The 57,671-nt window shown below is 55.4% G+C and carries 40 protein-coding genes (1 of these 40 cut by a window edge); 18 read left to right on the forward strand and 22 right to left on the reverse strand.

Features of this window, described 5'->3' with window-relative positions; all coding sequences use genetic code 11:
* Both KIS77_20860 and KIS77_20865 read right to left on the reverse strand, forming a co-directional pair.
* A protein-coding gene (locus KIS77_20860; protein ID MCW5924782.1) for a hypothetical protein crosses the window boundary here: on the reverse strand, nt 1–325 show its beginning. The gene continues 569 nt to the left of window position 1, outside the view; only the first 325 of its 894 coding nucleotides appear in the window; it begins with the start codon at nt 323–325; the stop codon falls past the left edge of the window.
* A gap of 104 nt (nt 326–429) precedes the next feature.
* Nucleotides 430–1,047 (reverse strand): polysaccharide deacetylase family protein, encoded by a 618-nt coding sequence (locus KIS77_20865; protein MCW5924783.1) that lies wholly within the window; start codon nt 1,045–1,047, stop codon nt 430–432.
* Nucleotides 1,048–1,322: 275 nt separating this feature from the next.
* On the opposite strand from KIS77_20865, the gene KIS77_20870 reads away from it, so the two are divergent.
* The 7 genes from KIS77_20870 to KIS77_20900 all read left to right on the forward strand — a co-directional run bounded on the left by KIS77_20870 (nt 1,323) and on the right by KIS77_20900 (nt 22,850).
* Complete coding sequence (locus tag KIS77_20870) at nt 1,323–2,852, forward strand: glutamate--tRNA ligase (GenBank protein MCW5924784.1); 1,530 nt, start codon at nt 1,323–1,325, stop codon at nt 2,850–2,852.
* A gap of 133 nt (nt 2,853–2,985) precedes the next feature.
* Nucleotides 2,986–3,162, forward strand: coding sequence for a hypothetical protein (locus KIS77_20875; protein MCW5924785.1), 177 nt, complete (start codon nt 2,986–2,988; stop codon nt 3,160–3,162).
* Between the two features lie 177 nt (nt 3,163–3,339).
* Complete coding sequence (locus KIS77_20880; GenBank protein ID MCW5924786.1) at nt 3,340–11,238, forward strand: gliding motility-associated C-terminal domain-containing protein; 7,899 nt, start codon at nt 3,340–3,342, stop codon at nt 11,236–11,238.
* 233 nt (nt 11,239–11,471) lie between these two features.
* Complete coding sequence (locus tag KIS77_20885) at nt 11,472–12,425, forward strand: type IX secretion system membrane protein PorP/SprF (GenBank protein ID MCW5924787.1); 954 nt, start codon at nt 11,472–11,474, stop codon at nt 12,423–12,425.
* Nucleotides 12,426–12,575: 150 nt separating this feature from the next.
* Complete coding sequence (locus KIS77_20890) at nt 12,576–14,630, forward strand: OmpA family protein (protein ID MCW5924788.1); 2,055 nt, start codon at nt 12,576–12,578, stop codon at nt 14,628–14,630.
* A 161-nt stretch (nt 14,631–14,791) separates the two neighbouring features.
* The gene (locus KIS77_20895; protein MCW5924789.1) at nt 14,792–20,899 is read left to right on the forward strand and encodes a gliding motility-associated C-terminal domain-containing protein; all 6,108 of its coding nucleotides are present in this window, start codon (nt 14,792–14,794) and stop codon (nt 20,897–20,899) included.
* Nucleotides 20,900–20,954: 55 nt separating this feature from the next.
* On the forward strand, nt 20,955–22,850 hold the full coding sequence (locus KIS77_20900; GenBank protein ID MCW5924790.1) for a tetratricopeptide repeat protein: 1,896 nt from the start codon (nt 20,955–20,957) through the stop codon (nt 22,848–22,850).
* Between the two features lie 36 nt (nt 22,851–22,886).
* On the opposite strand, the gene KIS77_20905 is transcribed toward KIS77_20900, so the two are convergent.
* From KIS77_20905 to KIS77_20920, 4 genes are all read right to left on the reverse strand, one after another.
* Nucleotides 22,887–24,434, reverse strand: a complete 1,548-nt coding sequence (locus KIS77_20905; protein ID MCW5924791.1) for an alkaline phosphatase D family protein — start codon at nt 24,432–24,434, stop codon at nt 22,887–22,889.
* 598 nt (nt 24,435–25,032) lie between these two features.
* Nucleotides 25,033–26,661 (reverse strand): PDZ domain-containing protein, encoded by a 1,629-nt coding sequence (locus KIS77_20910; GenBank protein ID MCW5924792.1) that lies wholly within the window; start codon nt 26,659–26,661, stop codon nt 25,033–25,035.
* Between the two features lie 57 nt (nt 26,662–26,718).
* A complete protein-coding gene (locus KIS77_20915; protein MCW5924793.1) occupies nt 26,719–27,483 on the reverse strand; it encodes an alpha/beta fold hydrolase in 765 nt (254 codons plus the stop codon).
* 150 nt (nt 27,484–27,633) lie between these two features.
* Nucleotides 27,634–27,966: a hypothetical protein gene (locus KIS77_20920; GenBank protein MCW5924794.1), complete on the reverse strand. Its 333-nt coding sequence runs from the start codon at nt 27,964–27,966 to the stop codon at nt 27,634–27,636.
* A 142-nt stretch (nt 27,967–28,108) separates the two neighbouring features.
* Here KIS77_20920 and KIS77_20925 point away from each other — a divergent pair, with 142 nt between their 5' ends.
* The 3 genes from KIS77_20925 to KIS77_20935 all read left to right on the forward strand — a co-directional run bounded on the left by KIS77_20925 (nt 28,109) and on the right by KIS77_20935 (nt 31,413).
* Nucleotides 28,109–28,507 (forward strand): hypothetical protein, encoded by a 399-nt coding sequence (locus KIS77_20925; protein MCW5924795.1) that lies wholly within the window; start codon nt 28,109–28,111, stop codon nt 28,505–28,507.
* Between the two features lie 241 nt (nt 28,508–28,748).
* Nucleotides 28,749–29,945 (forward strand): type IX secretion system outer membrane channel protein PorV, encoded by a 1,197-nt coding sequence (gene porV, locus KIS77_20930; protein MCW5924796.1) that lies wholly within the window; start codon nt 28,749–28,751, stop codon nt 29,943–29,945.
* A 250-nt stretch (nt 29,946–30,195) separates the two neighbouring features.
* Nucleotides 30,196–31,413, forward strand: coding sequence for an ATPase (locus KIS77_20935; protein MCW5924797.1), 1,218 nt, complete (start codon nt 30,196–30,198; stop codon nt 31,411–31,413).
* 50 nt (nt 31,414–31,463) lie between these two features.
* Here the strand turns inward: KIS77_20935 and KIS77_20940 are convergent, their stop codons facing one another.
* On the reverse strand, nt 31,464–32,126 hold the full coding sequence (locus tag KIS77_20940) for a hypothetical protein (GenBank protein MCW5924798.1): 663 nt from the start codon (nt 32,124–32,126) through the stop codon (nt 31,464–31,466).
* Nucleotides 32,123–32,599, reverse strand: a complete 477-nt coding sequence (gene smpB / locus KIS77_20945) for an SsrA-binding protein SmpB (GenBank protein MCW5924799.1) — start codon at nt 32,597–32,599, stop codon at nt 32,123–32,125. The genes KIS77_20940 and smpB overlap by 4 nt, the downstream gene beginning before the upstream one ends.
* A 374-nt stretch (nt 32,600–32,973) precedes the next feature.
* On the opposite strand from smpB, the gene KIS77_20950 reads away from it, so the two are divergent.
* Together KIS77_20950 and KIS77_20955 are read left to right on the forward strand one after the other, a co-directional pair.
* Nucleotides 32,974–36,006 carry a zinc-dependent metalloprotease gene (locus tag KIS77_20950; GenBank protein ID MCW5924800.1) on the forward strand — a complete coding sequence of 1,011 codons (3,033 nt, stop codon included), beginning with the start codon at nt 32,974–32,976 and terminating at the stop codon, nt 36,004–36,006.
* Between the two features lie 200 nt (nt 36,007–36,206).
* Entirely contained in the window at nt 36,207–37,607 is a 1,401-nt protein-coding gene (locus KIS77_20955) for a T9SS type A sorting domain-containing protein (protein ID MCW5924801.1), read from the forward strand.
* Nucleotides 37,608–37,617: 10 nt separating this feature from the next.
* Here the strand turns inward: KIS77_20955 and KIS77_20960 are convergent, their stop codons facing one another.
* On the reverse strand, nt 37,618–38,295 hold the full coding sequence (locus KIS77_20960) for a DUF4918 family protein (protein ID MCW5924802.1): 678 nt from the start codon (nt 38,293–38,295) through the stop codon (nt 37,618–37,620).
* Between the two features lie 81 nt (nt 38,296–38,376).
* Here KIS77_20960 and KIS77_20965 point away from each other — a divergent pair, with 81 nt between their 5' ends.
* Both KIS77_20965 and KIS77_20970 read left to right on the forward strand, forming a co-directional pair.
* Nucleotides 38,377–39,615: a 3-phosphoshikimate 1-carboxyvinyltransferase gene (locus KIS77_20965; GenBank protein MCW5924803.1), complete on the forward strand. Its 1,239-nt coding sequence runs from the start codon at nt 38,377–38,379 to the stop codon at nt 39,613–39,615.
* 25 nt (nt 39,616–39,640) lie between these two features.
* On the forward strand, nt 39,641–40,489 hold the full coding sequence (locus tag KIS77_20970) for a hypothetical protein (GenBank protein MCW5924804.1): 849 nt from the start codon (nt 39,641–39,643) through the stop codon (nt 40,487–40,489).
* On the opposite strand, the gene KIS77_20975 is transcribed toward KIS77_20970, so the two are convergent.
* A complete protein-coding gene (locus tag KIS77_20975) occupies nt 40,471–42,075 on the reverse strand; it encodes a sodium/solute symporter (protein MCW5924805.1) in 1,605 nt (534 codons plus the stop codon). The two genes, KIS77_20970 and KIS77_20975, sit on opposite strands and share 19 nt — an antisense overlap.
* 97 nt (nt 42,076–42,172) lie before the next feature.
* On the opposite strand from KIS77_20975, the gene KIS77_20980 reads away from it, so the two are divergent.
* On the forward strand, nt 42,173–42,973 hold the full coding sequence (locus KIS77_20980) for an ABC transporter ATP-binding protein (GenBank protein MCW5924806.1): 801 nt from the start codon (nt 42,173–42,175) through the stop codon (nt 42,971–42,973).
* Nucleotides 42,974–43,027: 54 nt separating this feature from the next.
* Here KIS77_20980 and KIS77_20985 read toward each other — a convergent pair whose 3' ends face one another.
* From KIS77_20985 to KIS77_21000, 4 genes are all read right to left on the reverse strand, one after another.
* Entirely contained in the window at nt 43,028–43,537 is a 510-nt protein-coding gene (locus KIS77_20985; protein ID MCW5924807.1) for an OmpH family outer membrane protein, read from the reverse strand.
* 94 nt (nt 43,538–43,631) lie between these two features.
* Nucleotides 43,632–44,144 carry an OmpH family outer membrane protein gene (locus KIS77_20990; protein MCW5924808.1) on the reverse strand — a complete coding sequence of 171 codons (513 nt, stop codon included), beginning with the start codon at nt 44,142–44,144 and terminating at the stop codon, nt 43,632–43,634.
* A gap of 260 nt (nt 44,145–44,404) precedes the next feature.
* Nucleotides 44,405–45,655: a 3-deoxy-D-manno-octulosonic acid transferase gene (locus tag KIS77_20995; protein ID MCW5924809.1), complete on the reverse strand. Its 1,251-nt coding sequence runs from the start codon at nt 45,653–45,655 to the stop codon at nt 44,405–44,407.
* 150 nt (nt 45,656–45,805) lie between these two features.
* Nucleotides 45,806–46,564, reverse strand: coding sequence for a hypothetical protein (locus KIS77_21000; GenBank protein MCW5924810.1), 759 nt, complete (start codon nt 46,562–46,564; stop codon nt 45,806–45,808).
* Nucleotides 46,565–46,587: 23 nt separating this feature from the next.
* Between KIS77_21000 and KIS77_21005 the strand changes: the two genes are divergently transcribed.
* Nucleotides 46,588–48,069 (forward strand): FAD-binding protein, encoded by a 1,482-nt coding sequence (locus KIS77_21005; protein ID MCW5924811.1) that lies wholly within the window; start codon nt 46,588–46,590, stop codon nt 48,067–48,069.
* A gap of 11 nt (nt 48,070–48,080) precedes the next feature.
* Here the strand turns inward: KIS77_21005 and KIS77_21010 are convergent, their stop codons facing one another.
* The 7 genes from KIS77_21010 to KIS77_21040 form a co-directional block, all read right to left on the reverse strand.
* Nucleotides 48,081–48,227 (reverse strand): hypothetical protein, encoded by a 147-nt coding sequence (locus tag KIS77_21010; protein MCW5924812.1) that lies wholly within the window; start codon nt 48,225–48,227, stop codon nt 48,081–48,083.
* A 182-nt stretch (nt 48,228–48,409) separates the two neighbouring features.
* Entirely contained in the window at nt 48,410–49,069 is a 660-nt protein-coding gene (gene mnmD, locus KIS77_21015; protein ID MCW5924813.1) for a tRNA (5-methylaminomethyl-2-thiouridine)(34)-methyltransferase MnmD, read from the reverse strand.
* Between the two features lie 294 nt (nt 49,070–49,363).
* On the reverse strand, nt 49,364–49,936 hold the full coding sequence (locus tag KIS77_21020) for a DUF3575 domain-containing protein (GenBank protein MCW5924814.1): 573 nt from the start codon (nt 49,934–49,936) through the stop codon (nt 49,364–49,366).
* A 244-nt stretch (nt 49,937–50,180) separates the two neighbouring features.
* Entirely contained in the window at nt 50,181–50,663 is a 483-nt protein-coding gene (purE, locus tag KIS77_21025) for a 5-(carboxyamino)imidazole ribonucleotide mutase (protein ID MCW5924815.1), read from the reverse strand.
* 233 nt (nt 50,664–50,896) lie between these two features.
* Complete coding sequence (locus tag KIS77_21030) at nt 50,897–52,060, reverse strand: 5-(carboxyamino)imidazole ribonucleotide synthase (protein MCW5924816.1); 1,164 nt, start codon at nt 52,058–52,060, stop codon at nt 50,897–50,899.
* Nucleotides 52,061–52,139: 79 nt separating this feature from the next.
* Nucleotides 52,140–53,366 carry a GNAT family N-acetyltransferase gene (locus KIS77_21035; protein MCW5924817.1) on the reverse strand — a complete coding sequence of 409 codons (1,227 nt, stop codon included), beginning with the start codon at nt 53,364–53,366 and terminating at the stop codon, nt 52,140–52,142.
* A 67-nt stretch (nt 53,367–53,433) separates the two neighbouring features.
* A complete protein-coding gene (locus tag KIS77_21040) occupies nt 53,434–53,970 on the reverse strand; it encodes an inorganic diphosphatase (GenBank protein ID MCW5924818.1) in 537 nt (178 codons plus the stop codon).
* A gap of 185 nt (nt 53,971–54,155) precedes the next feature.
* On the opposite strand from KIS77_21040, the gene KIS77_21045 reads away from it, so the two are divergent.
* Both KIS77_21045 and arsS read left to right on the forward strand, forming a co-directional pair.
* On the forward strand, nt 54,156–54,494 hold the full coding sequence (locus KIS77_21045) for an arsenosugar biosynthesis-associated peroxidase-like protein (protein ID MCW5924819.1): 339 nt from the start codon (nt 54,156–54,158) through the stop codon (nt 54,492–54,494).
* Nucleotides 54,495–54,545: 51 nt separating this feature from the next.
* Nucleotides 54,546–55,616, forward strand: coding sequence for an arsenosugar biosynthesis radical SAM protein ArsS (gene arsS, locus KIS77_21050; GenBank protein MCW5924820.1), 1,071 nt, complete (start codon nt 54,546–54,548; stop codon nt 55,614–55,616).
* Between the two features lie 401 nt (nt 55,617–56,017).
* On the opposite strand, the gene KIS77_21055 is transcribed toward arsS, so the two are convergent.
* Complete coding sequence (locus KIS77_21055; protein MCW5924821.1) at nt 56,018–57,439, reverse strand: T9SS type A sorting domain-containing protein; 1,422 nt, start codon at nt 57,437–57,439, stop codon at nt 56,018–56,020.
* Between the last annotated feature and the right edge of the window lie 232 nt (nt 57,440–57,671).

Consider the following 57,671-nt stretch of genomic DNA (forward strand, 5'->3'; position numbering starts at 1 on the left):
CGGGGGAATACTCGGAGGTGGCGCGTGTGGCCGTGACGCGGGTGATGGTGCGCACGAGCAGGTCGAGGGCGTAGATGTCGGTCTGGGTCGAGTCGTCGGGCGTTTGCGCGGTGAGGTATAGTTCGTTGTTGGAAAAGAAGTTGGGCTGGTTGTTGTAGCCTGTTGGGTTGAACGCCGTGCAAAAGCGGGGTGTGTGGATTTCCCAATGGCCGTCGGTTTTTTTATTCAAGGAAAACAACAGGATGTCGTGGTGGTCGAGGCGTTGGGCGGAGAGCGTCAGCGCGGTAGCGAAGGCTGCGAGGAAGGGTGGGAGGTAGCGGCGCATAGTTGTTTTTGAAGCAAATCTATGCCAAATCCCGAAAATCGTGTGCGCAGCCTGGTTGGCTCGCCGCTTGAGTGGCCAAACATCAAGAGCAAAGGAGCCTTGCGTCACACCATCGCAATCTTTTCAAACCGATACCCCTTCCCCGCAAAATGCTCCAATACTGCTGGCAGCGCGAAACGCACATTGTGTTCGGCTTTCAGGCTGTCGTGCATCAGCACGATGGAGCCGGGCTGGGCATGGTCGAGCACGTTTTGGAGGCATTGTTGAGGCGATATGTGCACGTCGTAGTCGCCACTAAGCACGTCCCACATGATGATTCGAAAGTGCCGCACCAAGGACATTCGCTGGCGCGGTGTCAGCCGCCCGTAAGGTGGGCGGAAGAGCCGACTTTTTACCACGCGGGCGCATCGGCGCACGTTGTTGAGATACGGGACGGCATCGGTGTGCCAGCCGTTCAGGTGGTGGTAGGTGTGATTGCCGACGGCGTGCCCCTCTTCGAGTATTTGTTGGAAGATGGCGGGGTGTTTCACCACGTTGTCGCCCACGCAGAAAAAAGTTGCTTTGGCTTGGTAAGGCCGCAGCGTGTCGAGTACCCAAGGGGTCACCTCGGGAATCGGCCCATCGTCGAAAGTCAGGTACAACACCCGTTCTTGCGTGTCGAGCCGCCAAGTGTAGGCAGGCATGAATGCCTGAAGAAGTTTGGGCGTTTTGGCGATGAACATAGTGGAGATTTCTGATTTGAAGTCCGCCTGGCCGAGCGGGGCGTACGGAGTTTCTGTACGATTTTGAGATTTTAGGTCGGAAGGCGGGGCAAAAATGATAAGATTTTACCGTTTGTGGTCAAAAGGGGATGGGGGGCGGATTACTTTTGGAGAAAACTGCTACTTTTGCTGCCACAAGGTCGGAAGGGTCATTAAGGTCATTGGCAGTCATGGTGCGCTTTCTCGCAATGACTGCCAATGACCTTAATGACCTTAATAACCCTCTGACGACTTCGATGCTCAAACCTCGCGTTCGTTTTGCTCCCTCACCTACTGGCGCGCTGCATATCGGCGGCGTGCGTACGGCGCTTTACAATTACCTTTTTGCCAAGCAACATGGCGGCACATTTATCCTCCGCATCGAGGACACCGACCAAAATCGTTTTGTGCCGGGCGCTGAGGCTTACATCATAGAGACCCTCAAGTGGGTAGGGTTGCTACCCGACGAGGGCGTGGGCTTCGGCGGCGATGCTGGCCCCTATCGGCAAAGCGACCGCAAGGACATCTATCAGCGGTATGCCCGTGAGTTGGTGGAGCGCGGCCATGCCTATTACGCTTTCGACACGCCCGAAGCTTTGGATGCCCGCCGCCAATCGGAAGAAAACTTTACCTACAACTACCTGACCCGCAGCAGCCTGACCAACGGTCTGACGCTTTCGCCATCTGAAACGCAAGCACGCATCGCGGCAGGCGAGCCTTGCGTTGTGCGCCTACTGGTGGAGCCGGGGCAAGTCATCCACGTCCGCGACCTTGTGCGCGGCGACGTGGTTTTTCAAAGCAATGAACTGGACGACAAGGTGCTGCTCAAGGCCGACGGGATGCCGACGTATCACCTCGCCAACATCGTGGACGACCGCCTGATGCGCATCACACATGTCATTCGGGGCGAGGAGTGGCTTCCGAGCACTGCTCATCACGTCCTGCTCTATCGGGGTTTTGGCTGGGAAGACACCATGCCGCAATTCGCCCACCTGCCACTTATCCTGAAACCTTTTGGCAATGGCAAATTGAGCAAGCGCGATGGTGCCAAATTTGGCATCCCGGTCTTCCCGCTCGAATGGAACGGTGCTACGCCGGACGAGCATTTCAGCGGTTTCCGCGACACTGGTTTTTTGCCGGAAGCCGTCATCAATTTTCTTGCATTGCTGGGCTGGCACCCGGGTGGCGAGCAAGAGATTTTTTCTCTTTCGGAATTGATAGAGGCGTTCTCCATAGAACACATCAGCAAGGGCGGGGCGCGTTTCGATTACGAGAAGGCCAAGTGGTTCAACCAAAAATACATACAGGCGGCGGACAACGCCGCGCTGGCCACGCACATTCGCCCGCTCGCCGTGGCGAAAGGTTATGCAGCGAGCGACGATTTTCTGGCAAAAGTGGCCGCCCTGATGAAGGAACGGGTGACATTTTTGCCCGATTTTGTGGAGGAAGGCTACTACCTTTTTGAGCCAGTGCGCCACTACGACAACGAGACCCTGCAAAAAAAATGGAATGCGGGTTTAACGCCTGTTTTTGAGGAACTGACGGCGAGGCTGGCTACATTTGAGCCTTTTGAAAGCAGGGATTTGGAAGGAGCGGTCAAAAATTTTATTTCAGAAAAAGGGCTAAAACCCGGCGATGTGCTGCCGTTGTTGCGTTTGGCATTTGCTGGCACCATGAAAGGCCCGGCGGTGTTCGACATGGCGACGGCTTTGGGGCGGGCAGAGACCGTGGAGCGTCTGCGACGGTTTTTGGCACACGCGGCATCATTTCATGCCGTCAGTGTTTAGCAGGTTCGACGCGGCGATTGTACTTCGCGCCGCCAAGTTTGGGGCGGGGCTAAAAGGCAGTCTGCTCAAAATCTTGGCCATCTGACAAATCCTATCGAATCAAGGTGTAACTTTTTACTCAAAAAAATAAAACATGGCCAAGCGGAACAAGCCCAAAGCACCCCAAAAGCCGGAAAAAAAGCCCGACAAACTGAGTGGCATCAACATTCAGGTGAACGAATGGGGGCAAATCGTGCGCGATGTCGAGGTTGACGACATCAATGATTTCCTGAACAAAAATGTGCCTGACAAGAAATTTTCCGAAGAATAATACATCCGCTCCGCCTTGCAGATGAACCGATTCTAATCTTCATTTTAATCCCGTTTAATCCGCAACAAATTCGAACATTTCTCTTGACACCCCCGGCGCGGCCTCCTTCGGTCGTCCGTGATGAAACAAGTCCGTATGACAAACCGGTTACGCAGACGACTACCGGCAATGCCAATAATGCTTGGTCTTTGCCTTTTTGTATGCGATTTCAATGGATTGCAGGCCCAGCAAGGCTTTTTCAACTTCACGCCGCCTAGCCCGTCCGTCTATCCCGTGCTGCCCTATCCCGATTGCGCGCAGACGCTGGCAGGCGCTGGCGTGATGCCGACGGTCTCCTCAAACATAGGTGCCGTGATTACGGCATCCGTGTTCGATTCGGTGGCCTCCGGCTTTTCGCCCAACGACCTCTGGACGGCTCCCACGCTCAATCTCATCGTGGTGTGGTATGTGGCCGACAATCAGGGGCATACGGCCAACTTCACGTTTTCCATTTCGTTTGTGGACAACTCGCCGCCCGTGCTGAACAACACGCCGCCACCCGCCGAGTCGTACGCTTCCATCGTGCAGGTGCCGCCGCCGCCCAACGTGACCGCCAACGACTGCACGCCCGTGATGCTTACTTTCGTCCAATCCACGCCGCCCGACACCTGTCTGGCAGGCTCATTCACCCGCACTTGGACAGCAAAAGATACTTTCAACAACGTCACCACATTCACCCAAACCATCACCATCGCGGCTGACGTGCTCCCGCCCGTCATCTCTTTTTTTCCTCAAAATGGCTCCGCGCCTTGCGAGCAATTGGCTACTGCCTATCCTGCTTGGCTGGCGCAACAGATGTCTCTTTTCCAAGCAGCAGATGCGTCGGGCATCAAGTCGTACACTAACAACGCGCCACCAAACTTCCCACCCGGCTGCACCGTGCCGCTTACGGTGGTTTTTCGCGCCACCGACAATTGCAACCTGTTCTCCACCGCGACGGCTGTCTTTTCCACTTCTGACAATAAACCGCCAACGGTGCTCGCTCCCGCGAAAGACACGGTGGCTTATTGCAGCCCGTCGAACAATCACCTTACTCGACTGGGGGCTTGGATTCAACAGCGCGGATATAGCAACGTGATAGATTCTTGCAGCGGCCCCGTCACCTATATCATGCGCATAGGGGGCATGAACAAAGACTCGGCGGGAGTGGTGGCGGAGTTTTTGGCTTCGTTTGCCAATGGTTGCGGCACTCAACAAATCGGCAGCCAGACTTATAACAAAGTGCGCGGAAAAATATCGGTTGACTTTTTCGCCACAGACGCTTGCGGCAATTCGGCGTTCGTCAACCAAGCCACTTTTGGCGCGATAGACACCCTGCCTCCCGTCATCACCGGTTCCAACACGACCGAACAATGCGGCGGCGGCAACGACAACGCCAATTTGCAGGCATGGATAAACGCGCATGGCAACGCGGTAGTGACCGACGACTGTTCTGGCTTCACTTGGACGAATTTTTCCTACGCGACTTCCGATGGACAAAACGGAAACGGCGTGTTCAACGCTGGACCTTACCCACAGGTGCAGGCGCACAATTGCGCTTGGTGGGCAGATGTGACCTTCCGGGCGACCGACGATTGCGGCAACTCCGCAGCCATCACCTTGCGCTTTCAAATTGTGGACACCCAAGCCCCCGTCATAGCGGGGCATCCCGACACCGTGACGCTTTCGTGTGCCAACCCGGTGCCGACGCTTTCGCCCGCTTTTGTGACAGACAACTGCGACACGAGTATGACACTCGCCTACGCTTTCACTGTCTCGGACTCGCTCTGCCCCGGCTCATACACGATGAACGTGACTTGGTCGGCCACCGATGACTGTGGCAACACGGGCACGGCGACGCAAAAGGTGCTGGTGCGCGACACGAATGGCCCAGTGTTCACCCTCGTGCCGCCCAACGTCACGTTCCGATGCGATACATTTGTCTTGCCCCCATTCCCAACGGCGGGGGTGGATATCACGGCAACCGACCAATGCAGCGGGGTGACGAGCATCGTGGCGCAAGATGTTTCGCAGCAAAACCCCAACCCGGCTACCTGCGGCCATTACACCTACAACATCATTCGAACCTTCACGGCGACGGATGCTTGCGGCAACACCTCGACCGCCTCGCAGCTCATCTCAGTGATTGACAACCTCGGCCCGGCACCGGGTGGGTTGCTGGACACGACCATGACCTGCGACGCGCAACCTTTCCCCACGCCGCCACCGGCCCCCGTGGATGCTTGCTCCGGCCCGACCGCACTGCCTGTTTTTGTCAATGATGTCATCTCAAATGGCCCTTGCGACGATGCCTACATCATCATCCGAAATTGGCAGGCAGAGGACGTGTGCGGCAACACAAGCATCATTCCGCAAAATATCCATGTGGTGGACACGGTAGCACCCACACTGAGCAACATCCCGCCCGACGTGACGGTGGAGTGCAATGCCATCCCCGTGCCGCCGGATGCCAGCACATTCAACGCGACGGACAATTGCGACGAAACAGTGCTCGTGACGATGAACGACACGGAGATTCGCAACCCCAACACTGCCGATTGCAACCACTGGACGAACTATCTCATCCGCCGCGAATGGACGGCGACCGATAATTGTGGCAATGCCCGCACCTACACCCAAAATATCAGCGTGCAGGACAATACTGGCCCTGTCATTCAGACGGTGCCTTCCGTGACGCTGCCTGCCGCACCCGGTCTTTGCAGCGCCATGGTGGGCATTCCCGCACCTATTTCGTTCTATGATGTGTGCACATCCCAGAAGAGTGCGGTGATGCTGAAAGACACCTCCTTGCTCGTGAACACTTCTGGCGGGCCAAACAACACGACCCCAGTGGATACGGTGGTTTTCCAGTGGTCGTCGCCCAATTTTCCGCCCGATATGCCAGCTCTCGACCCCGTGACGCTCAAAATTTTCTTGGACATCGCCGACGCGGAAGGGCCGACGGAGTTTTTCAGGGTGTACGGCGAAAATGGCTTTTTGATTGGCCAGACCAATCCCAACAGCCCCCCGGTGCAGTGTGGCAACAGCATCACGACTTTTACAATCCCAGTGGCGCAATTCAACGACTGGCTCACGGATGGCGAGCTGACCCTCACACTTGCGCCCAACGGCACGGGAAGCGATGCCATCAACGCGCTGGCGACTTGCGCGGGTGGGCGTGCGCGAGCCGAGCTCACTTACCAATTTGCCAACCCACAGCTGCCCGTCACATTGCAATTCAGCCTCGATGGCAACGCGCCCATGCCTTACCCCCCATCGGGCCCCTTCACGCTCGACGCGGGCACACACACCGTTACTTATACCGCGATTGATTGTGCTGGCAACAGCTCGACGGCGACCACTGTCATCGAGGTGATAGACGTGGAGCCACCCACCGTAATACCGCCCGCGCCTTCCACCTTTTATGTTGGGCAAAATAACTGCGCCGCCATTGTGACGCTGCCATTCCCAACCATCAGCGACAACTGCGACGTGTCTGGAAAAATCGTGCAGTCATCCGCGAGTCTGCCTGTTATTTTTGAAAATGACCCCAACGCGGGCCTTATTCCCAAAGATATTTTTCTGACGATTACAGGGCTTGTGCCCAATGCGATTTCAAATGGAACGCTCACCATTCGGCACAGGGGCGACAACGACAATGCGCCGGGAGGGGAGTTTTTCCGTGTGTTTGACGAAGGCAACAACTTTTTGTCCATCACCTCTTCGGGCACTGCGGTGGGTCAATGCTCGCTTTTCCACGAAACAGTCATCAATGTCACGGCCAATCAAATCAATGCTTGGGCGGCAGGCAACGGCACGACTTCCATCAAACTGGAAGCCAACGACGATGCGGGGAATTTTACCGACTTTATTGACCCTTGCGACGCGCTGTTGCCCGACATGACCGATGGCATCAGCCGGGTGCAGGCCGTGTTGGAGTATAGTTTTGCCGTGGTCGCTTACGAAATCCGCAACAGCAACGACGAGCTGGTGCGCTTCGGCACACTCATCGGCAACCAAACAACCGACACCTTGCCACCCGGAACCTACACAGTGAAGTATCGGACAAACGATGCCAGCGGCCTCGAAGGGATGGCCAGCTTTAGCATTATGGTGCTTGACACGGTGCGGCCAGTCGCGGTGTGCCAGTCGCTCACGATTCAGGTGAATCCCTCTGGTTTGCCCAACGACACTTACATCCTGCAACCCTCGGAAGTGGACAATGGCAGTTGGGACAACTGCTCTGGCACCGCGCTGAGTTTTCAGCTTTCCCAGACGGATTTTGTATGCAGTCAAGCAGGCAACAACTTCAACGTGACGATGACGGTGACCGATGCGGCGGGCAATTCCTCCTCTTGTTCTGCGCTTGTGAGCGTGATAACCACCATTTTACAGCCAACCTACGACCCAGTGTGCGAAGGGGGCACGTTGCGCCTGTATGCCAATCCGCCCACCACCGCTTCCACTTATTCGTGGAGTGGCCCCAATGGGTTTTCCTCCAACCTCCAAAACCCCACATTGCCCGCGCTGATACAAAGTCAAGGAACTTATTGTGTCACCGTGACGGGGTTGACCGGCTGCACCGCCACGGGTTGCGTCACCGTCATGCTGGTGACCTTGCCCGACCAACCCATCATATCGGCCAACAAGGTTTCTTTCTGTGCGGGGGAAAACATCGTGCTAGCCACCCCGACTTATGCGGGGCAAAACGTGAGTTATCAGTGGTTTTTGGATACCCTGCCCGGTGGCCCCGTCTTGCTCGGCACCACCATGCAACCCATTTTCACCATCTCACAGCCAGCGGTGGGTGCTTATCGCTATTTCGTCCGAGTGTCGGCAGACAACTGCGTGTCGGTCAATTCCAACCTGCTCACCGCTACCGTATATCCCATTCCGCCCGCAGCCGTCAATCCGAACGCCATCAACCTTTGCCAGTGCGAGCCGCTCACGCTGAACTCCACGACACCACCTCAGCCCGGGCTGACTTACGCTTGGACCGGTCCCAGCGGATACAACAGCAACGCGCAAAGCCCGCTAGTGACCAACTGTGCCAACCCAAGCATTCACACGGGGATTTATACCTTGATAACCCAACAGAACAATTGTTTCTCCGCGCCCGTCACGGTGAGCGTGAACGTAGGTGAAAAACCCGCCACGCCCCAACTCACAGGCGCCACCAAAGTGTGCGTGGGTGCCACCGTCACGCTGATTTGCACCGAAATACAAAATGTGAACTACTACGAGTGGCAATCGCCCAGCTTTGTCACTGTCACCACCCAAATCAACTCCCTCGTCCTCAACGACGTGATGGTGGCGGATTCGGGTGTCTGGCGCGTGCGGGTGTTCAAGCAAGGTTGCTTCTCCGACTGGTCGGCGCCCATACTCGTGGAAGTGGAGGAATACCCAACAGTGGTGGCCAGCGCCAACACACCGCTTTGTCAGGGCGGTCCGCTGCAATTGTCCGCCAGTTCGAATATCCCATTGCCTTCGGACAACTGGGCGTGGTACGGGCCGGGCGGCTGGACGTTTTTCGGGCAGCCCAACGCGACCCGCAACCCTGCTGTGGCAGGCACCTACATGGTAATCGGGCGCACCAAATTTGGATGCCCCGACACATCGTTCGTGAATGTGACGGTGATAGACCCACCCGTGATTACTTCTGTCACGCACACGGCCCCGGTCTGCGCGGATGGTTCGAGCGCAGTGCTGCAAGCAGTGACTTTTTCGGACAACCCGCCGCTCACATACAGCTGGACAGGGCCAGGCGGATTCATGAGCAGTGCCCCCATGCCAGTGATACCCGGCATCACAGCAGCGCAAAACGGCACCTACAATCTGGTGGTGATGGATGCTTTTGGCTGCGTGTCAGCCATGAAATCCACGACGGTCAGCATTCAAGACCCACCTATCACGCCCATTTTGGCCGTGACCCCGCCAGTAGTATGCGCGGGTGCGGACGTGACCATTTCCATCACGAACGCCAATCAATACCCGCCCACCACTACCATCTACACTTGGTTCAAACCCAATGGCGATACGTCCACCACACAGCCGTTTATCATCATACCCAGCGTGCAAACGCCCGCCAATGGCAACTACTTCAACTTGGTGACGGTGACAGGCTGCATTTCGGACACCTCCGCCCCCGTCAATCTGGTCGTGAACCCCATTCCGAACTCGCCCGTCGTCACGGCCAACACACCCCTTTGCGAGGGCGACACGCTGAAACTAAGCACCCCGCTCGTGTTCAACGCCACCTACTCATGGTCGGGGCCAGCAGGCACGGTGTTCATACCGAGCGCCAATGTGCGCAACCCCATCATCCCAAACATCAACGCCAACCACGCGGGCAACTATGCCGTGACCATCACCGTCAATGGCTGCTCCGCAAGCGGAGAGGGGGTCAACGTGCAAGTCATCCCACGCCCCAAACAGCCGATTATCAAAACGCCCATTCAGGATGTCTGCCTCGACCAAGCAGGTGCCATCTTGACCATACAAGTCACGGACTCCTCGCAAGTGCCGGGCGCGCAATACACTTGGTACTATGCCCCCACGCAGACCGTATTGAGCGGCCCCGGGTTCCCCATCGCCTACCAAACCACCGATTTTGGCAATTTCAATCACGGGCTTAACGGCTTTTATGTGATAGCCAGCAAAGACGGTTGCAGCTCGCTGCCTTCGGCTACCGTGCAGGTCAGGTTCGACACCATTCCCAACATCAACCCCTTGGCGGGTCAGGACATGGATGCCTGCGCCTCGGCACCCATTCAACTGAACGCCTCGAACCCCACACCTGCCACAGGCTTCTGGACCCAGCTGACCACCTTCCCCGGCATATTCGACAACGCGAGCAGCCCCACTGCCAAATTGACTGGGGTGATTCCGGGTGTCATCTATCAACTGCAATGGACACTTTCCAATGGTGGCTGTAAAAATTACGCGAACGACACCGTTTTCATAAAAACGTTTGCGCCGGAAACGGCCACAGTAATAGACAGCTTGATTCAGGTGTGCTACGCCACCACCGTGCAATTGAACGCCGTGCAAGGGATAAATGTGGATGGCTACTGGACGCAGCCGCCCGGTCAAGAGATGCTCACGGGATTCCACATCGTGGACCCGCTCGACCCCAAAACGGAAGTGGATAGCCTTGCCGACGGCAACACCAACATCCTTTATTTCTGGAATCTCGACAATGGCGCCTGCGGCATCTCGACCGCCACCGTGACCATTCGCAACTTCGGCTCAAGAGCCGACGGGGGCGCCGACCAAGTGCTGTGCAGGAATGACTCTTGCACCACGCTCATCGCTCAACAGCCCCCCACGGGCGAATCGGGGCTTTGGTATAGCAACGACCCAACCTTGGTCTTTTCCAACCCGACCAGCCACATCACCTCCGTCTGCAACCTAAAACGCGGGGCCAACACGGTCATCTGGATGACCAACAATGGCTTCTGCGGCCCACAATCGTACGACACCGTGCAGATTGTGTATGACTTGCAGCCCACAGCAGTGCCCGACGAATATAGCATTGGCTTCGGAACCGTTTTCAACTTCAACGTCTTGCTGAACGACATTTTGCCCCAGCAATACAGCGTCACGGTGGAACAGCCCCCATCGGGTGGCCAATTGACCGAACTGGCACCGGGCCTTTTCACCTATCGCCCCAATGTGAACTTCGCAGGGGAAGACTTGATGATTTACAAGGTGTGCAACCTGGTGTGCCCCACCGCGACGTGCAGCACGGCCATCGTCAGGCTCAATGTGGGCACCATTGACGAGTGCCCCATCTTCAACGTCATCACCCCCAATGACGACAGCGTGAACGACTTCCTCTTCATCCCTTGCATTGACACAGGAGAGACCGCCGACAACGAGGTCACGATATTCAACCAATGGGGCGACGTGGTGTATCACGCACAACCTTATGACAACAACAACCCGTGGAGAGGCCAATACAAAGGCCAAGACCTCCCGGTCGGCACCTATTTCTACGTCATCAAATTCAACGGGCAAGTAAAACCCAAAGCAGGCTTTTTGCAACTGCAACGATGAACGGAGTGCGGGAACATACCCATATTTTGCCACAAAGCCCCAAAGGTTTCAAAATCAACCTCTTGTAACCTTTGAGACTTTGTGGCAACATTGATAAACTTGGTCAGTGGCGTATTAACCCAAACAATAATCAGTGGCCAAAAAGACTTCGATGCGTCAATAGGCACCTCAAAGCCCCAATCGAACCAATCGGCTCAATCGAACCAATCGAACAACCCTACCTTCGTCCAGTCATGAAAAAGTATTGCCTACTATGGGTGTTGTCATTTGCCTGCCTAACTGTGGAAGCTCAACAAGAGCCACAGCTGACGCAATTCATGTTCAATAAAATGGCTTACAATCCCGCCTATGCAGGCACGTTTGAATCGCCCACGCTGGCAGCTATTTACCGCAAACAATGGATAGGGCTGGATGGCGCGCCAGAGACACAAGTGCTGTCGTACACGCAGCGGGCGCTCAACAATCGCATCGGGCTAGGCGGCACCCTGACACGCCACGTCGTTGGCATCAGCCGCAACATCACGTTGGATGTCCCCTATGCCTACCACATACCCGTCAAACGCGGCACCATCAGCGCGGCGGTTCAGTTCAACGTGCGGCATCTCTATCAAAACTGGGCCGACGAGCGCCTGCGCCCCTCGCAAATGCTCGACAACGCCATTCCAACCGAAGCGCAGAGCAAATACTTGGTCAATTTTGGCACCGGAATTTTTTACTCCGGCACCCACTGGTTCGCAGGGCTGGCCGCTCCCCGATTGCTGAACAACAACATTGACTTTCTCGACTTCGACGAGGAAATGAGCCGCGAGGTGCAGCACATCTACGGTATGCTCGGCACCAGTTTTTACATCAACAAAGACTTGGAGCTCACGCCGCAGGCATTGCTGAAATACGCCATCGGGGCACCTTTCGACATGGATGTGAACACGAGCATCATGTGGAAGAGAAAATTCTATGGAGGGTTGGGGTATCGGCTCGGCGGCGATACCAACGGAGTGGGAGAGAGCGTTGATGTGATGTTCGGGCTTCAAGCCACCGAAAACCTGTTCTTCTGTTTCTCCTACGACATTGGCCTGACCCGGCTGCGACGCTACAACAGCGGCTCTATCGAGGCCACCGTTCGTTGGTGGTTCAACCCACCCGCACAGGTAGAGGGCGGTCAAATCGAGACAGGTCGCCCGTGGTAAGAACTGTCCCGCACCCCGCGCCGCCTCGTTTTCAACACTGTCGAAGGCGCATCCGTTCAAAATCAGAGACATCAATCATGAACATCTGACAAGTGTCTTGGTGAATCAAGGTATATGTTTCAATTTTTTTTTCACAAACCAATGTTTGATATGCTTCGCAAAATAATCCTTTTAGTCCCCCTTCTCATATTTGCATCCGTGGTGGTGGTGTCGGCGCAACAGTCGTCGAAAAGCAAATCGAAAGACCGCTTTCGCGAAAAAGACGACCGCCGATATCCGGTGCGGGTGCAAAATGCCAACGAAATCAATCAGGAAGGCTCCGACTTTGCCCCCACCTATTTCAAGCAGGGCATCGTGTTCGTGTCGAGCCGTGGCAAAACCGGCCCGCGCGACCCCAAAACAGGGGAAACCTACGCAGAGCTGTACTACGCTTTTTTCAACTACAACGGAGAGCCTAGCTTTCCGCAGCGGGTGAATTTCACCACCGAAAAAAGGTCTAATTTCCATGATGGCCCGGTCTGTTTCACCCGCGACAACAAGACGGCCTACATGACCATGAACAACAACAAGGACGGGGTCATCAAAGCCAGCAAAAGCGGCAAGGTCAATCTCAAAATATACGAGTCGCACTATGGCCGCCCCGATTGGAGCAAGGCAGTGGAATTGCCCTTCAACGGCGATGAATACAACTGCATGCACCCCAGCATCACCTCCGATGGCACCAAAATGTTCTTCGCGTCGGATATGCCCGGCGGTTATGGGGGCTTCGATATTTATGTGGTGGAGCGCACGGGTAGCGGCTGGGGCACTCCGGTCAATCTTGGCCCAAGCATCAACACGGAGAAAAACGAGATTTTCCCCTTCATCAGCCAGTCAGGCGCGTTGTTTTTCAGCTCCAATGGCCGCGCCAACTCGCTGGGCGGATTCGACAACTACTACGTCAACAATCCCTTGGACAACCCGGAAGAAGTCATCAACCTCGGCGACGAGTTCAACTCCTCCGCCGACGATCTGTCGTTCATCATTGACGACGAGGGCAAAAGCGGTTTTTTTACCAGCAATCGCGCACGCGGCGCAGGCAAAGACGATATCTACCGATTCGAATCGCCCAAAGGCTTGGAGGGCGTCGGCAAGCCAGAGGTCAACCTGACCCAGTTCGTCGTGACAGATGCCAAGACGGGCCTGCCCCTCCAAAAGGCCGAAATCCGCATCCTGCAACCCTCCGAAGACGGATTCATTAGTGGCAACAAAGATTTTTACACGGTTGACTTCTTGCCCGTGCAAGACCAACCCAACGCGCTCAGCCTGCAACTCGTGCGCAAAGGCGCCGAAAATCTTGGCAGCGCCGACCTATACAGCAACGCGGAAGGCAAGGCGCAAACAGAGCTGACACGCTACCACAACTATCTTGTGCTGGTGAGCCTACCCGGTTACAGCCTGAAAGAGAAACTTTTCACGGTGGACGCGGACAAACCGCTCACCCTCAATTTTGCGCTCAACGAGGAGCCGGTCTGCCTGCGAGCAGGAGGCTTGGTCACCATCGCGGGCATGGGCACCCGTGTGGCAAACGCCACCATCAAATTCGTGCACCGCGAGACAGGCCGCACGGAGATGGTGCGCACCAATTGGAGCGGCGAATATGCCGCGTGTCTGCTCATGGAAGGCGACTATGTGGTGTATTTGGAGCGTCCCGGCTTCAAGACGGAGAACTACCGCATCCAAAACCTGAAAAAAGGATTGAACCCATTCCAAGAGACCCGGCTGGAGCCGCTCACGCCTGATGCCACGCTCGAGGCTTCCATGCCGTTGGCTACGGGCATTCAGGAAGGCTCGGTCATCGTGCTCGACCGGATTTTCTACGAATACAACAAAAGCACGCTCAACACAAGCGCCGTGCGCTACTTGGATGCGTTGATTGACTTGCTGAAACGCTACCCGGAAATGGAGATTGACCTCGTATCTCATACCGACACGCGCGGCGACGCAAGGCTCAACCAAGAACTCACCGATGCCCGCGCCGAAAACGCCAAAACGTATCTTGTTTACAAAGGCATCGGCTCTAATCGAATCAAGGCTTACGGCAAAGGGGAGACAGAACCGCGCAACCGCTGCACCGACGGAGTGGAGTGTTCCGACGAGGAGCACCAGCAAAACAACCGTTTGGAAGTCAAAATTCGCAAAGTGGGCAAGCTTCCAAAACCCTGATGGCAAGGCAAAAAGAACGCGAGGCCGCTGTGTTGTTTAGCAATGCAGCGGCCTCGTCTTTTCAGAGGGCTTAAATAATAAATGGCTTTCCCCCCTTCATGCAGTATTTTTGCCGTTGAAAGGAATGATTCGCGCAATCCCGCCCAACACAGTTACTGCTCATGAAAAGTTGCTACCTCGTTTCAATCATCTTTTGCCTAACCCTGCTCGCCACGCTCGCCCTCCGCGCCCAATGCCCCATAACGGTCTATGCAGGCGAAGATGTCTATCTCTGTGCGCCACCCACGCCCACTCAACTCAGCGGCAGCATCAGCGGCGATTACCTCAACTTTTTTTGGTCGCCCACTGCTGGCATGAACGGTGCCAATACTTTGACGCCAACCGTCAACGTGAGCACCACCACCAACTATGTGCTGACTGGCCGGGCTGCCGACATGAGCAACAACCTAATTCTAAACGGTGATTTTGAATCAGGAAACACCGGCTTCGATAGCGACTACCTCTATAGCCCGGGCAACCTATGGTCAGAAGGCACCTACGATGTGATCCCAAACCCGCAGGCTTCGCACTCCAATTTCGCGCCCTGCCAAGACCACACTTCTGGCGGGGGCAATATGCTGGTGGTGAATGGCGCAGGCGTTGCCAATCAGAACGTGTGGTGCCAAACCGTGGCAGTGAACCCCAACACGCAATACGTCTTTTCGGCTTGGCTCACATCGGTCATCGCGGCCTCGCCCGCCATGCTCCAATTCTCAATCAATGGCGCGCCACTCGGCGGCATTTTTTCCCCACCGGGCGGCACTTGCAATTGGGGCAATTTCTTCCAGACTTGGAACAGCGGCGCGAATGGCATTGCCACGATCTGCATTGTCAACATGAACACGGCACTCAGCGGCAACGATTTTGCCCTTGACGATATCGTGTTCGCACCCGTATGCTTGGAGACCGATACCGTCACGGTGCACGTCGTCAACATCACCGCCGTCGCTGCTCCCACCCTCCTCTTCATACCCTGCGAAGGAGCAAATGTCACGCTCAGCGGGGCAGGTTCCAGCAGCGGACCTGACATTACTTATTCATGGAGCACCCCCAATGGCAATATCGTTTCTGGCGAAAACACCCTCAACCCCGTCGTCAACGCTGCCGGAACCTACACGCTATCTGTCATTTACAACAACGGCTTTGTCACCTGCACCAAAACCGCCACCGTCAATGTCGCCCCAAGCGCCAATCAACTATCCGCATGGATAACCCCCCCCGCGCCCATCGGCTGTGGTTCCAACAACGTGACACTTATCGGCAACACAAATCAACCCGCATTTGCCACTTATCAATGGACAACTTTCAACGGCAACATTGTCAGCGGGGAAAACAGCAAAAATGCCGTCGTCAACCAACCCGGCACCTACACCCTGCTCGTTACCAACACCAGCAATGGTTGCACCGCCACCGCTGAAGTCACCGTCACCACCGCCACCAACCCACCCATCGCCAATGCCAACGCCGTCGGCACCATTACCTGTCTGGTAAACACGGCCAACCTTTCCGGCGCGGGTTCATCCTCGGGCAACAACATCACCTACGCTTGGACGACCCCTGATGGCATCATCCTATCGGGTCAAAACAGCCTCAACGCAGTAGCCGGGGCAGGTGGCACCTACATTCTGGCCGTCACCAACACCTCCAATAACTGCACCTCCTACGACACCGTCACCGTCGCCGACGATGTGGTGCCGCCCAATCTCAACATACAGCCTCCCGGCCTGCTCAATTGCGTCACACCTTCCATAACCCTCTCAGCCACCGTTTTGCCCACCGGAGCAGCCATTAGCTGGGCTACTTCCAATGGCGGCAACATCATAAGCGGCCAAAACACCCTCAACCCCGTCGTGAATGCCGCTGGCACCTATACCCTTACGGCCACCAACCCAGCCAACGGCTGTTCGGCCGGCACATCCGTCACCGTCGGGGCTGATTTGACCCTGCCGCTCGCAGCCGTGCTGCCTGCCGACACGCTCACCTGCCAGCAACCAAGCCTTGTGCTTTCCGGCAGCGGCTCCAGCGTAGGGCCGAACTTTTCCTACAACTGGACAGCGACCAACGGCGGCAACCTCGTCAGCGGTCAAAACACACTCTCGCCGCTCATCAATGCTGCCGGCACATACACCCTGCTCGTCACCAACAATGTCAATGGCTGCACAGCTCAGGCATCCCTGTCTGTCGAGGCCGATACCAATATCGTGGTGGCTATCGCCAACGCTCCCGACACCCTTACCTGCGTGGTAAACAATGTGACGCTCAATGCCAATGGCTCCACAGACGGAGCCTCCATCACCTACCAATGGACAACGACGGACGGCAACATCACAGGCGGTGCCAACACACCCAACCCGACGGCCAATGCCCCCGGCACCTACCAATTGCTGCTGACCAACACCGCCAACGGCTGCTCAGCCACCGATGTCGCCATCGTGGCGCAAAACGTGACCACCACCCAATTGCAAATAGCGACACCCGGCTTGCTCACCTGTGCCAGCCCCACCCTCGTGCTGCAAGGGCAGGTAGTCAATCCCCCCGGCAATTACACATTCCAATGGACAGCAGCCGGCGGCGGCAACGTCGTGTCGGGTGGCACCACCCTCAACCCCACCATCAATGCCCCCGGCGAATACACGCTCACCAGCACCAACACCGCCAACGGCTGCACCGCGTCAACCACCGCTCAGGTGGCCATAGAGGCCGGCACCCCGGTAGCCATAGCAGCCTCGCCCGGCCCGCTTACATGCGCCCTGCCAACTCAGACCTTGACCTCAAATGGCTCTTCGCAAGGCGCGAATTTTACCTATCAATGGACTACTCAAAACGGCAACATCACAAACGGAGCCAACACCCCCAGCCCCACCGTGAACCAAATAGGCGACTATGTGCTCCTCATCACCAATACCGCCAATGGCTGCACCGCCACTGACACGGTAGCCGTCTTGGAAAACAAAACACCTCCTCCCGCCGAGGCGGGACAGGATGGCACATTGACTTGCTACGCCCCCATTTATATGCTGACGGCCAATGGCGGGCAACCCAATCCCGACCTACATTTTTCTTGGTCAACAATTGATGGGAACATTATCGGAAACCAAGACACCCTCTTGGCCGAGTGCGACAAGGCTGGCAGTTATGTGCTGCAAGTGACCGACCTGCTCACGGGCTGCATCGCCTTCGACACCGTGAAAGTGGCGGCAGAACAACAACAGCCGTCCCTGAGCATCCCCCAGCCCAGTATGCTCAACTGCTTGCAAACGAGTGTTGTCATTCAGGCAAGCGCGACGGGCTTCGTGTTGATTTTTGATTGGCAAACCCTCGACGGGCAGTTCGTAGGAGGGCAAAGCAGCGCCACGCCAGCGGTGAACGCCCCCGGAACATACACCCTCGTCGTCGTGGACAGTGTCAACGGTTGTTCCAACACCGCCAGCATCGTCGTCGCTCAGGACATTGCCGCGCCCGACATTCAAGTGGGGCAACCCGGCTCCATCACTTGCGCTACGCCCAGCCAGACCGTTCAAGCTCAAAACCTTTCCCTGCCGGGAAATTTTGACTATGCGTGGACGACCTCTTCGAGCGGGAATATCGTTTCGGGAAACAACACCCTAAACCCTCTCGTCAACGCAGGCGGTGATTACACCCTGCTAACCACCAACCTTGACAACGGCTGCACCAGCGTGGTCAGTCTAAGCATCGCGCAAGATACCCTCGCACCCACTGCCGACGCGGGCGCGAATGACACGCTGAGCTGCAGCGTCAGCAATTTGTCGCTCGACGGCACTGCTACCGGCACCGGACTGCTTGCCTTGCTTTGGACAGCCTCCAATGGTGGCAATATCCTTTCTGGCTCCACTACCCTCCAGCCACTCGTCAACGCCGCAGGCACTTACACCCTGCTCGTCACCAACACCGTCAATGGCTGCACCGCCACCGACGCGGTGCAGGTATTCAATGATTTGAACGCGCCCCAAGCCGATGCCGGGCCTTCCCCGACCCTCACTTGTGCCATTCAGCAGACGACACTGAATGCGACCGCCAGCACAGGTACTGACTTCACCTACCAATGGGTGGCGACAGGAGGGGGCAACATCGTCGGAGGGGCCAACACACTTGCCCCGACGGTGAACGCGCCCGGCACCTACCTGCTCACCGTGACGAATCTCGCCAATGGCTGCACCACCACCTCGCAAGTCAAGGTGAATGAGAATGTGACCCCTCCCCCCGTAGGCATCGCCCCTCCCGGCATCCTGACCTGCGCCATCACGAGCCTGAACCTCAACGGAATGCCCGCCACAGGCAACTACGCTTGGCTTTGGACGACGGGCAATGGCAACATCGTGGCGGGGGCCAACACCGCCAGCCCTACCATCAACCAGTCGGGAGCCTACACCCTCTTCGTCACTGATTTGGCAAATGGCTGTTCCGCCACTTCTGTCACCATCGTTGGGCAGGATTTTGCCCTCCCGGTTATTTCCGCCGCAACGCCCGACACGCTGACCTGCGCCGTGGTGAGCGTTGCCCTTTCAGGGAACGTGGCGCAGCCCACCAGCGGATTCAGCGTCGAATGGACGAGTTTGGGGGGGCATCCCGTCTTTGCCCCAAACACTTTGAACCCCATGGTGAACACGCCGGGGGAATATCTTTTCAGTGTTAAAAACAATCAAAACGGGTGTGAGACATCTATGCTGCTTACGGTCGTTCAAGACACCGCGCACCCAGTAGCCCAAGCCACAGCGTCGAATGAAATCACTTGCGCCAATCCTGCGGTCAGCCTGAATGGGGGAGGGTCGTCAGTCGGCCCCCATTTCACTTATCTGTGGTCGGGCGGGCAAATTGTGAGCGGCCACAACACCCTGTCGCCCATTGTTGCGGCAGCCGGGCCTTATGTGCTGACGGTGACCGACGAGTCGAACGGGTGCATTTCCGTTGCAGTGACCGTGGTGGCATCCAATACCGCCGCACCCAATGTCGCCATATTGCCACCCGGTCTTTTGACTTGCGTGACGAGCGAGACAACTTTGAGCGCCAACCTAACAGGCGCATTGCCCGCTTTTTCCGCCCAATGGGCCACCGACAACGGTCATTTGGTTTCAGGCCAAGCAACGCTTTCCCCTCTCGTGAACCAGCCCGGCACTTATTTGCTTACGGTGACGAATTTGGAAAACGGCTGCGCCACCACCACGCAGACTGTTGTTTCACAGGATATTGCGCCGCCGGGGGCCAATGCCGGCCCTGAATCGGTGTTGCATTGCCAGCAACCAACAGTCGCTTTGCAGGGCAGTAGCCCAAGTGCGGGCAATATGATGTTTGCATGGACGACCAACAATGGCAACATCACCGCTGGCGCGGCGACCGCCAATCCGCTCGTGAACGCGCCGGGCCTATACTCGCTGCTCGTGACAAACCCATCGAATGGCTGCACGTCGGCGGATGAAGTCGCCGTCGTGGAGGTGCCGCTTCCCTCGTTTGCGCCAGAACTCTTGCAACCCGATTGCCACAACACAAAGGGCGCTGTGGATTTTGGCTCCGTCGCGGGCGGAAAGGCGCCGTTCTCGTACTCCAACGACGGTGGCCAAACTTTTTCCGCCTACTCCTATCTCGCCAACCTGTCGCCGGGTCTCTACGACCTCGTGGTGCGCGATGCTTACGGCTGCACTGCCGAGTCGAGCGTCCAGATTGATTTGCCTTTCGAGCCGACGGTGGCGCTGACCCCACACATTCAAATCGAGTTGGGCGAGGTCGTTCAGTTGGAACCCGTGCTCAATCAATCGGTTTCCGATATCGTTTCGTGGGAATGGTCGCCTGCCGAGGGGCTTTCGTGTGCCGACTGCCCTTTCCCGATGGCCAAACCCCTGCGCACCATCGTTTACACGCTCAAAATCGTTGACCAGAACGGTTGCGATGCCGCAGCCAAGGTGATGCTTCGGGTGGACAGGCGCCGGTTTGTTTACGCGCCCAATATCTTCTCGCCCAATGGCGATGGAGAGAATGAGACGTTCACGATTTACGGAAAGAACGTGAAGGAAATTCGCAGTCTTCAAATTTACGACCGATGGGGCGCCGAGATATTTCAGGTGAAAAACCTGCAAGCCAACGACGAGGCACGCGGCTGGGACGGCACTTTCAGGGGAAAAGAACTGAACCCGGCGGTGTTTGTGTGGCAGGCGGTCATCGAGTTTGAAGATGGCGAGGTAGAGGTGTACGCCGGGGATGTGACGTTGTTGCGATGAACCTCCCTTGTGCTATTTCTCGTGTTGGCCTATCAAAAAATGAAGCGAGCTACGCATGAAAATACCCTTCGCGGCAGCGATATGTTGCTTTTTGGTGCCAATGGCCGTGTCGGCCCAATCCAACACTGACAGCCTTTGGCGTGTGTGGAACGATGGGGGACAGCATGATACTGCGCGCTTGAGTGCAATTCAACGGTTGGCCTTCGACTACATCAATCACCACCCAGACTCGGCTCGGCTGTTGGCCGAACAGCAGCTGGCCTTAGCGCGTGCAAAGGGGATAGCGCGCTGGGAAGCAAGGGCGCTAAATACCATTGGGCTTTCGTGGCGCTTTCAAAGCGATTATGGGAAGGCATTGCAGCATTTTGAGCAATCGTTGGCTTTGCTCGAAAGGGCTGGCGACCGCAGCTACATGGCGGTGGTGTATGGCAATATGGGCGGCTTGTACCGGGAGCAAAGCAATTTTCCCAAGGCCATCGAGTGTATCAACAAATCTCTCCAGCTGGCGGAAGAAACCAATGACTTCAAAAAAGTAGCCGATGCTTATGTCGGCATCGCCACCATTTACTACAACGACCCCAACGGCAATGACAAAGCGCAAGAATACCTGCTCAAGGCGTTAGAGATTTATGAAAAATTGGGCAACGAGGAGGGCGTGGCGTTGGTGTACGGCAACCTATCGGCACTATTCCTTGAAAAAGAGGACTACGACAACGCCCTGTCCTTCAACGACAAATCTTTGAAGACGCAGCAGAAAAGAGGCGACCGATACGGTGCCGCCACCTCGCTGCACAACCGGGCCGCCATACTCGCCAGTTTGGGGCGTTACCAAGAGGCAATGGCCGATTATGAAAAAGAAGTCGCTATTTTTCAAGAAATAGGCAATCAAGAGGGTGTAGCCGATGCGTACAACAACATGGGGGATATGCTGATTCGGCTCAAACGTTATCCCGAAGCCATCCGCCTCTGCACCAAAGCGTTGGAACTGGCTCGCAACATGGGCAGTCCCAATATCAAGGAAATGTACGCCTGCGACTGCCTGTATATGGCTCACGAGAAAATGGGCAATCACCAAAAAGCCTTCGAGTATCTGAGGCAGTATGTGCAGGTCAAGGACAGTCTCCAACTTCACGAAACAACGCAGCAGCTCAAACAAATGGAATTGGAGCGTCAATCCGTGGCAGATAGCCTCGAGCGTGAAAAAGAAAAGTTTCGGGTGGAAATGGCGCACCAGCAGGCGATGCGTCGCAAAGACCGAACGGTGGGCATCCTGTTGGCTACCGGTTTGGGCATCCTATTCGTCGCATGGGCGTTTTGGGCGCGTATGCTGTACTTCAGGCGCCGTTCGAGGCAGATGCAAGTCCGTTCGGAGGCTTTGGAAAAACAACATCTGCTCAATGAAATCGCTTTGCTGCGCACGCAAGTGAACCCCCATTTTCTGTTCAATAGCCTGAGCATTTTGTCTTCTTTGGTGCATCTTGATGCCAACCTTGCCGAGCAGTTCATCGAGCAGCTGTCGCGCTCCTATCGGTACATCTTGGACCAAAAAGAACAGTCGCTCGTCACGTTGCGCACGGAGTTGGAATTCATCCGCTCCTATACTTTTTTGCTAAAAATTCGATTTGAGAACAAGTTTGAGTTGGCGATTCAAGTGCCAGAAAGAATGTTGGACGAGAAACAAATCGCGCCACTGACCCTACAATTGCTCATCGAAAACGCCGTGAAGCACAATCGGATGTCGGAGAAAGAACCTTTGGTGGTGACCGCGTGCGTTGAAAATGACGACACCTTGGTCGTGCAAAATCGGCTTCAGCCTCGTTCGACGGCGCCCGTCTCCACGGGGGTGGGCTTGAAAAATATCCAAGACCGATATGCGCTGCTTACCGACCGCCCCGTGTGGGCAGGCAAAGTGGATGGAGCATTTGTGGTAAAGGTGCCGTTGCTGGGGTGATGCGCGGTGTCTTTGGGGCTATACCTCGCTCGCCCCTCACATCCCTCTATTCTGTGGGCTGTACGTCCGTTTGGCGGCGCGTTTTTCCCTTCGCGTGGGTTTCAAAATTCGCTTGACATGATACCACTCGGCGGTGGCGGTGGCTGGCGTGAGCGTGAGCAGCACATAACCGTGATGGACCAGGTCGCGGTAGCGGACGTGCGGGTTGATGCCTCCTTTGGAGAACCGGCGGCTGGCAATTTTTGCCTTCCAACGCGCCACATACTCGTCGTAGTTGGCAGAAGTGATGCTGGGTGCGCAAAACTCGACGCCGACCACGCCCTTGCCTGTTTTGGGGTCGTAAGTGGCGCGGGTGTGCGGGTTTTTCACCAAATCGAACGCCCAAGAGGTGTGGCTATCGCCCGTCACCACCACGATGTTTTTCATGTTGTTTGTTTCAAAAAAATCGAACAGCCGATTGCGAGCGGCAGGGTAGCCATCCCACATGTCCATGAATTTGGGATTTTGCTTGAAAACCTTCGAGGCATCCACCGATGAAAGGAACACCTGATTGCCGATGACTCGCCAAGTAGCGGTGGATTGTTTCATTCCTTGCGTGAGCCACTGCAATTGCTGTTCGCCCAACATGCGCCGACTGTCCGCCGCGAAATCGGGGTCGTTGGCTGATTTGGCCTGTTTGGTGCGCCCTTCGAGTCGGCCATCGAGCATCCAGAGGTCAGCCAAGTCGCCGAATGAAAATTGGCGGTAAAGGTTCTCGCTGGGGCCGCGCCGCACGGGCAGCCATTCGAAGTAAGCCTGTCGGGCGGCGTTCTTGCGGGTTTCCCAGTCGCCTTCCTCGTCGGGTTGGTGGTTCTGTGCGCCTTCGGTGTAGGCATCGTTTGCGATTTCGTGGTCGTCCCAGATAGTGATGAAGGGGTGTCGGGCGTGCACGAGTTGCAGGTCGGGGTCGAGCCGGTAGAGCGAATAGCGGGCGCGGTAATCGTCGAGCGCCACGATTTCTGTCTGGGGGATGTTTTTGCGTGCCAGTTTTTTGTTTCCAAAACCACCCGTCTTGTACTCGTAGATGTAATCGCCGAGGTGGAGCACCACGTCAATGTCGTCGCGGCGGGCAAGCAGGGCGTAGGCGTTGAAATAGCCTGCCTCAAAGTTGGAACAGCTAACTACCGCCATTTTCACCTGTTTGGGCTGGCCTGTCGGCGCTGTTTTGGTGCGCCCTGTGGTGGAGGTAGCTGCGCCATGAGAGAAGCGATAAAAATAATAAGTGTTGGGTGCCAGCCCATCCACATCCACGAGCACCGTGCCGTTGCGCGATGCGTCGGTGGGTGCCTCGCCGTTTTTTAGCACGTTTGAAAAAAGACTATCGGAGGCCAGCTCCCACCTCACGCTCGTTGGCTGCTCCGCGTCGAGGGTGATTTTGGTCCATATCATGACCGAATGAGGGGTCGGGTCGCCGGAAGCCACGCCGTGATAAAAGGGCTTCAGCGCGGGGTTGTAGTAGCGCGACAATGCTTCCAAATATAGTTTTTGCGCCTCGGCGCCATTGACCCATGCTAGGAACAAGCTGAGGAATAGTGTTTTTTTCATAGGACAGTTTGTGCGACACTTGTGCGACGCGACGCGGCGGCAATAGTCCTCTGCCAAACATTGCTTGGTTTTTCAAGCGTAAACGAGGCCGTCTCACAAGTTCAAATTTCGACAGGATTGGCAAGATTCACAGGTTTTTTTACCCAAAAAAGGGCGCGAATCTTGTCAATCCTGTCAAACAAACATCACTTATGAGACATCCTCTTTCAGGCATCAACAAAGAATATCGTTTGGCAGAAATTCTCACTAAAAAGGTTTTGGTGCCCGCTCCCCCAAGGCAAACGCATCAAAATACAACCGACCTCGGAGAGGTCAAATGTTGGTAGAAATGGTGTGTTTTTGTGATAATTATCACGACCTCGGAGAGGTCAAATGTCTATCGCAGCAAACAGGTCACCAACATTCGACCCCGCTGGGGTCGTACACACCGCGAAAATGGGGCGTTTCTACCAACATTTGACCTCTCCGAGGTTTGTGCCATTTTGATGCGTTTGCCCTAGCCCCCTCCCCAGTTCGTGAGCGTGAGCACGCACGGACAAAAGTCAGGGGAAATGGCTCGAAGACGCGGAGAAAGGCGGTGAAATTATCGTTAAGTCCATCACCCCTTGTTGCCCGCCAGAATGGCTTTGTATTCCGATGGGTTGTTGAGCAACTTGACGGCTGCTTCCACTTCGGGGTCGTTTTTGAGCGACTTTCGGACTTTGCCTCGCTGGAAGTAGTAGCGCCCCACGATTTCTTGCTCGATTTCGTGCAGGATACGCCCTTTGTTCTTCGCCAGTTCGCCCTTCTTTTCCGCTTTTATTTTGTTTTCCAGCGTCTGAATGTCGGCAGTGAGCGGCAGGTTTTCGCTGGCGGCGACGGTTCTCAACTCTTTGATTTTCTTTTCGCTCGCCGTTTCGTACTCAAAGTTTTTGTTTTGGACAAAGCGCATGAAATCATCCCAGTCCGTGAATGCGAAGGCCTCCACCGAGTCAATGGATTTGTTTTTGAGCACATACTGTGTCACATAGTCAAAGATGATGTTTTGCTCCAGCAGGGCCTTCACCACGCCAGTGGCGGTGTCGTGGGGCAGCACCACGTCGGGCTTGATGCCGCCGCCGTCGTGCACGATGCGACCGTTGCGGGTCTTGAATTGGGCGCGTTCCGACTCGGGGATGTCCACTGGCTCGCCGTTCTTGTATCGCACCGCCTGAATGCAGCGCCCAGAGGGGATGTAGTATTTGGCGGTGGTGAGTTTCACTTTGGCGTTGTAGCCAATCTCTTTCATGTTTTGCACAAGCCCCTTGCCGTAGCTGCGCTGCCCCATCACCACCGCCCGGTCGAGGTCTTGCAAGGCGCCGGAGGTGACTTCGCTAGCCGAGGCGCTCCATTTGTTGATGAGCACGACAACCGGGATTTGGTCGTCGAGGGGAGTGTTGAAGGTGCGGAACATATTGTCCCATTCGGGCACTTTGCCTTTGGTGCTGACCACAAACTCGCCGCGTGGCACGAAGAGATTCACCAGATTGACGGCTTCGTGAAGCAAGCCGCCGCCGTTGCCGCGCAAATCGAGGATGAAGCCTTTCAGCCCTGGGTTTTGGGTTTTCAGTTTTTCTAGGGCATCGCCCACGTTGCGGGCGGCATCGCGGGTGTAGGTGCTCAGGTTGGCATAGCCGATGTTTTCGGCCACTAAGCCAGAATGCGGCACGTTGGGGATTTCGGTTTCCTCGCGCTCCAACGTGATTTTTAGGTCTTTGCTTTCTCCGGGGCGGCGAATCGTCAGGTCGGACTTGGTGCCGGGGAAGCCTCTCAAAAAGGCCAAGACTTGTTCTTCGGTGCGCCCCTTGGCGTTTTGTCCGTCCACTGCCACGATGGCATCGCCCACTTTTAGGCCAGCTTTGTGCGCCGGGCTGTTCTCGTAGATTTCAGTGACCACCATATAGTCGCCCATGAGTTTGCCCTCGGCACCCACTCCGCTGTATCTGCCGTCGGTCTGGATGCGGTAGCCTTCGATGTCGGTTTCCGAGATGTAATTGGTGTAGGGGTCGAGGCCGCCGAGCATGGCATCGAGGCCGGCGCGCATCACTTTGGCGGGGTCGAGTTCGTCCACATAAGAATGATTGACCTCCCGATAGGCGTTGGCGAAAATTTCGAGGTTTTTGGCGATGTCGAAGTATTTGCCCTGAGCGTGTGCGAGGAGCGCGTGCGCGAGGAGGACGAGGGCAAGAAAAATGCGTGTATGGCTCATAATTTTTCGAAAATCAGCAATTTTTACAGGTTGTCAATAGGCGAAAGGCGGTTTTTTTCAACCCAAAAACGCCTTCAGTATTTCCAGCAATTCCTTCGGTTTGTCGGCGTGTACCCAGTGGCCCGCGTCTGCCACCGTCACGACGTCGGCTTGCGGGAACAGGGATTTGATTAACGGAAAATCCGCGTCTTTGATATAATTCGAGCGGCTGCCGCGCACAAAAAGCGTCGGTTTGTCGAACACCGAAGCATCGGGGCGCACCGGGGCCAGAATGTCGTTGAAATGGCGATGGAGCGCGGGCAGGTTCATCTTCCAAGTGAATGTGCCATCGTGTTCGCGGGTGATGTTTTTCAGCAAAAACTGCCGTGTGCCCACGTCCTTGATGCGCTCCGAAAGGTAGGACTCTGCCTCCTGCCGTGTTTTCATTTTCGACAAATCCATGCCGAGCAGCGCCTCAAAAATGTAAGAATGGTTGTCTTCGGCGGGGCCGGGCGCCATGTCCACCACCACAAGGCGCTCCACCATGTCGGGGTGCGTGAGCGCGAGTTGCATAGCGACCTTCCCGCCCATGCTGTGGCCGACGACGGCTGCCGAAAACATCCATCGCGCCTCCATGAAAGCCTTCATGTCTTCCGCCATTTCGGGATAAGAGTGCTGGGACAGGTGCGGGGAGCGGCCGTGGTTGCGCAGGTCAGGCGTGACGACCAAGTGATGCTCGGCCAGCCCCTTGGCGATAGTTTGCCAGTTGTCTGAAAAGCCAAACAACCCATGCAGGATGATGACGGGGCTGCCTTGGCCAAATTCGCGGTAGTAGAGTTCCATGTGCAGCAAAGAACAGGCAAAAACCCATTCTGTTTGCAAGACGATGCGTTCGCGCAGCAAAACAAAAGCCCCAGCCGCGCCTTTGCGCGGCCGAGGCCAGTCCTGCCCTGCTGTCAAGGGCTATGGGTACTCAACTTCTTCGTGGCGCGGTCAGTCGCAGTCCGAAATTCGCTTGGGCAAGCTCACGGGCACCTTCGGCGGGTGGAAATAGTGGTCGAGCGCCGTTTTTTCCAATTGCTGCCGGAGCGCCGCATCGGCTTTCACACGTTCGTAGCAGTCGCCGCCGTCAGGGGCGAAAGCCGAGAGGATATCCACGCGCACAGAGTAAAGATTGGTGTTGCCCTCCGTGCCAGCAAGATGCTCTATCAGCACCTCAGCCTCACCCACCAGCATGAGACTGGCTTCGTCGCTGTAGCGAAACGCGACAATTTCGCTGACGACCTTGGGGGCATTTTGGCCATGTTCCGTAGAAATGTCCGGCATAATGACGTAGGTTTGCTCGTAAAAAGATTGCTGCGACAAATATATTTCCACTTAATGGAATTAAACAAATAAAAATTCAAATTTTAGATAAAAAATCTAAAATGGGAATTTTTAATTGAATTTTTACTTTTAAAAGCGGAAAATGGCATCACTCACACAGGGAGAAGTCCTCCTGATACTCGTCAAAAGAGATGGCCGCCCGGCGGAACAAATCGCCGAAGCGATGGATGTGGACAAATCCTACCTGCCAAAACTCTATAAAATGGAGCGTTTGCCTCGCAAGCCTTTTGAAAGGGCGAAGGCTATTTTCCCGGAAGCGGAAAAATATTTTGCAGAATCAGCAGAAAAAATGAGCCGCGTGGAGGAGCCTCCCTCCATTTATCGCACAAGCATCGAACCTCCCGCCGACATGGAGCGCCTGCTCGCCGAAAACGCCGCGCTCCGCGAAGAAATCGCCCACCTTTCCAAAATGCTGGAACAGGAGAAAGAAACCAACAAGACCTTGGCCGAAGCCATCCTGAACATGAGCAAACGGCATTAGAGTTGAAAGGGGGTTGAATGAGTTGAAGGGGATACCCTCTTGTTCCCAAACTTTGAGCCCTCCTGCACAACCCGCAAACCCATTTTCCCCTTCAACCAAAATAAACGACCTGATTCAGACAACCCAATCGCGGAATCGAACACCAATGCAGCGATGTGCACACAAATCCCATTTTAATGGCTTATTTTTGCGCACTATTTTGAGGAAAATCAGACTTTGCCACTAAATTTCATTTGCTCTCATGAAGAAATTACTCGCCTTGTCACTGATAATCGCTGGCTTCACGGCTTCTGTGCAAGCCCAAGCAATCGAGCCAAAGTGCAAGAACGGATATAACCCCATCACTGGCGAACGCTGCGCCAATGCCGTCACCTCCGCCGTGCCTTTTTTGCGCATCGTGCCCGACGCTCGCGGCGGCGCTATGGGCGATGTGGGCATCGCCACTTCCGCTGACCCCAACGCCATGCACTACAACGCCTCCAAACTGGCCTTTGCCGACAAAAAGGTGGCGATTGCCGCTTCCTACACACCGTGGATGCGCAACCTAGGTCTGCAAGATGTGTATCTGGCCTACCTGTCGGGCTATGTGAAACTCGACCAACTGCAATCCCTCGGCTTTGGCTTGCGCTATTTTTCGCTGGGCGACATTGAGTTCACCGACGAAAACGGCATCTCGCTCGGTCAGGGCCGACCCAATGAATTCGACCTCACCGCTGGCTATGCTCGCAAACTCTCCGACCGCTTTTCGGGCGCCATCGCTGCCAAGTTCATCTACTCCAACCTCGCCACCGGCCAGCGCGTGGAGGGGGTGGAAATCAGACCCGGCATCTCCGGCGCAGCCGACCTCTCCTTGACCTACAAGCAGCCCATCAAACTCGCCAAAAACGACAGTGAACTCACCCTCGGCTTGGCCGTCAGCAACTTGGGCGCTAAAATCACCTACACGAACTCCATCAACCGCGACTATATCCCGACCAACATGGGGCTTGGCGCGGCGTGGAAATTCAACCTCGACGCCTACAACACCCTCACGTTCACGACCGATTTCAACAAACTGCTCGTGCCGACCCCACGCCCCGAAATTGATGACGACGGCGACGGACGTCCCGACTACAAACAGTACTCCGCCGTGCGCGGCGTGTTCAAGTCGTTCGGCGACGCACCGGGTGGTTTTAGCGAGGAGTTGAAGGAAATCAATATCGGCACTGGCATAGAATACTGGTACGACAACCAGTTTGCCGTGCGCATGGGCTATTTCTACGAGCATTATTCCAAAGGCAACCGCAAGTATTTCAGCGTGGGCCTCGGCGTGAAATACAACATCTTCGGCCTCGATTTTTCTTATCTCGTGCCGACCACCAACCAACGCAACCCCTTGGATAACACCCTGCGTTTCTCGCTCTTGTTCGACTTTGAGGCATTCGAGTCCGACAAGTAAGCCAATCCCCTCCCTTTCAACGGCGGGACTGACAGCACCCCGGCAGCCTTTTGTGGCCGCCGGGGTGTTTTTTTGTTGGCTCGCCCACCGCGCCTTTTAGGAGCGACGCGAGCCGCTTTTGTTTTTCCGATGCCCGGTTTCAAAAAATTTTTTCTCGAAAAAACATGCCGCGCCGTGTATCTGAAAACTTTTGTCGTTTTTTGCCCAAATAAAACAACAATGCGAATCACTAACAACCAGCCTCTCACTTATGGATAGACCTGTCACACTCCTCTGTGTTTCCAGTTATTTTAAGGGCAACGACTTCCTGCGCGGCGCGAAAGAAGCGGGTGCAAAAGTGTATTTCCTCACCTCCAAAAAACTCGAAGACAAGCCCTGGGCACGCGAAGCCATTGACGAGATTTTCTACATCCAGCAAGGTCCCGAAAACCAGTGGCACATCCCCGACGTGATAGAAGGCCTGGCATGGCTCATGCGCTCGCACAAGATAGACCGCATCGTGGCGCTCGACGACTTCGACGTGGAGAAGGGCGCCGAGTTGCGCGAGCATTTTCGCATACCCGGCATGGGCCAGACGACGGCCCGCCATTTCCGCGACAAACTCGCCATGCGCCTGAAAGCCGCAGAGGAGGGAGTGCGCGTCCCCGCGTTTTCGGCGCTCTTCAACGACAATGAAATCAACGATTTCGCCAAAAACGTGCCCGCCCCTTGGATAGTGAAGCCGCGCGGCCAAGCCTCTGCCACAGGCATGAAGAAGGTGTACAGCACCGATGAGTTGTGGGAGCATCTGCGCAAGCTCGGCAACGAGCGCCACCAATTCCTCGTGGAGCAATTCAAGCCCGGCGATGTGTATCATGTGGACGCGCTGAGCGAGGGGGGCAAAGTCATTTTTGCGCGTGTGTCGCAGTATTTGGCCACACCCTTCGAGGTGGCGCACGGTGGCGGCATATTCCGCAGCGCCATCGTGCCCTTTGGCTCCGCCGACGAAAAAGCGCTTCAGAAGGCTACTTCCGAAGTGATGACGGCCTTTGGGATGCAGTATAGCGCGAGCCACACCGAGTTCATCAAATGCCACGACGACGGGCAGTTTTACTTCCTCGAAACCTCCTCGCGGGTAGGCGGGGCGCACATCGCCGAGATGGTTGAATACTCTTCCAATGTGAATATGTGGCGCGAATGGGCCAAACTCGAAGTGGCTGTGGCAGGGGGCAAAAAGTACGAACTGCCCAAATTGAGGAAGGACTACACGGGCATCATCGTGTCGCTCACGCGGCAGGAATGGCCCGACGACAGCCAATTCAACGACCCGGAGGTGGCGTGGCGCATGCGCGACATGGACCACCACATCGGCCTCATCGTGCGGTCGCCCAAACACGAGCGCGTCATCGAACTGCTCGATGAATACGCTCAACGCATCAAACGGGATTACCACGCGAGCGCGCCAGCGCCTGATAAGCCGACAAGTTGAAGGGGAGTTGGAGGGCTTGCCCGGCCAAGCAAAGCGGCTGGGCAACCCCTTCAACTCGCAAACCCCGCCAAAAACACTGCCACCATGCCCGCAGCATAGCCTCTGTACAGATCAGCAGGGGTGTGTGCCCCCAATGCGAGACGGGCCATGCCGACCCATCCGGCCAGCACCACCAAGAGGGCTATCACCGCGTTGAGGCTCAGCTGGAGCGTGCCGCTGCCGAGCGACAGGCTGACAAAAGCAGCCCCCCAAGCCTTGTTGGTTAGCAGCATCATGGCGACCAAGCCGCCCATGCCGACCGCGTGTGCGCTGATTTTCGTGAAAATATTGATGAAAAAAGCGAGGAAAAGCCCAATGGTGGCACCCAACACGAAGGCATTGAACAACGGAGGCGCTTGGTCGGCTGACGAGAGGTTTTTGTAGAGCCACAAATAGAACACGCTGGAGAGGATGTATGGCCCGGTGCGCTCCATCTTGTCGCGCATCTGAAAACTCTTGACAAAACCAAGCGGCTTCATCAGCGCCACGCCGAACGCTGGCAGCAAAAAACTGGTGCTGAACACCGAAAGAAACAAAATGACGGCTCGTTTGTCGCTCAGGCTGCGGACGCTGAAAGCGTAAGGATTGATGAGGATGAGCAGCAACAGGGCGTAGGTCAGCACCAGCAGTGGGTGAAAGAGCACCGTGAGCGCATGGGCAAGGGTTTTGTTCATCGCACTTTGTAGGCTTTGTTGATGCGGTCGAGATGGCGTTTGTCTTCGCGTTCCTTGATGGTCTCGCGCTTGTCGAATGATTTTTTGCCACGCGCCAGCGCAATGGTCACTTTGGCAAACCCTCGGTCATTGATGAAAATCTTGTAGGGAATGATGGTGGAGCCTTTTTCCTTCACCCCTCGTTCGAGCTTGCGCAGCTCGGGCCGACGGAGCAAAAGTTTTCGATTGCGGCGCGGGAGGTGGTTGCTATCGGTGCCGTACTCATATTCGGCGATGTAGAGGTTGCGCACCCACAGTTCTCCATTGTCAAACACACAGTAGGCATCCGTCAGGTTGGCATTGCCATTTCGGATGCTTTTTATCTCCGACCCAGTCAGCGAAATGCCCGCATCGTACTGCTGCACGAAGTAGTACTCGAACGCGGCCTTGCGGTTCGTGATTTCGACTTTTTGTTTTCTTTTCTCTTTTGCCATGGTTGAAAAAGCCGCCAAAGGTACAGCAGTATCGCGTTTTTTTCGCCGCTCTGTTTTTGGGAGGAGGACGAGCGTTTCCCTCGATTTGCTCGCCCAGACCGCGACCGCATAGTTTCATCACTCTAAAACACCGCAAAATGAAAACTTAACGTGGCGGCATCGGCGCAAAACCCTAACTTGCGACAAATTTTTATTTTTTCACACAAACTACCCACCGATGATGAAAAAGATTATCTTCCAACCTTCCAACCTTCCAACCTTCCAGCCTTCCAAGCCTGTCCTCAAGGATTAGCGGCCTCTTAATCTCATGCCTCATGCTTGGTTGCGCCACGTCAATACCCCTGTTTGCGCATTCCCAAACGGTGTGCGACTGTGTGGCCGTTGCTTGCGAGGGCTGGCCATTGCACGACATACGCTGTGACGATTATCCTGACACTTATGGGCCACACTATGTCAAGGCATACCTGTGGTTTGTGGTGCCTCCCAACGCGCCGAACGCCTTTGAGGACCCGTTGGACGAACGCACCGCGACCATTTGGGCGAACCTTTTCAACGCTTTCGCCCCGCACAACATACACATCGTGCCGGGCTTTGGGGATTGCTCCCCCTCCGCCACCTACGAAGCCATCAACGAGGATTTGGCCCCCAACAATGCCAATGTGTTTTATCTGCGAAGCATCGGCCACAAGAACGACGACGGGATTGATATGTATGTTTTCAGGGACGACATAGCGGTCGGGGGAGGATGGGCGTTTTGCGTGCCGAGCAGCTTTTTCTATTTGTTCGGAAAAGAGCCCAACACCAGCGACAACGTGAGCGCGACACAAATCGTGTCGCACGAGATGGGGCATTGCTTGGGATTGCTGCACACTTTTGAGGAAGGCCCCGGCACTTCTTGCAGGGACCTCGACGGCTCGGATTGCAAGTTCAGGGGAGACTTGGTGTGCGACACCCCGCCTGACGACAGATCATACCCCTCCAACCCGGACTGCGACCCGCAGCTCCTTTCTTCGGAACTGGATTTCAACATCATGTCCGGCTTTTCGCCATGGAGGTGCGTGTCCCGGTTCACCAACGGACAGGGCGCTCGCATGCGCCGATACCTGAGCGAGCCGGTCGGCGTCGTTGACGACGCGAAAATCCAGGACATCGTCGTCACTGGCCAAGTGACATGGGACACCCCCATGAGCCCCGGCGCCAACGTCATCGTCGAGCCTGAAGCGGTGCTGACCATCAACGCCCCGGTGACCATGCAAGAGAACGCCCGCATATACGTGCGTCGCGGCGACGGGCAGGGGACGGTGTCCGGCGGGCAGCTGAGGGTGTTCTCGACGATAACGGCGGTCTGCGACAAGTTGTGGGGGGGCGTGGTGGTGGAAGGCTATGCCAACCGCCCCCAGAGCACCGTCTATCAGGGCAGGGCGTACGTGGGCGTGGGCGGGGTGCTTGAGCACGCCCGTCTGGCGATTTATGTCAACGGGTTGAACCCCGTGACGGGCTTTCCCGTGCTTAGTGGCGGCGGGGGCATGGTGGGGGCGCAGGGAGCGGTGTTTCGCAACAACGAGGTGGACGTGGAGTTCGGGCCTTATTTTGCGTCCTTGAACAGGGCTTACTTCACGGCCAGCATTTTCGATGTTCCTTGTCGGTTTGTCACCGACGACGGCTATCGGGGCGGGCGGGCGCCCACGCATCTTTTTTTGAAGGGTGTTTTCGGTGTCAGGGTGGCCGATTGCATCTTCACCGACGACAGGACCGATTCTTACTCGCTCCCCAAGACGCGCGGCGTCGGCATCTATTCCGAAGATGCGGGCTTTCTCACGTACCAGCCCCGGCCCAACCGCTTCTTCGGCTTGTTTCACGGCATTCATGTGTTGCAAACCAGCCCAACGGCGGGGATAGCCATTCGGGGAGGGATATTTGAGGCGTGCTTCGACGGGGTGCACGCCACGGACAATGCCATCCTGGCCATTGACGACAACACGTTCACGCTGCGGCGCCCCGATTTTTTCACTGGCCCCGCGTCGCAACTGTTCAGGGCGATTTACGTGGAGGGAGGAACGGCCACCATAAGCCTGGACGGCAACGTGTTCGTTGGTGCCGACACGGTCTTGCTCTTCGGGACGGAAGTGCTGTCCATCGGGGGAGGCAACAAGGTTTTTTCAGGCAACACCTACCACGAACTGTACGTCGGCAACAGGGCGTACGGGCTAAACGGCGTCGCCTCTGCCGGTGGCCTGATTTTTAGCGGGCTGATGTACGAGTGCAGCTCCTTCACAAGGAGCTCGGAACACGACAACTTGGTGGCCCTTGGCGCCACCATCCGGCTGGAACAGGGGCGGAAGATCGATGGTGAACCCATTTCCGCCGGCAACCGCTATCTCGACTTGGTGGGGCAACAGTTTACAAACAATGGCGCACCTATTTTCTACCACCATATAGAGAACACAACGCAAGCACTAATAGACGGCTATTTCACACCAACTACCATAACACGTGTCCAAAGTTTGCCAAACGCCGCTTGCGACGTTGCAGAATGCCCCCCTCCTTGCGACACCGAAACCGAACTCTCCGAAACCAAAACCCAGTTTTTCCAACAAAAACAAACTTGGACGACCAAAACCGCCGCCTACCCCTCCATCACCGACCCAAACCAGCGCCAAACCGAAGCCGATGTCATCAACCGCCTGCGGCTTTCGCTCGACCAGACCGGCGCTCGCATTCTGCTCCACCACGCGCTCGACACCACAGATTTGCGAACGGACTCGGTGCTTGTGTGGCTGGGACACTTGGAAACATACGACGCGGACTTGCAGTTGGCACGCCACCACTTCTTTTCCGGCGACTACTCCACGGCTGACAGCCTGTTGCAGCTTATCCCCTCTCAATATGGGCTGAGCGGCGATTGGCTTGCCGAGTTCAACGACGTCAGGGATGTGCTGGATGCCCTTCGCCCGCGTCTGGAGGCGGGCGTATCGCTCTCGGCCCTGCCGGAGACCCTGGTTGACTCGATACTGTACTGGGGTGCCGATTGCTCGGCAGCGGGCGCTTTGGCCCGCAACATACTCTGCCGCAACGGCTTGCGCAAGGAAGCGGACTGCGAGGAAATCGGGCAAAAGGCGAGCGGAACGACCCAAAGCAATGCGATTCAGGCCAGCGGCCAAACGTTGAAAATATACCCTAATCCGGCCAGCGCTGAGGTTTCAATTGAGCTGCCTTTAAACGTGTCATGCACCAATATTGCAATCGTCAGTTTGGCAGACGGGCGAATATGTCTGGATTTTGCGGCAGCAACTGGCAGTAATACCGTTAAAATAAACATCGCAGGTTTTTCAGGCGGCGTATATGCCGTACTTGCGAGAATGGTTGACGGCTCAACACTTCGGGCCAAACTTCTGATTTCGAATTAAAGACTGTTCAAGCCTTTGGGGGTTGGTGACCTAATGTCACCAACCCTTTATCACTTCACTCAACTTGAACGAACATGCTCAAATGCTTTTCAATTCACCTACTTTTTTGTTTGCTCCATGGCATTTTAAGCGCCCAGCCGGGGTTCAATCAGATTTATGACAACTCCAGCCTTGGGAACAAGCATTTCCATAGGATTTTCGTGGATCAAGACACCATCATAGCCATAGGGTTGGGACACGAGTCTGGCGTTCCCCAAGGTGTTGTGTTGGCTAAAATAGACACTTTTGGCAATTTGGTTGCGCAGAGTTTCATAGTTGACTCGCTTAACGATTTTCTCACGATGTATTTTCTGTTTGGCAACATCATCAAAACCTCGGAAGGGTACTATGCCTTTCCGGTTGTCGCCTTGGGCCGAGGCGGCCATTTGTTGATACAAATTGACGGTGACCTGCAGGTGAGGTCAATTTTTGAGTATTCAAATGGCGGCAACCTATCCATGTTCGAGCATCAAATCATGGAGGCTGACGATGGGGGTTTTTATATTGTCGGGAATGTCACGAGGCCAAACTACAAGCGAGATGGCTTTATTCGCAGGGTAAGCAAGGAGGGCACGGAGCTGTGGTTCAAGTATTACGGCGACTACAACAAAGACGAGTCGTTTCGTTGCATGGCGAGAATGCCGGACAACCGCTTTTTAGTCGGTGGCGGGGCAGGCCCCAATGTCAACAACAGCGAGACGTCCCGCGCGGGGCTGTGGGTACTCGACAGCAACGGGACGGTGCTGAAAACCTCGCTGGGGCCGGAGGAGCCTGACTTGACGACCATATTGGGCATTCTACCCGCCTCCGACGGCGGGTTCATTGCCCACGGCCTCACCTATTGGGGGCAAGGGCCTTGGGGCAGCAAGGTGCAGGTGAGCCTGCTCAAGTTCGATGCCGACCTGAACCTCCAATGGCTCAAGCACATCGGCCCGAGCAGCAGCGACTACAACGGCATCTACGACATGACGCGGCCCCCCGACGGGCACTACCTCGTGGCGGGGCAGCGCACGGCCTACGGCGACCTTGCCCAGCCCAGCGGCGGGGACTGGGGGGGCTGGCTCTACAAGTTCACGGAGCAGGGCGACAGCCTGTGGTCGAGGGCCGACAACGCGCCGGCGCCCCACGTCCCCGCCGGTCAGTTTGCCTACGGCGGGGTGGGCATCCTGAGCAGCGGCAGCGTGGTGGCGGGCGGCGTGGGGACTTTGAGCACCCAGTTCGTGGGCTGGGTGGTGAAGGTGACCGCGGATGGTTGCATGGACACTGTTTTTTGCGGCGCGGTGGGGGCTGGGGAGCCGCTTTCGCCTCTGCTCGACGCCTCCCTGCTTTCCATTGCGCCCAACCCCGCCGGCGCCACCGTGTCGCTGGCGCTCGAGGGGGAGGTGGCGGGCGGCAGGCTCGTCCGATTTTCCATCCACAATCTGCTGGGGCAGGAGCTGTGGTCGGCGCGGTCCGCGTCGGGTCGGGAGGAGGTGTGGTTGTCGGGCTGGCCTGCGGGGGCCTACATCGCGCGGGCGGAGTCGGCGCGGGGGGTGGCGGCGCGGGTGTTTGTGAAGGAGTGAGGCTCCCTCCTCACAACGCCCCTCTCAATGTCGCCACATATTTTTCCACAAATTCCGCTACCCGTTTTCGTCGGTATTGCATCACCCAGCGTGGGTGAGGAAGCGGCACGATTTCCTTGAAAAAGCCGTGCGAAGCGTTCAGTTTTTGAAAATAAGAGAAATTCTGCCCCTCGCCAAGGCAAATCGCCGCCTCACGCCGAGCGCCAAAATCGAGTTGGGTGCGGATATTCCAAACGATGAACGCCTCAGCGGTTTTTTGAAGAAAGCGGTCGTCGTAGTAGTTGATGTTTTTGCCGTCTTTCACAAAACCCAGCGGCGAAAGGGAGGTGATGTAAAAATCGCGGCAAAAAGCCGACGCGCCACCATAAGCATGGATAAGTTGCCAGACGAACGTGGCGGACAACTCCGGCTTTTTGGGAAAACTGGTAGCAATGCCGCACTCCGTCTCAAGCCGCAGCGGGTCGGTGAACGGCACCCCTGTCAGCCCTGCCCCAAAACGCCCCGGATTGATGCCAAAGATAAAGGCGCGGGTTTGGAGGTCGTCGTAAAAACGCTGGTAAAAAGCCATCAGCGCCCGCATCGTCTCGGCATTGTCGTAGGGGAAAAGCCACTCAAAACCCGGCGGCAGCGCGATGTCCGGCGGGCGCAGCGCCTGCGTGAAAGCGATAACCTGTGCTGCAAAAGTCATGGCGCGAAGATGCTGCAATTTCGGGGCATGGACGCGGCAATATCTCATTCTCAATCATTCGAATGATGCGACCTTTGCCCCATGTTGCGACTATCCAAACCCAATCGCTCACTATTGGGCGACATCGCCCTCGACGGCTCCAAGAGCATCAGCAACCGGGCGCTCATCGCGCTGGCACTGGCGGGCACCGTGCCAACGGATTGGCTCACCAACCTCTCCACCTCTAAGGACACACTCACGCTCTTGCGCCTGCTATCGCAGCCCGGCGACACTTTCGACGCGGGCGACGCAGGCACCACGTTCCGATTCCTCACCGCATATTTAGCCTTGCAGCCCGGTACGCAAGTGCTCACCGGTTCTGCCCGAATGCGCGAGCGTCCCGTCGGCAGCCTCGTGGCGGCGCTCCGCGACTTGGGTGCCGATATCGAGTATTTGGAAAAAGAAGGATACCCGCCGCTCCGCATCGGCGCGATGAAATTGGCTAAGCACACATCGCGGCCTCTTGTGCGCATTCACGCGGGCACGAGCAGCCAATTCCTGTCTGCCCTTTTGCTCATCGCGCCATACCTGCCGCATGGGCTGCAATTGGTGCCGGAAGGCAACTTGGTCTCGCGGCCCTATCTCGAAATGACCATGCGGCTCATGCGGCATTTCGGAGCGAGGGTGAGCGAGCAAGGCGAGTCCATCACTGTGGAGCCGGGCGCTTACCAGCCGCGTCCGCTCACCGTGGAGGCCGACTGGTCGGCAGCTTCGTATTGGTACGAAATGGCGGCGTTTGCCGACGAGGTGGAGTTGCGGCTGAAAGGGCTATTTGCCGAAAGCTGGCAAGGCGATTCGGTATTGGTGCAGATGATGCCCTCATTCGGCGTGCAGACCGTTTTTGAAGCGGAAGGCATTGTGTTGAAAAAGAGCGGGGTGCCGCCTGCGCCCTCGTTTGAGTGGGATTTTGTGGAGTGTCCGGACATCGCGCAGACACTGGCGGTCACTTGCGCGGGGTTGGGTGTGCAAGGGATTTTTTCAGGTTTGGAAACACTGTTTATCAAGGAAACCGACCGGGTGGCGGCGTTGCGGGGCGAGTTGACCAAAGTCGGCGTGTCGTTTGAGCCACTGCCCGACGGGAAGCGTTTTTCCCTAAAAGGCAAAGCGACGTGGGCGACGGTGCCGCGTTTTGCCACTTACCACGACCACCGCATGGCCATGTCGTTCGCGCCGCTGGCTTTTTGGGGCGCTGTCGAAATCGAAAACCCGTCGGTGGTGAATAAGTCCTACCCGGCTTTTTGGGAGCATCTGGCGGCGGTGGGTTTTCGCCTGCTGATGTAAAGTCAATGTAACTTTGGCGGGAAAAATGACACCCGCCTCCCTCCAATATCTCTGCATCGGCCATTGTTGTCACGACCGACTGGGCACCCAAAACATCCTCGGCGGCACGGCCTCCTATTCGGCTTTGGTTGCCCGTCGCTTGGGGTTTCGGGCGGGCATTTTCACCAGCGTGGGCGACGACTTCGGGTTCTTCGATGTTTTTGAAAAAAATGCCGTGCGATGGTGGAACAAGCCCGCGCCTCAAACAACGGTCTTTGAGAACATCTACCAACAGGGCCACCGCACCCAATATCTCCACCAAAGGGCGCTCGACCTCTTTGCCGACGATGTGCCTCCCGAATGCTTGGCGACTCCCATCGTGCTGTTTTGCCCCATAGCGGGCGAGGTGGATTTTTCCGTTTTACGGACGTTCCCTGCCGCACTCAAAGGCGCCACCATTCAGGGCTGGCTGCGGCAATGGGATGCGCGAGGCAAAGTCAGCCCCAAGGCGATGGATTGGTCGCAGCTCGCCGCCGCCGATGTGGTCATCATGAGCGATGCCGACATTCAGGGTTTTGAATCGGCCATTCCGGTCATTGCAGCAGCCGCGGAAGTGTTGGTGATGACGCAGGGGGCCAACGGGGCGCAAGTTTTTTTCAACCAACAAATCCTGCATTTCCCAGCCTATCCGGTGATGGAGGTGGATGCTACGGGGGCTGGCGATGTGTTTGCCACCGCATTTTTGCTAAAATACGCGGCAACGCGGGATGTCGCGTTGGCCGCAGGGTTTGCCCATTGTGCGGCCTCCTACATCGTGGAAGGGTTGGGTGTCGAAAATATGGCTTCCGTGGAACAGATAGAGGCGCGGTGGGCGCATTACCAAAACACGGTGTAGAGCGCCGTCAGTATTCCGCAAATAATCACCCCGCCCACCACGAACGCAGGCTCTACACGAAACAACTTTGGGTCAATCTCCACCATGCGGCTTTCCTTTTTCTCCAGCAGCGAAATGCCTACCATGAACGCCACAATGATGACGAACACCCAGCCCAAGCGGTCGAGAAAGGGGATTTCGGGGGCGAGGAACTTATAAGCCGTCGAGAGCGGTATGGTCAGCAAAGCCGCCGTCAGCGCCGCCGCCGAGGTGGTGCGCCGCCAAAACATTCCCAGCAAAAAAATAGCGAAAGCGCCCGGCGTGATGAAACTCATGTATTCTTGAATGAACTGGTAGGTTTGTTCCAACGAGCGCAGCTGGGGTGCGACGGCAATCGCCAGCAACATAGAGCCGACCACGGCGATTTTCCCCACTCGTACCAGTTTCGCCTCGGAAGCTGTTCGGTCAAAATACCGCTTGTAAATGTCGAGGCTGAAAATGGTCGCCACGCTATTGGCCTTTCCCGCCAACGACGCGACTATGGCGGCAATCAGCGCCGCGAACGCCAGCCCTTTCATGCCCATAGGCAACAGATTGAGCAAGGTAGGGTAAGCGAAGTCGGGCTTCACCGTGCCAGTGGCATCCACCATTTCTGTTTGGAACATCCCCTCCGAATAGAGCACGAAGGCCGCAATGCCGGGCAACACCACGATGACCGGTATCAACAGTTTCAAAAAAGCGGCGAATAGAATTCCCTTTCTCGCCGTGCTCAAATCCGCGCCGAGGGCCCGTTGGATGATGTACTGATTGCAGCCCCAATAGTTGAGATTGTTTATCCACATGGCCCCGATGAGCACGGTCAGCCCCGGCAAGTCTTTGTAGTAGGTGTGTCCTTTTTGCAAAATCATGTGAAAATGGGAAGGCGCTTTTTTGCGCAGCAAGGCCAAGCCAGAAAACACGCCGTCACCGCCAAAATGGTCGGCCACCATGTTCAGAGCAAGCCAAACGGTGGCCAATCCGCCCAATATCAGCACCGCCACCTGCACCACGTCCGTGTATCCGATGACCCGCATCCCGCCGAGCGTGATAACAATGGCAAAAACAGCAAGCCCAAAAATAGCCGCGTGGAAATCAAGCCCTGTGGTCAGTTCGAGCGCCAGCGCACCGAGATACAGTATAGAGGTCAGGTTCACGAATATGTACGCCATCAGCCAAAACACCGCCATCAGCGTGGCCACGAGCGGGCTGTATCGCTCGCGCAAAAATTGCGGCATCGTCTGAATGCGGTTTTTCAAATAGATGGGCACGAAAAACACGGCTACCACCAACAAGGTGGCTGCCGACATCCATTCATAAGTGGAAATGGCCAGCCCGATGGCGAAGCCTGACCCCGACATCCCGATAAAATGCTCGGCAGAAATATTCGACGCGATAAGAGAAGCCCCAATGGCCCAATAAGTCAAGGTTCCTTCTGCCAGAAAATATCCGGCTGTCGTATTATTGCCCGCGTTTTTGCGCCGCCAAATCCAATAGCCATAAGCGGCAACGACGATGAAGTAAAGCGCAAATACGACAAAATCAAGCGGGTGCAGGCGCGTGGGATACATAGCGGCGCTCAGAGATAAAGGTTAGAAAAAAGGCGAGCAATAATAGAGACACTTGGCGACCTTCGCACCTAAATTATTTTTTTGGCAATTTACCACCATGCTCAAAATCAACGACACACCACACGCCAACATCATTGAGCTGAGGCAAGTCACCCAAGTCTATGGCGGCTCCGCACCCATCTTGAAAGACGTGAATTTTCTCGTGGAAGACAAGCCGGGTCAGGGCCAATTTGTCATTATCCTCGGCGCTTCGGGTTGCGGCAAGAGCACCCTGCTCCGCTACATAGCGGGGCTACAACAACCCACGAGCGGCCAAGTGCTGCTGCGCGACAAGCCCGTCGCGCAGTCGGGCATCCGCGCTGGCATGGTGTTCCAACAATACTCCTCGCTGCCGTGGCTCACGGTGCTGGAGAATGTGCAGTTGGGTCTTGATTTTCAGCATGTGGAAGCAAAAGAGCGCCGGCGCCGCGCTCAGGAGATGCTCGAGCTGGTCGGACTTGCCGGGCATGAAAACAAGTACGCGGCCTATCCGACGCTTTCGGGCGGCCAATTGCAGCGGGTGGCCATCGCTCGCAGCCTGATTGCAAATCCCGAAATCTTGCTCATGGACGAGCCTTTCGGCGCGCTCGACATCAACACCCGCCTTCAAATGCAGGATATGCTCGAAGATGTGTGGCTCAAATTTCAGCCCACCATCGTCTTCGTCACGCACGATATTCAGGAAGCGGTCTATTTGGGCGACGACATCTACATCATGGCTGCCAACCCGGGGCGGTTCGTGCATCATGTCACGGTGGATTTGCCGTTCAACCGCAACTTGGAGGTGAAACACAGCGCCCATTTCAACGAACTGGTGCGAGCCGTAGAAGATAAGATGATAGAAGTGGCTGCGATGTAAATAGGTTGAAGGGCTTGCCCGGCCAAGCGAAGCAGACGGGCAAGCCCTTCAGCCTCACTTAATCCCCAGCTTGGTTTTCACCAAATTGATGACATTGAGCGACTCGTCGGCGTAAATCACCACATCGGTGCTGGAGTCGAACACCAGCGCAAAACCATTTTCGGCGGCTACGTCCGACATGGCCTTGTTGACCTTGTCGAGCAAAGGCTTGTAGAGCTCCTCGCGTTTTTGAGCGAGTTTTTGATACACTTCTTCCTCGTACTTGGTGATGTTTTCGCGCTCTTGCTCCAGTTTGGCGTATTGCGCATCAAAATCCTTTGGAGAGATGGTGCCTTGCGATTTTTTGCGCTCCAATTCGGCAGCGGCATCTTGGAAGGCTTTTACCCGTTCCTGCCCCCTTTTGGTCAGTTGCGTTTGAAATGCCTGCAAGTCGCTGTCGGCAGCCTTTACTTCCGGTAGTTGCAACAGCAGTTCGGCGGAATTGCAGTGTCCGAATTTTTGAGAAAAAACCTCGGTCGCAAAAACAAGCGCCAGACCGAGCGTGAGCGTGAGCAATTTATTCATCTTGAATGAGTTGTGTGGTAAAGTGAGTTGAATGGGTTTAATGGCTTGCCCGGCCAAGCGAAGCGGCCGGGCAAGCCATTAAACCTACAAAAGCCTATTTTTTCAGCATATTCTTGATATCCTCGGTTTTGTCATTGCGTTTGTCGGCGTAGAGCATGCCGGAGGCGCTGCCTTTTTCAAAAATGAACTCAAAACCCTTGTCTTCGGCAAACTTTTGAATGGCGGCATAGACGCGGTCTTGGATGGGCTTCACGAGTTCTTCGCGTTTTTTGAAAAGCGCGCCCTCTGGCCCAAACTTCAGGCGCTGCATTTCGCGCACTTCCTTTTCCTTGTTCATGATTTCTTCCTCGCGCTGCTTTTTCATCTCCTCGCTCAGCAGCACCTGCTCTGCTTGGTATTTGCTGTAAAGTCCCTTCACCTTGTCCTGTTCCTGTGCGATTTCTTGCCGCCATTGAGTGGCGAGTTTGTCGAGCGATTCCTGTGCCTTTTGGTAGTCGGGCATGCTTTCCAAAATAGCCGTCACGTCCACATAAGCAATGCGTTGGGCATGGATGGTGGCCGCAAGGGCAAAAGCAAAAAGAGCGATTGATGCGATTTTCTTAATCATGGTTACTTGATGAATTGTTGAGTGTTCAGAATATCCCGGCCTGAGGCAGCAGGGATTTGTTGAGTTTTCAGCGCCAAAAATAGGGCATTCCCCTACCAAACGCGGCCTTCTGACGAAGGTTGAGTATCGGGCGTTGCTTATGAGGCTTAACATTTTTTAGCAAATGAAAATTAACTGCTTCATTGTCAGAAATTTTTTCGGAAAAACGAAGCTTGCGAAAAAGGAGTGTTAACCCGCGTTTAACGGCTTTTTGGGTGAGTTTAACTATCCTGAACGCGCTCCAAAAACCTCAACACCTTTTCCGTCGCGCCTTTGCTCTCTTCCAGATACCCTCGTACCGCCCGCGATGCTTTTTCGTAAAAAATCGGGTCTTCCAATTTTGACAGCACTGCCGCCAACGCTTCCGCGTCGCTCACCGGAAACGCCCCTCCGCGTGCCACGAATTGACGCGCCTCCTCGAATTTTTGATACCTCGGCCCAAAAATGATGGGAAGGCCGAAAGCAGCTGGTTCCAACGTGTTGTGAATCCCCTTGCCAAAGCCTCCCCCGATGTAGGCGACGGTGCCGTATCGGTAAAGGCTGTTCAACATCCCCACGTTGTCAATTACCAAAACGCGGCTGTCCGGGGGGGGCGAATGCCCCATCTGTGAGTATCTAATCGCGGCCTCGGCTTCGTCGCACAGCTGGCGTACGTTTGTCTCCGATGGCTCGTGTGGAGCGATGATGAGTTGGGTGTGCAGAAACGCGGGTTGTCGAAGCACTGGCAAGAGAATGGCCTCGTCGGCGGCCCAAGTACTGCCAGCGATGAGCACGCGTTTCCGCCGGGCGGCAAACGCAGCCACGTTTGGGTTCTCCCTCACGCTGGCTGCGATGCTCAGCACCCTGTCCACCCGGTTGTCGCCGGCAATGGTGAAGTTTTGAAGGCCAAGGCGTTGGAGCAGTCTGGCAGAGCCTTCGTTTTGCACAAAAACGTGGGCAAAACAACCGAGCATTTTCCTCCAAAAACCGCCATACCACTTAAAAAAAGGTTGTTTTTCTCGAAACAAAGCCGATACCAACAAAGCGGGGGTGCCGCGTTTTTTTAACTCAAAAAGGTAGTTGGCCCAAAACTCGTATTTCACGAAAACCGCCGCATCCGGCTTGACCAAATCCAAAAAGTCGCGGGTGTTGCGGTGTGTGTCGGCGGGCAAATAGCAAACAAGGTCGGCTTGCGGGTAATGCTTCCGCACCTCGTAGCCGGAAGGAGAGAAGAAAGTCAGCACGATGCGCCAGTCGGGGTATTGCTCGCGGAAGGCTTCGATGATAGGGCGCCCCTGCTCAAACTCGCCCAAGGATGCCGCATGGAGCCAGAGGGTTCGTTTGGGCTTTTCGCTGTCAGTCGGCAGGGACGAAGCGAGGCGGGCGCGCCAGTTGCGGCGCCCTTCCACCCACTTGCGAGCTTTCGGGTCGAAAAAGGCGGCAAATCGAATGGTTTGGGAAAACAGGTGGATAATTATTTCGTAGAGTAACATTTGCCTCGTTAGCAATTTGGGTAAGGAGCGGAAGGCAGCGGGTTGTGATATTGGTTTTGGGCTTGAGTATAGTTGCAACGAGGACGGGGTAAGTCATCCATCCACCTTCCACCCTCTGCCCCCCATCCTCCGAATTTTTATTTGGCACATTCAATAGTAAATCTGGTCGGCCTTGCCTTGATAGAAGGGCAACGTCCAGGCGACGCGCAAGCCAACACGCAGGTCGAGGCGCTTGCGGTCGAGCTTGCGCCGTTCGGTGTAGTCCCAGTCGCGCAATGTGTTGGTAAAGCCCTCATTGAACTCAAAACCGATGAGCCAGTTGGAGCGTCGGTCGGCGGAAAGGCTTTGCCAGCCGATGAATTGGTTGAGCGCCAGCCCCCCCGTTAGTCGGTCGTAGCCTTTTTTGTAATCGCCGGTGAGTTGGGCCGCGCTGTTTTCGTCGTCTTGAATTCGTATCCAGTGCCGCAGCAGCCCCGCCCCCAAGGTCAATCGTATGCCTGAGCGTTTTTCATTGAAGGCAAACAATCTGCCGACCATTGCGCCTGCGTAGTAGCCGCGTTCGCGCAAGGCGACCGAGGCGATGAGCCGATTGTTTCCGATGATGTCGCCCTCAGGGGTGCGAAGAATAGCCAATGGGTCTTCATTCACCTTATTGCCAAACAGGTAGTGGCCTTCTGCACCGACGATGTAGTTGTTGTCGGTCAGGTATTCGAGCGCCAAGCCAAAGTTGCCGTCGGCACCGAAGCGTTCGGCCATGTCGCCAGCGGGGATGTGTGCGCCGAAAGTCAGGTGCAGCAAAATCGCGCTACCTTTGTTCCGCGCTTCGTCGTGCAGCGTTGGGGGGTAAGTTTGTGCCCACAGGTGCGTGGCGAACGACAAGAGTGCCAGCGAGAAAAAGTATTTTTTCATAAACAAAAAAAGAAACAGGGTTCATGGGTCAGTCATCCGAAATCCAGCTTTCCCCAAACAGTGGGGTTGTGTCGAAATCCGAAAACAAGCGCGGCAAAAGTAACGCCTTCCGCCCCATCTCCGCTGCTGTCTTGGCCGAAATCCGCGAGATAGTGAGCGAACGCTACCTCCACACGGATGAGACAAGCCGGCGCGACTGCGGGCATGACGAGACGGAAGACCTGCTCTTCCTGCCCGAAGCGGTAGTCGAGCCAGCCTCCACCCCCGAAATCAGCGCCCTGATGCGCGTGTGCTACCGCGAGCGTATCCCAGTCACGGTGCGTGGCGGGGGTTCGGGTTTGGCGGGCGGGGCCTTGCCTGTGGCGGGAGGTCTGGTGATTTTGATGAAGCGTTTCGACAAAATTCTGCATCTCGACGAGCGCAATTTCCAAGTCACGGTGGAGCCGGGCATCATCACGGAGCACCTGCAAAATACCCTGAAAGAGAAGGGCTTGTTCTATCCGCCCGACCCTTCGAGTCGGGGCTGGAGCTTCATCGGCGGCAACGTCAGCACCAATGCAGGCGGCCCGCGAGCGGTCAAATATGGCGTGGTGAAAGACCATGTGCTCAATCTCGAAGTGGTGTTGCCCAACGGCGAGGTCATCTGGACGGGGGCCAACACGCTGAAAAACTCAACGGGCTACAACATCACTCAGTTGCTCGTGGGCAGCGAAGGCACTTTGGGTATCGTGACGAAAATCGTCCTCAAGCTTCAGCCGCATCCCACGCAGACCTTGCTCATGCTGGTTCCATTCCGCTCTGCGGAGAGTGCTTGCGCGGCGGTGGCCGCCATTTTTCAGGCTGGGGTGACGCCTTCTGCCTTGGAGTTCATGGAGCGCAACGCGATTGACTGGGCGGTGCGCTATGTGGGCGAGACACCCGTGCCCATCAGGGAAGAGGATGCCGCGCACTTGCTCGTAGAGGTGGATGGATTTCATTTGGAGGGCTTGATGGCCGATTGCGAGACCATGACTCGGGTGTTGGAGCAGCACGATTGCGGCGAAATTTTCTTTGCCGACGACGACACGACCAAGACCTCGCTCTGGAAGCTGCGCCGCAATGTGGCCCACGCTGTCAAGAAAAATTCCATTTACAAAGAGGAAGACACGGTGGTGCCGCGTGCGGAATTGCCGCGCCTGCTCAAAAAGGTGAAAGAAGTGGGCGCCAAATATGGTTTTGAATCGGTCTGCTATGGCCACGCGGGCGACGGCAATCTGCACGTCAACATCCTGCGCGGCGATTTGTCCGAACAAGCATGGAACAAGGATGTCCCACGGGGTATCCGCGAGATATTCAAATTCGTGAAAAGCGTGGGCGGCACTATTTCGGGCGAACACGGCATAGGGCTGGTGCAGCGCCCTTACCTCGACATTGTTTTTTCAAAAACAGAATTGAAACTGATGCGGCAAATCAAGCGCGTGTTCGACCCGCGTGGCATTTTGAATCCCGGCAAAGTGGTGGCATGACAAGCGTGCGCTCAAAGGCCTCTTGTCAACTGAAAGCCCTGGGTGGCCTCCCAGATTTTTTGAGCGAAAATGATGAGGTAGTGGGTGATGAGGCTGAGAGCGGCAGCGGTGACCACAAAGGCGGCAAGGGGCGACAGGTCGTGAACAATCTTTTTCATTGTTAAGGCTGCTGTTTAAAGTTAGGAAAAAACGCGCCCGAAGCGGGCGGTCAGGTTTCAAAAGCCTTGTTTCTGTCGTTGTTGCGCCAAAGTTAAAAAGGTTTATTTTGTATTTGTCAAGTCGGATGGGCTGTTTTTTTGATAAAGGCCAAAATTTATTTCAACAAAAGGCGAAAATGCAGTTATCGAAAAGCTCGCGTCATCTCGCGTTTGCCCGGCGGGCCTTGTAGCCGCTCCACGGCGAACCCCACCTTTTTGAGTGTCCGCTTGAAGTGGCCTTGCGCGCAATAGGTGACGAGCACGCCTTCGGTTTTAAGCGCCCGATACATATTGGCAAAGACTTCTTCCGTCCACAATTCGGGTTGGGCTTGTGGGGCAAAGGCATCGAAATAGATAAGGTCGAAGGTGTCTGGTTGTTCAAATTCCTCGATGCGGTGTTTTCTTTTTTCAAAAACAAAATGCTCGGAAAGGGGGTGTGGCACTGCCCATTCGCACTGGTGAAGCGCGAGGAAGTCGGCGCTGCGCTCGGGGCAGCCCAAGCCAATTGGGTAGTTGAGCGCGTGTGTCTCCTCTTCCGGCACGGGGTATGCCTCCAAGCCCAAATAACGGACGTTCAGATTGCGGCGCTCGGCCTCCAGCCACGTCATGAAAGCGTTCAGCCCGGTGCCAAAACCCGTTTCCAAGATGGCAATATCGCGCTGAACGGCGGCCTTGTAGCGCAACCCTGCGGCGATAAAGACATGGGCCGACTCTGTCACCGCACCGAATTTGGAGTGATAAGTGACACCATATTGTTCGGAATAAATGGAGTGGGAGCCGTCTTGGGTGGTGATGAGTGGCATAGGGTTCGAAGGTTTGCCTTGATTCGCTAAGATTTGTCAGAAGACCATGATTGCTCTTCATGATTTCAGCTATTCTCGGTTTGTAAGAGTTGTCCTCTTTGTTTTTGAGATGTCACCCCTCTATTCTTCCGGGATGACACCTCTGAACCCGACAAAGCGAGAATCGCTGTCATGATTTTGAACAGATTGTGCTTTTAACCATGTCCAAAACTTGGCGGTGCAAAGGATATAAAAAAGGGCGAGCCTTGCGGCCCGCCCAGATTTGTTTTTTTTGATGTTGTTGCTTTTTCGCCATCATTTTTTGCTGCCGCCAAAACGATAGCCCAAGGAAAGACGTCCCAGTATGTCAACGTTGAGCAATGGTATATCGCTTGTGTCCACGGTGTTGCCGTTTTCGTCCTCGAACGTGCGGACAAGGTTGCGCCCGATGCCAAGCCCCAGTTCAAAGACGATGTTTTTTCTGGACACCCATTTGTAGCCGGTATAAAAACCGAGGGCGAGCTTTACGTTTTTGATTTTTTCCCTGCTGGAGCTCGAGTTGTCTTTCAGCGTGGCCGTGCCAGCGCCGTAGCGCAAATAGCCACCGATTGCCCAGCGGTCAATGCCGTCTTCGGGATTGAAATAGTATTTGCCCAAAGCCCGAATGCCAACTGCATTGTTCCGGTAGCCTCCGCCTTCGACATCAAAGCTCTGGAAATTGTAGCCTAAGCCAGTTTCCACGCCAAAGTCATTCGACACGCCAAATTCTGCGGTCAAATCGAGGTTACTGAAAAGAATTCCAATCGGGTTGATTTGAACGTCAACCTGTGCATGGCTGACAGCATTCATTGCCAGCATGGCAAGTGTAAAAAAGAGGATTTTTTTCATGTTGAGATAATTGTTTTAATTAAGAAGTGGTTTGCTGCTTTTCTTTTTTGTGTTGAGCTCTATTAGACTTGTTGCGGTGGAGGCCTTTGGTGAAGGGAAAGCCCTTTTTCCGACTGGCTTCGTTAAATTTTTCACCGAATATGCCCGATTTCGACTGCAAAATTTGCCTTGTCAGTCGAAAAAATGACAATCCCCTTCACTCAAAGCCCTCCACCGCAACAAGTCTATTAGTGGTTAGATAGCCTTATTGGCGCTCTATTTTCGCTGCTTTTTCCAGCACTGCTGTCTCAAGCGATTTTTTGAATGCTCTGACGCGCTCAAACAGATTTGAGTTGCAAGTGGCCAAAATTTGTGCGGCCAAAATGCCTGCATTGCGGCCCGCGTTGAGGGCTACTGTCGCCACTGGCACGCCCTCCGGCATTTGCAGGATGGAGAGGATGCTATCCCAGCCGTCGAGCGAGTTGGAGGATTTCACGGGCACACCGATGACTGGCAAGGGCGAGATGGCGGCCACCATGCCCGGCAGGTGTGCCGCGCCGCCTGCCCCGGCGATGATGACGCGGATGCCGCGCTCGTGGGCGGTGCGAGCGAACTGGAACATTCGGTCGGGCGTGCGGTGTGCCGATACGATGCTGAGCTCGAAGGGTACTTCGAGTTCGGTGAGTACATCTGCTGCCTTCTGCATGATGGGCAGGTCTGAGTCAGACCCCATGATGATGGAAACCATGATGGTGATTGGTTGAGTGGTTGATTGAGGCCGTCTCGCAAGTTTATACCTTGATTCGCTAGGTTTGTTAGATGAACATGACTGATGTTCTTGATTTTGAACAGATTGCGATTGCAGCCATGTCCAAAACCTAACGGCGCGAAGTGTAAATTTTGGCAGGATTAACAAGATTTACAGGTTTTTTTACCAGAAAAAGGGCGCGAATCTTGTCAATTCTGTCAAACAAACATGACTTATGAGGCATCCTCAGTGGATTTCACTTTCAGTTTTTCTTTGACAAATGTCGCCTTTTCGATGACTTCTTCCGCCGTTTGGGCGGTAATCGTCGCGTGGCCCATTTTCCGAAACGGCGATGTGAGCGCCTTGCCGTAGAGGTGGATGTGGACACCGCCGAGTGCCAGGCATTCCTCCACGCCTTCGTAGCGGACGGGGCCTTTGTGGCCGGGCGCGCCAAGCAGGTTGAGCATGGCGGCGGGCATGAGTTGTTCCGTCGGGCCGAGGGGCAGGTTGCAGATGGCTCGCAGGTGTTGCTGGAATTGACTGGTGGCCGCGCTGTCGAGCGTGTGGTGGCCGCTGTTGTGGGGGCGCGGGGCGACTTCGTTCACAAGTAGTTGGCCGTCTTTTGTCAAAAACATTTCCACCGCGAGCAGGCCGCAAATATCGAAGGTGCGAATGACTTTTTCAGCCAAAGCCTCAGCTTCGGCAATTGCCAACGGCGACACGCGCGCAGGGCAAAGGAGCAATTCAACGAGGTTTGCCTCTGGGTGAAAATCCATTTCCACTGGTGGGAACACTGTCACTTCGTTGTTGGCGTTGCGTGCCGCGACGACGGCTATTTCGGTCTGGATGGGCGCGAGTTCCTCGGCAAGGCAAGCGCCGGGCAGCAGTTTTTTGTCCAAATCTTCCGCTGTGCGCAAGATGGCGACACCTTTTCCGTCGTAGCCAGCCGTCCTTGACTTTTGCACAAGTGGCAGTTCCCACTTTCCTTCCTCGACGGCTTTTTTCAGTTTTTTTTCATCGTCAAACAACTCGAATCGCGCCGTCGGGATATCGTTGTCGCGATAAAATGTTTTTTGCAGGCCTTTGTCCTTGATGATATCGAGGGCATGGGGGTAGGGGTGCACGGTTTTGCCCATGCGCTCCAACTCGCGGAGGGCATCGGTGTTGACGTGTTCAATCTCGATGGTCAGGAGGTCTTTGTCGCGGCCAAAGGCCAGCACGTCGTCGTAGTTGTTGAAATTGCCTGCCGTGAATCCGGCACAGACTTGCGCTGCGGGGTAGTCGGGGGAAGCATCGAGGATGTAGGTCTTAAAATCCCAATTGGCTGCCGCGAGACAGAGCATTTTGCCCAGCTGCCCGCCGCCGAGTATGCCGATTTTTTGCGTCGTGGAGAACATGGCGCAAAGGTGAGGGGAAATCAAATCAATTCGATGCGTGTTTTTTGATTTCCTCGACCAAAGTGTCGCTTCTCTCAATCTACTCTTGCTTGAATGGGTGTCGAGGCACCCATTCTTCCACTGGCTTGAGGTATTCGAGAATGGTGCCGGTGAATCTGTTGGTGAGGGGGTTTTGGTGTCGCAGATAGCACCAGAGTTGGTGGGGTGTTGCGCCTATTGAGCTCTTTATTTCCAGAGCAGTGCGCGCGAACACGATGTCGCGGCATTGGCAGTCGAGGCCGAATTGTACCATGTCGTAGAGGCAGTTGAGGTACAGTTGGCGCTCGTGATTGAGAGCTTTGTCGTAGCCGAGGAAGTGGGCCTCGAGTTCGTCGCCGTTTTGAATGGTGGTGTAGAAAGCGACGATTCGCCCTGCCTCATAGTAGGCAAACATTCTGAAATGGTCTGGCAGTTCGCGTTTGAGTGCCAAGAGGTATTGCTCATTGAGGTCCACCATGTTGAAGCCTGCGTTTTTTGCTACCTCTTTGTAGAGGGTGTAGATGTGTGGCAGTTCGCGCTGTATTTCCAACAGCGTGAGTTCGCGCTTTTCTACGCCGTCGCGTTTTTTGAAAGCTCTTTTTGCCCGCGTCCGGTATTTGGTTGACATGGCGGCGAGGTAGCCGTCGAAGTCTGGGAAGTTCAGGTGCAGCACCATATTGGGCTGAATGTCAAACTCGACAAAGCCTTTTTTTATCAGGGCACGGCGCTGTTCGAGGCGGGCCGAGGAGATGTCTTTCACGAGGATGACGGGCATTCGGGTGCCCTCGCGCCCCATGATGTCCACCACGTCGTCAAGTCCTTTTTCCAGCAGTTCGATGGCTGTTTTGGGCGCTATTTTTTGCTCGTCGAAATAGTAGCCGTGTTCGCCCGTCAGCAGCATGTTGCCGCAAATGAGGATGTCGGCTGCGGCCTTGCCGGCCACCCATCGTTTGAACCACTTGGCTAATCCGTTGAAGAAACAAGGGTCTTTGGTCTGTGCGCTGAGGTCTGCGATGTTGTCGTCGCCCTTGAAATACTTGACTTGGCAAATGGCCACGCCTACCGGTTCGTCGGCTCGGTAAAAAACGAGATAGCCAAACCGCATCCCCATGGGTGGGTTGGCTTCGAGAACGGAGAGGTACTTTCGCTGCAAAAAAAGGTCGTGAGTGGGAGCGGCGGCATCCCAGTCGCGCCCGGCGGCTTCTATGGAGCGAAAAAAACTGTAGCGGAGTCGTGTGGTTGGCGCAGTTTCGCCAGCGATTTGGACGGAGACAGAGGTGGCGCACATGGCGGTTGGTGGCAAAGTGATTTGGTGCGGCAAAGAAAACGCCCAACCGTCGAAATGGTTGCTCTCATTAGACCAACTGCCATTTTTTAACTTCCGCGATGGCGGCGTTTTCGTCGCTCCATCCCATGAGGAGCATGGTGCCAAGCCCGTCGTAGTGCAGGAAAAACTGTTCGATGATGTGGCGGGCGGCGCTGTATTCCATTTGAAATTCGCGCCAGTTGGTGGCACGGATGATGCGTAGGGAGGGTTCTGCGGGAATGGCCAAGACCTTATGGTCGAGTTCGCCCAAGTCTTTTAGCAACAGCAAGCCAATGGGGAGCACCTCGATGACGGTGCCGGTGGGCAGGTGTTCGCTCAGCACCAACACGTCGAGTGGGTCGCCGTCGCCGCCGATTGCCTTGTCCATGTGGGTGGAGGGGATGAAGCCGTAGTTTGTCGGATAGGGCAGAAAATCAACCTTGCGGTCGTGATTGTCGCGCACGTCGTTCTTGAATCGGTGGCTTTTTTTGTCGTACTCAAATTTGGTGTTCGTTCCGGCGGGTATTTCCACGACGGCGTTCAGCAGGCTGGTTTTGGAAAAAGCAGGCAATGCAAGATAGTCCATGAAATTCTTTTCGATTGATGGTGATAGAAATGTCCTGACGAGAACAATTGCTCTCCAAAGCGCAAAAATCCAAGTCGCTGCGCAGAAATTGAACTTTATTTGCCCACATAAAAATCCGAACGCGGCGGCAACTCGTATCTCTGCTTCGTGTTTCAAGAAACAACTCACTAACGCACACATTTTTTATGTCAAAAAAGCACTACTTCGACCCCGAAGACCTTAAAAAATTCGGCAACATCGGCGAATGGCAAAAACCAATGGCAGACAAATTTTTCAGCTGGTACGGCGAAGTCTTCAAGGAGGGCGCACTCACCGAGCGGGAAAAAGCCCTCATCGCCCTTGCCGTGGCGCACACGGTGCAATGCCCTTACTGTATTGATGCTTATACGACCGACTGTTTGGCAAAAGGCTCTGACGAGGAGCAAATGATGGAGGCTGTGCATGTGGCGGCGGCTATCCGCGCGGGGTCGAGCCTCGTGTTTTCCACCCAAATGATGAACCACGCCAAGGATATGACCATGTGACAGGGGTCATCCAGCCGCTCATTTAGTCACGAGTCATCAATCACCTGCATCATGGGTATCCATCAACGAACAAAATCCTTGGCCTCGCGCCATAGCGACCTCGCCGACACTTTTTTTCAGCTAAAAGTGCTCAATGGCAAGGAAGCGACCGACGTGCGATTCCCGGCCTTTTCCGAAGTCATCAAGCAAGCAAGCTTCCCCGACGGGAAGTTGCGACCTACGCGCATCGAGATTTTTCAAGTCAACGTGGGCAAACTCTGCAACCAATCCTGCGCACACTGCCATGTGGATGCCGGACCCGACCGCAAGGAGGAAAATATGAGCCGCGAAAATTTCGAGCGGTGCCTCGACATCCTCGCTCGCTACGATATCCCAACGGTGGATATCACGGGCGGCGCGCCGGAATTGAACCCGCATTTTCGCTGGTTTGTGGCCGAATGCCGAAAGTTAGGCAAGCACATCATGGACCGCTGCAACCTGACGGTCGTCGTTTCCAACAAAAAACACCACGATTTGCCCGAATTTTTCGCTGAACACGGCGTGGAGGTCGTGTCGTCGCTGCCGCATTATTCTGCCTTGCGCACCGACGCGCAACGCGGCGACGGGGTGTTTGAGGATTCTATCAAGGCGATGCGGATGCTCAACGCCGTGGGCTACGGAAAAGAAGACACAGGGTTGAAATTCAATCTCGTCTATAACCCCACGGGCATTTTTTTGCCGGGCAATCAAGCAGCTTTGGAGGCGGAGTTCAAGCGTCAGCTCAAGCGCAAACACGACGTGGAGTTCAACCACCTTTTCGCCATCACGAATATGCCGATTAGCCGCTTCCTCGATTATTTGCTGGAAACAGGCAATTACGAGACGTATATGCAGACCTTGCTGGATGCCTTCAATCCCACAGCGGTGGCGGGTGTCATGTGTCGCAACACGATTTCCGTCAGCTGGGATGGCTACCTCTACGATTGTGACTTCAACCAAATGCTCGACCTGAAGGTGGCTGGCCCCAGCCACCTCCGCGATTTTGATTTGGAGGCGCTGGAGCGCCGCGACATCGTGCTCAATCAGCATTGTTTCGGATGCACCGCAGGCGCAGGCTCGAGTTGCGGGGGACAAGTGGCGTGAGGTGCGTGGTTAGGGTGGGTGTTCCACAGAGGAAACGAGGTCGTCTCACAAGTTTAAGTTTCGACAGGATTAACAAGATTTACAGGTTTTTTCACCCGAAAAAGGGCGCGAATCCTGTCAAACAAACTTCCAAAGGGTACACATTTTTTCAATAAAAAAGGGGGCTTCAAAAAGAAGATAAAAAGACCTCGGAGAGGTCGAATATCGGTACTGGCCACCAATCGCCGTGCGACCTCTCCGAGGTCGTAGATCGAATTACAAACCTGTTTTCTACCAATATTTGACCTCTCCGAGGTCTTTTTGAGCGATTATCATCGGATTGCTGTTTGCCAACGAAAATGTGTACCCTTTTGAAAAACAAACATCACTTATGAGACGGCCTTGTTTCTTTTGAGCCTCGTTTATTGCCGTATCATCTTGGTCGTCACCCATTTCCCACCTTGTTTTTTTACTTTCACAAAGTAAAACCCAACGGGCAAATCGCCTGTCCATACCGGCTCGCCCCCGACGGCGGCACTGTCGCGCCAAACCCGGCCGTCGGAGCCAAGTATTTGCAAATCGACCCGTTCGCCCGTGGCCACGCCCGAAAGCCGCACCCAAGAGCCGGTGGGGTTGGGGAAAATTTCGATGGGCGCGTCTGGCTCGGCATTTGGCCCGCCCACAGCGCTTACCGTGTTTTGAAACAGCCATTTGTAGGCATCGGGGAATTCGCGCCGCCAAAACCATTCGGAGTGCTGGCCGTCGGACACCACTGCGAAGAATTTTTCATCGTTGAGGAAGCCCGCCGCCGTCATTGAATCGGCCACCGCCTGCATGTTCTGCGCGACGGAGGCGGGTTCTTGGCCGCCCGCGAGAAAATAGACTCGTGCCTCGCCTTGTCGGGGATGCGCGGCCACATGATTGGCTGGGTTGCTGCCTCCAAACCAGAAAGCCGGCGAAAAAATGCCAGCCCGCGAAAACACATCTTGCCGCTCGGAGAAGGCGTACATCGAAATCAGGCCACCCATACTGCTGCCCATTGTGCCGGTGGTGGTTCGGCCCGGCAGGGTGCGGTAGGTCGAGTCAATGTGCGGTTTCAAGGTGTTGATGATAAAATCAACGTATTCATCGCCCTGACCGCCCGCATTGTACTGCACGTTCACCCATGGGGAATACTCGTTGAGTCGGTCAATGCCGCCGTTGTCAATGCCCACCACGATGCAGCCGTAGTCGCCTTGTTGGTGAAGGCTGTTGAGCGATTCGTCCACCTCCCATTCGCCAGAAAAGCTAGTGGCTGCATCGAAGAGGTTTTGGCCATCGTGCATATAGAGCACCGGGTATTTCTTTGAGGTGGTGGTGTAGTCAGGCGGCAGATAGAGCCAGATGCGGCGATAGCGATTCAGCTGCGGCATATAGAAGCTGTTGTCCATAATGGACACGTTGGGCGCTGCGGTCGAGTTGTTGCCGCCGAGGTCTTCCCAAGAGAGGATGGTCAAATCCAAAGTGGTGGGTTGGCCGTTGTAGTTGTGGACACGGTCGGGCAAAAAGCCGCCGTTGGCATTTCCTTCCACTGTCGCCCAGCTGCCGCGTGTGAATTTGAACTTCACTTCGCCCACGGGAGGTGTCAGCGTGATGCTATATTGTCCGTTGCCGAGCGGTGTCAGGATTTTGGTCGCATCGCTGGGATTCCAGCCGTTGAAAGTGCCCACTGCGTGGATGTTTGCCCCTGGGGGAGTGTTGGTAGGGATGGAAATGACTTTCAGGGTAAGCTGGGCGTGAGTCATTTGCCAAGAACCATGAAGCACAAGGAGCGAGAAGAAGACGAGACGAAATAGTTTTTGCATTTGCCAATCGGTTTTTGTTAAAAGAAACATGAAATTCGGAACTTGGCGCAAAGTTCTGAAAAGTTTGCATGGTCGCCTTTCAAATCGTCGCAAGTATATCTCGTGCCGCCAAGTTTTGAGCATGGTCAAAAGTGCAATCCGTTCAAAGCCAAGAAAATCGCTCATGGCTATCTGACAAGTACCGGCGAATCAAGGCAATAACTCTTGAACGTTGCCTTGGCGCAGGTAAGGT

Source organism: Saprospiraceae bacterium (genome assembly GCA_026129545.1).
Classification (GTDB): Bacteria; Bacteroidota; Bacteroidia; order Chitinophagales; family Saprospiraceae; genus M3007.

Coding starts and splice junctions, on each gene's coding strand:
- KIS77_21055 (MCW5924821.1), bottom strand. CDS start 57,439: ATGCAAAAACTATTTCGTCTCGTCTTCTTCTCGCTCCTTGTGCTTCAT.
- KIS77_20890 (MCW5924788.1), top strand. CDS start 12,576: ATGCTTCGCAAAATAATCCTTTTAGTCCCCCTTCTCATATTTGCATCC.
- KIS77_21030 (MCW5924816.1), bottom strand. CDS start 52,060: ATGTTCTCCACGACGCAAAAAATCGGCATACTCGGCGGCGGGCAGCTG.
- KIS77_20915 (MCW5924793.1), bottom strand. CDS start 27,483: ATGGAACTCTACTACCGCGAATTTGGCCAAGGCAGCCCCGTCATCATC.
- porV (MCW5924796.1), top strand. CDS start 28,749: ATGAAGAAATTACTCGCCTTGTCACTGATAATCGCTGGCTTCACGGCT.
- KIS77_20925 (MCW5924795.1), top strand. CDS start 28,109: ATGGCATCACTCACACAGGGAGAAGTCCTCCTGATACTCGTCAAAAGA.
- KIS77_21035 (MCW5924817.1), bottom strand. CDS start 53,366: ATGTGCGCCACCTCTGTCTCCGTCCAAATCGCTGGCGAAACTGCGCCA.
- KIS77_20965 (MCW5924803.1), top strand. CDS start 38,377: ATGTTGCGACTATCCAAACCCAATCGCTCACTATTGGGCGACATCGCC.
- KIS77_20975 (MCW5924805.1), bottom strand. CDS start 42,075: ATGTATCCCACGCGCCTGCACCCGCTTGATTTTGTCGTATTTGCGCTT.
- arsS (MCW5924820.1), top strand. CDS start 54,546: ATGGGTATCCATCAACGAACAAAATCCTTGGCCTCGCGCCATAGCGAC.
- KIS77_21020 (MCW5924814.1), bottom strand. CDS start 49,936: ATGAAAAAAATCCTCTTTTTTACACTTGCCATGCTGGCAATGAATGCT.
- KIS77_20905 (MCW5924791.1), bottom strand. CDS start 24,434: ATGAAAAAAACACTATTCCTCAGCTTGTTCCTAGCATGGGTCAATGGC.
- KIS77_20990 (MCW5924808.1), bottom strand. CDS start 44,144: ATGATTAAGAAAATCGCATCAATCGCTCTTTTTGCTTTTGCCCTTGCG.
- mnmD (MCW5924813.1), bottom strand. CDS start 49,069: ATGCCACTCATCACCACCCAAGACGGCTCCCACTCCATTTATTCCGAA.
- KIS77_20960 (MCW5924802.1), bottom strand. CDS start 38,295: ATGACTTTTGCAGCACAGGTTATCGCTTTCACGCAGGCGCTGCGCCCG.
- KIS77_20870 (MCW5924784.1), top strand. CDS start 1,323: ATGCTCAAACCTCGCGTTCGTTTTGCTCCCTCACCTACTGGCGCGCTG.
- KIS77_20995 (MCW5924809.1), bottom strand. CDS start 45,655: ATGTTACTCTACGAAATAATTATCCACCTGTTTTCCCAAACCATTCGA.
- KIS77_20885 (MCW5924787.1), top strand. CDS start 11,472: ATGAAAAAGTATTGCCTACTATGGGTGTTGTCATTTGCCTGCCTAACT.
- KIS77_21010 (MCW5924812.1), bottom strand. CDS start 48,227: ATGAAAAAGATTGTTCACGACCTGTCGCCCCTTGCCGCCTTTGTGGTC.
- smpB (MCW5924799.1), bottom strand. CDS start 32,599: ATGGCAAAAGAGAAAAGAAAACAAAAAGTCGAAATCACGAACCGCAAG.
- purE (MCW5924815.1), bottom strand. CDS start 50,663: ATGGTTTCCATCATCATGGGGTCTGACTCAGACCTGCCCATCATGCAG.
- KIS77_20900 (MCW5924790.1), top strand. CDS start 20,955: ATGAAAATACCCTTCGCGGCAGCGATATGTTGCTTTTTGGTGCCAATG.
- KIS77_21040 (MCW5924818.1), bottom strand. CDS start 53,970: ATGGACTATCTTGCATTGCCTGCTTTTTCCAAAACCAGCCTGCTGAAC.
- KIS77_21005 (MCW5924811.1), top strand. CDS start 46,588: ATGGGTCAGTCATCCGAAATCCAGCTTTCCCCAAACAGTGGGGTTGTG.
- KIS77_20920 (MCW5924794.1), bottom strand. CDS start 27,966: ATGCCGGACATTTCTACGGAACATGGCCAAAATGCCCCCAAGGTCGTC.
- KIS77_21000 (MCW5924810.1), bottom strand. CDS start 46,564: ATGAAAAAATACTTTTTCTCGCTGGCACTCTTGTCGTTCGCCACGCAC.
- KIS77_20940 (MCW5924798.1), bottom strand. CDS start 32,126: ATGAACAAAACCCTTGCCCATGCGCTCACGGTGCTCTTTCACCCACTG.
- KIS77_20865 (MCW5924783.1), bottom strand. CDS start 1,047: ATGTTCATCGCCAAAACGCCCAAACTTCTTCAGGCATTCATGCCTGCC.
- KIS77_20880 (MCW5924786.1), top strand. CDS start 3,340: ATGCTTGGTCTTTGCCTTTTTGTATGCGATTTCAATGGATTGCAGGCC.
- KIS77_20980 (MCW5924806.1), top strand. CDS start 42,173: ATGCTCAAAATCAACGACACACCACACGCCAACATCATTGAGCTGAGG.
- KIS77_20985 (MCW5924807.1), bottom strand. CDS start 43,537: ATGAATAAATTGCTCACGCTCACGCTCGGTCTGGCGCTTGTTTTTGCG.
- KIS77_20970 (MCW5924804.1), top strand. CDS start 39,641: ATGACACCCGCCTCCCTCCAATATCTCTGCATCGGCCATTGTTGTCAC.
- KIS77_20910 (MCW5924792.1), bottom strand. CDS start 26,661: ATGAGCCATACACGCATTTTTCTTGCCCTCGTCCTCCTCGCGCACGCG.
- KIS77_20875 (MCW5924785.1), top strand. CDS start 2,986: ATGGCCAAGCGGAACAAGCCCAAAGCACCCCAAAAGCCGGAAAAAAAG.
- KIS77_21045 (MCW5924819.1), top strand. CDS start 54,156: ATGTCAAAAAAGCACTACTTCGACCCCGAAGACCTTAAAAAATTCGGC.
- KIS77_20895 (MCW5924789.1), top strand. CDS start 14,792: ATGAAAAGTTGCTACCTCGTTTCAATCATCTTTTGCCTAACCCTGCTC.
- KIS77_20935 (MCW5924797.1), top strand. CDS start 30,196: ATGGATAGACCTGTCACACTCCTCTGTGTTTCCAGTTATTTTAAGGGC.